48 protein-coding genes and 1 pseudogene (2 of these 49 only partly in view) are annotated in these 57671 nt (G+C 46.0%); 43 read left to right on the forward strand and 6 right to left on the reverse strand.

Going from position 1 to position 57671, the window contains the following annotated elements:
• The 7 genes from ACFORK_RS13110 to ACFORK_RS13140 form a co-directional block, all read left to right on the forward strand.
• Positions 1 to 3722: the 3' portion of an Ig-like domain-containing protein gene (locus ACFORK_RS13110; protein ID WP_379199499.1), read on the forward strand. The gene continues 2386 nt to the left of window position 1, outside the view; 3722 of the gene's 6108 nt are visible here — the last part of the coding sequence; its start codon lies beyond the left edge, outside the window; it ends in the stop codon at positions 3720 to 3722.
• A 454-nt stretch (positions 3723 to 4176) separates the two neighbouring features.
• Positions 4177 to 4980 carry an ABC-three component system protein gene (locus ACFORK_RS13115; RefSeq protein WP_379199501.1) on the forward strand — a complete coding sequence of 268 codons (804 nt, stop codon included), beginning with the start codon at positions 4177 to 4179 and terminating at the stop codon, positions 4978 to 4980.
• A complete protein-coding gene (locus ACFORK_RS13120; protein ID WP_379199503.1) occupies positions 4964 to 5194 on the forward strand; it encodes an ABC-three component system middle component 7 in 231 nt (76 codons plus the stop codon). Before ACFORK_RS13115 ends, ACFORK_RS13120 begins: the two co-directional genes overlap by 17 nt.
• The gene (locus ACFORK_RS13125; protein ID WP_379199505.1) at positions 5184 to 6797 is read left to right on the forward strand and encodes a DUF2326 domain-containing protein; all 1614 of its coding nucleotides are present in this window, start codon (positions 5184 to 5186) and stop codon (positions 6795 to 6797) included. The genes ACFORK_RS13120 and ACFORK_RS13125 overlap by 11 nt, the downstream gene beginning before the upstream one ends.
• A 575-nt stretch (positions 6798 to 7372) precedes the next feature.
• Positions 7373 to 10228, forward strand: a complete 2856-nt coding sequence (locus ACFORK_RS13130) for an HD domain-containing protein (RefSeq protein WP_379199507.1) — start codon at positions 7373 to 7375, stop codon at positions 10226 to 10228.
• Between the two features lie 444 nt (positions 10229 to 10672).
• Positions 10673 to 10984, forward strand: coding sequence for a PadR family transcriptional regulator (locus tag ACFORK_RS13135; protein WP_379199509.1), 312 nt, complete (start codon positions 10673 to 10675; stop codon positions 10982 to 10984).
• A gap of 14 nt (positions 10985 to 10998) precedes the next feature.
• Positions 10999 to 11613 (forward strand): DUF2812 domain-containing protein, encoded by a 615-nt coding sequence (locus ACFORK_RS13140; RefSeq protein ID WP_379199511.1) that lies wholly within the window; start codon positions 10999 to 11001, stop codon positions 11611 to 11613.
• Between the two features lie 79 nt (positions 11614 to 11692).
• Here the strand turns inward: ACFORK_RS13140 and ACFORK_RS13145 are convergent, their stop codons facing one another.
• Complete coding sequence (locus ACFORK_RS13145; protein ID WP_379199513.1) at positions 11693 to 12301, reverse strand: FMN-dependent NADH-azoreductase; 609 nt, start codon at positions 12299 to 12301, stop codon at positions 11693 to 11695.
• Between the two features lie 310 nt (positions 12302 to 12611).
• Here ACFORK_RS13145 and ACFORK_RS13150 point away from each other — a divergent pair, with 310 nt between their 5' ends.
• The 3 genes from ACFORK_RS13150 to ACFORK_RS13160 all read left to right on the forward strand — a co-directional run bounded on the left by ACFORK_RS13150 (position 12612) and on the right by ACFORK_RS13160 (position 14546).
• A complete protein-coding gene (locus ACFORK_RS13150; RefSeq protein ID WP_379199515.1) occupies positions 12612 to 13010 on the forward strand; it encodes a winged helix-turn-helix transcriptional regulator in 399 nt (132 codons plus the stop codon).
• A gap of 68 nt (positions 13011 to 13078) precedes the next feature.
• On the forward strand, positions 13079 to 13495 hold the full coding sequence (locus ACFORK_RS13155) for a nuclear transport factor 2 family protein (RefSeq protein ID WP_379199517.1): 417 nt from the start codon (positions 13079 to 13081) through the stop codon (positions 13493 to 13495).
• Positions 13496 to 13805: 310 nt separating this feature from the next.
• A complete protein-coding gene (locus tag ACFORK_RS13160; protein ID WP_379199519.1) occupies positions 13806 to 14546 on the forward strand; it encodes a class I SAM-dependent methyltransferase in 741 nt (246 codons plus the stop codon).
• Positions 14547 to 15128: 582 nt separating this feature from the next.
• On the opposite strand, the pseudogene ACFORK_RS13165 reads toward ACFORK_RS13160, so the two are convergent.
• Positions 15129 to 15554: pseudogene (locus tag ACFORK_RS13165) on the reverse strand (response regulator transcription factor); the annotation flags it as partial.
• 150 nt (positions 15555 to 15704) lie between these two features.
• Between ACFORK_RS13165 and ACFORK_RS13170 the strand changes: the two are divergent.
• The 5 genes from ACFORK_RS13170 to ACFORK_RS13190 all read left to right on the forward strand — a co-directional run bounded on the left by ACFORK_RS13170 (position 15705) and on the right by ACFORK_RS13190 (position 20932).
• Positions 15705 to 16307 carry a TetR/AcrR family transcriptional regulator gene (locus tag ACFORK_RS13170; RefSeq protein ID WP_379199521.1) on the forward strand — a complete coding sequence of 201 codons (603 nt, stop codon included), beginning with the start codon at positions 15705 to 15707 and terminating at the stop codon, positions 16305 to 16307.
• A 247-nt stretch (positions 16308 to 16554) separates the two neighbouring features.
• Positions 16555 to 17574 (forward strand): aliphatic sulfonate ABC transporter substrate-binding protein, encoded by a 1020-nt coding sequence (locus ACFORK_RS13175; protein ID WP_379199523.1) that lies wholly within the window; start codon positions 16555 to 16557, stop codon positions 17572 to 17574.
• Positions 17575 to 17870: 296 nt separating this feature from the next.
• Entirely contained in the window at positions 17871 to 18719 is an 849-nt protein-coding gene (locus tag ACFORK_RS13180; protein WP_379199983.1) for an ABC transporter permease, read from the forward strand.
• Positions 18716 to 19534 (forward strand): ABC transporter permease, encoded by an 819-nt coding sequence (locus ACFORK_RS13185; protein ID WP_379199525.1) that lies wholly within the window; start codon positions 18716 to 18718, stop codon positions 19532 to 19534. Before ACFORK_RS13180 ends, ACFORK_RS13185 begins: the two co-directional genes overlap by 4 nt.
• 27 nt (positions 19535 to 19561) lie before the next feature.
• The gene (locus ACFORK_RS13190; protein ID WP_379199527.1) at positions 19562 to 20932 is read left to right on the forward strand and encodes an LLM class flavin-dependent oxidoreductase; all 1371 of its coding nucleotides are present in this window, start codon (positions 19562 to 19564) and stop codon (positions 20930 to 20932) included.
• 187 nt (positions 20933 to 21119) lie between these two features.
• On the opposite strand, the gene ACFORK_RS13195 is transcribed toward ACFORK_RS13190, so the two are convergent.
• Complete coding sequence (locus ACFORK_RS13195; protein ID WP_379199529.1) at positions 21120 to 21923, reverse strand: AraC family transcriptional regulator; 804 nt, start codon at positions 21921 to 21923, stop codon at positions 21120 to 21122.
• Positions 21924 to 22057: 134 nt separating this feature from the next.
• Here ACFORK_RS13195 and ACFORK_RS13200 point away from each other — a divergent pair, with 134 nt between their 5' ends.
• The 12 genes from ACFORK_RS13200 to ACFORK_RS13255 all read left to right on the forward strand — a co-directional run bounded on the left by ACFORK_RS13200 (position 22058) and on the right by ACFORK_RS13255 (position 35845).
• Positions 22058 to 23497 (forward strand): MFS transporter, encoded by a 1440-nt coding sequence (locus ACFORK_RS13200; RefSeq protein WP_379199531.1) that lies wholly within the window; start codon positions 22058 to 22060, stop codon positions 23495 to 23497.
• 134 nt (positions 23498 to 23631) lie between these two features.
• Positions 23632 to 23832: a transposase gene (locus ACFORK_RS13205; RefSeq protein WP_379199533.1), complete on the forward strand. Its 201-nt coding sequence runs from the start codon at positions 23632 to 23634 to the stop codon at positions 23830 to 23832.
• Positions 23735 to 23983, forward strand: coding sequence for a hypothetical protein (locus ACFORK_RS13210; protein WP_379200010.1), 249 nt, complete (start codon positions 23735 to 23737; stop codon positions 23981 to 23983). The genes ACFORK_RS13205 and ACFORK_RS13210 overlap by 98 nt, the downstream gene beginning before the upstream one ends.
• Before the next feature lie 15 nt (positions 23984 to 23998).
• Positions 23999 to 24151, forward strand: coding sequence for a transposase (locus ACFORK_RS13215; protein ID WP_379199985.1), 153 nt, complete (start codon positions 23999 to 24001; stop codon positions 24149 to 24151).
• A gap of 75 nt (positions 24152 to 24226) precedes the next feature.
• Positions 24227 to 25456 (forward strand): sensor histidine kinase, encoded by a 1230-nt coding sequence (locus ACFORK_RS13220; protein WP_379199535.1) that lies wholly within the window; start codon positions 24227 to 24229, stop codon positions 25454 to 25456.
• Positions 25449 to 26138 carry a response regulator gene (locus tag ACFORK_RS13225; protein ID WP_379199537.1) on the forward strand — a complete coding sequence of 230 codons (690 nt, stop codon included), beginning with the start codon at positions 25449 to 25451 and terminating at the stop codon, positions 26136 to 26138. Before ACFORK_RS13220 ends, ACFORK_RS13225 begins: the two co-directional genes overlap by 8 nt.
• A gap of 207 nt (positions 26139 to 26345) precedes the next feature.
• Complete coding sequence (locus ACFORK_RS13230; RefSeq protein ID WP_379199539.1) at positions 26346 to 26867, forward strand: CcdC protein domain-containing protein; 522 nt, start codon at positions 26346 to 26348, stop codon at positions 26865 to 26867.
• Between the two features lie 340 nt (positions 26868 to 27207).
• Positions 27208 to 28263 carry an LLM class flavin-dependent oxidoreductase gene (locus ACFORK_RS13235; RefSeq protein ID WP_379199541.1) on the forward strand — a complete coding sequence of 352 codons (1056 nt, stop codon included), beginning with the start codon at positions 27208 to 27210 and terminating at the stop codon, positions 28261 to 28263.
• A gap of 228 nt (positions 28264 to 28491) precedes the next feature.
• A complete protein-coding gene (locus ACFORK_RS13240; protein ID WP_379199543.1) occupies positions 28492 to 29115 on the forward strand; it encodes a hypothetical protein in 624 nt (207 codons plus the stop codon).
• A 231-nt stretch (positions 29116 to 29346) separates the two neighbouring features.
• The gene (locus ACFORK_RS13245) at positions 29347 to 34071 is read left to right on the forward strand and encodes a cadherin-like beta sandwich domain-containing protein (protein WP_379199545.1); all 4725 of its coding nucleotides are present in this window, start codon (positions 29347 to 29349) and stop codon (positions 34069 to 34071) included.
• A gap of 161 nt (positions 34072 to 34232) precedes the next feature.
• Positions 34233 to 34607 (forward strand): VOC family protein, encoded by a 375-nt coding sequence (locus ACFORK_RS13250; RefSeq protein ID WP_379199548.1) that lies wholly within the window; start codon positions 34233 to 34235, stop codon positions 34605 to 34607.
• A gap of 35 nt (positions 34608 to 34642) precedes the next feature.
• A complete protein-coding gene (locus tag ACFORK_RS13255) occupies positions 34643 to 35845 on the forward strand; it encodes a hypothetical protein (protein WP_379199550.1) in 1203 nt (400 codons plus the stop codon).
• Positions 35846 to 36086: 241 nt separating this feature from the next.
• Here the strand turns inward: ACFORK_RS13255 and ACFORK_RS13260 are convergent, their stop codons facing one another.
• A complete protein-coding gene (locus tag ACFORK_RS13260; protein ID WP_379199552.1) occupies positions 36087 to 36974 on the reverse strand; it encodes a fructose bisphosphate aldolase in 888 nt (295 codons plus the stop codon).
• 138 nt (positions 36975 to 37112) lie between these two features.
• On the opposite strand from ACFORK_RS13260, the gene ACFORK_RS13265 reads away from it, so the two are divergent.
• The 12 genes from ACFORK_RS13265 to ACFORK_RS13320 all read left to right on the forward strand — a co-directional run bounded on the left by ACFORK_RS13265 (position 37113) and on the right by ACFORK_RS13320 (position 52925).
• On the forward strand, positions 37113 to 37766 hold the full coding sequence (locus ACFORK_RS13265) for a M48 family metallopeptidase (protein ID WP_379199554.1): 654 nt from the start codon (positions 37113 to 37115) through the stop codon (positions 37764 to 37766).
• 103 nt (positions 37767 to 37869) lie between these two features.
• The gene (locus tag ACFORK_RS13270) at positions 37870 to 39285 is read left to right on the forward strand and encodes a DEAD/DEAH box helicase (RefSeq protein ID WP_379199556.1); all 1416 of its coding nucleotides are present in this window, start codon (positions 37870 to 37872) and stop codon (positions 39283 to 39285) included.
• 274 nt (positions 39286 to 39559) lie between these two features.
• Positions 39560 to 40327: a DUF4253 domain-containing protein gene (locus ACFORK_RS13275; RefSeq protein ID WP_379199558.1), complete on the forward strand. Its 768-nt coding sequence runs from the start codon at positions 39560 to 39562 to the stop codon at positions 40325 to 40327.
• Positions 40328 to 40481: 154 nt separating this feature from the next.
• Positions 40482 to 41225, forward strand: a complete 744-nt coding sequence (locus tag ACFORK_RS13280; RefSeq protein ID WP_379199560.1) for an FCD domain-containing protein — start codon at positions 40482 to 40484, stop codon at positions 41223 to 41225.
• A 368-nt stretch (positions 41226 to 41593) separates the two neighbouring features.
• Positions 41594 to 43636 (forward strand): hydantoinase/oxoprolinase family protein, encoded by a 2043-nt coding sequence (locus tag ACFORK_RS13285; protein ID WP_379199562.1) that lies wholly within the window; start codon positions 41594 to 41596, stop codon positions 43634 to 43636.
• A 2-nt stretch (positions 43637 to 43638) separates the two neighbouring features.
• Entirely contained in the window at positions 43639 to 45609 is a 1971-nt protein-coding gene (locus ACFORK_RS13290) for a hydantoinase B/oxoprolinase family protein (protein ID WP_379199564.1), read from the forward strand.
• Between the two features lie 813 nt (positions 45610 to 46422).
• Positions 46423 to 47592, forward strand: coding sequence for an ABC transporter substrate-binding protein (locus ACFORK_RS13295; RefSeq protein ID WP_379199566.1), 1170 nt, complete (start codon positions 46423 to 46425; stop codon positions 47590 to 47592).
• 38 nt (positions 47593 to 47630) lie between these two features.
• Entirely contained in the window at positions 47631 to 48731 is a 1101-nt protein-coding gene (locus ACFORK_RS13300; protein WP_379199568.1) for an ABC transporter ATP-binding protein, read from the forward strand.
• A 2-nt stretch (positions 48732 to 48733) separates the two neighbouring features.
• On the forward strand, positions 48734 to 49642 hold the full coding sequence (locus ACFORK_RS13305) for an ABC transporter permease (protein ID WP_379199571.1): 909 nt from the start codon (positions 48734 to 48736) through the stop codon (positions 49640 to 49642).
• Position 49643: 1 nt separating this feature from the next.
• Complete coding sequence (locus ACFORK_RS13310; RefSeq protein ID WP_379199573.1) at positions 49644 to 50462, forward strand: ABC transporter permease; 819 nt, start codon at positions 49644 to 49646, stop codon at positions 50460 to 50462.
• 12 nt (positions 50463 to 50474) lie between these two features.
• On the forward strand, positions 50475 to 51674 hold the full coding sequence (locus ACFORK_RS13315) for a M24 family metallopeptidase (RefSeq protein WP_379199575.1): 1200 nt from the start codon (positions 50475 to 50477) through the stop codon (positions 51672 to 51674).
• Between the two features lie 42 nt (positions 51675 to 51716).
• Positions 51717 to 52925 carry an MFS transporter gene (locus ACFORK_RS13320; protein WP_379199577.1) on the forward strand — a complete coding sequence of 403 codons (1209 nt, stop codon included), beginning with the start codon at positions 51717 to 51719 and terminating at the stop codon, positions 52923 to 52925.
• Positions 52926 to 52940: 15 nt separating this feature from the next.
• Here the strand turns inward: ACFORK_RS13320 and ACFORK_RS13325 are convergent, their stop codons facing one another.
• Positions 52941 to 53177, reverse strand: coding sequence for a hypothetical protein (locus ACFORK_RS13325; RefSeq protein WP_379199579.1), 237 nt, complete (start codon positions 53175 to 53177; stop codon positions 52941 to 52943).
• A gap of 310 nt (positions 53178 to 53487) precedes the next feature.
• On the opposite strand from ACFORK_RS13325, the gene tyrS reads away from it, so the two are divergent.
• From tyrS to ACFORK_RS13345, 4 genes are all read left to right on the forward strand, one after another.
• A complete protein-coding gene (tyrS, locus tag ACFORK_RS13330) occupies positions 53488 to 54750 on the forward strand; it encodes a tyrosine--tRNA ligase (protein WP_379199987.1) in 1263 nt (420 codons plus the stop codon).
• A 73-nt stretch (positions 54751 to 54823) separates the two neighbouring features.
• Positions 54824 to 55432, forward strand: coding sequence for a dienelactone hydrolase family protein (locus ACFORK_RS13335; protein WP_379199581.1), 609 nt, complete (start codon positions 54824 to 54826; stop codon positions 55430 to 55432).
• Between the two features lie 234 nt (positions 55433 to 55666).
• A complete protein-coding gene (locus ACFORK_RS13340; protein WP_379199583.1) occupies positions 55667 to 56554 on the forward strand; it encodes a DUF1963 domain-containing protein in 888 nt (295 codons plus the stop codon).
• Positions 56555 to 56575: 21 nt separating this feature from the next.
• Entirely contained in the window at positions 56576 to 57484 is a 909-nt protein-coding gene (locus ACFORK_RS13345) for a DUF4261 domain-containing protein (protein WP_379199585.1), read from the forward strand.
• A 72-nt stretch (positions 57485 to 57556) separates the two neighbouring features.
• On the opposite strand, the gene ACFORK_RS13350 is transcribed toward ACFORK_RS13345, so the two are convergent.
• On the reverse strand, positions 57557 to 57671 hold the end of the coding sequence (locus ACFORK_RS13350) for a WecB/TagA/CpsF family glycosyltransferase (protein ID WP_379199587.1). 650 nt of this gene lie beyond the right edge of the window; the window shows 115 of its 765 coding nt (coding positions 651–765); its start codon lies beyond the right edge, outside the window; it ends in the stop codon at positions 57557 to 57559.

A 57671-nucleotide genomic window follows, 5' to 3' on the forward strand; every position in this document is an offset into this window, starting at 1 on the left:
GAGCAGCGACCACGGTTACGTGGAGTAGCAGTGACACCAGCAACAAGGTAGCGGTGGATAACACAGGTAAAGTAACCGTAGCGGCGAATGCGGCAGCGGGTACTTATACGATTACAGCAACATCGACAGCAGATGCAACGAAGAAGGCTACCGCGACGATCATGGTGACGGTGGCGCCAGCCGTCAATAGCGTGAGTGTCACTCCGAATGGCGCAAGCATCGCGCCAGGCGCTAGCAAGCAACTCACAGCCACAGTTGATGTGGTTGGTGGAGCAGTAACCACGGTTACGTGGAGTAGCAGTGACACAAGCAACAAAGTAGCGGTGGACAATACAGGTAAAGTAACCGTAGCCTCGAATGCGGCAGTGGGTACTTATACGATTACAGCAACATCGACAGCAGATGCAACGAAGAAGGCTACCGCGACGATCACGGTGACGGTGGCGCCAGCCGTCAATAGCGTGAGTGTCACTCCGAATAGCGCAAGCATCGCGCCAGGCGGTAGCAAGCAACTCACAGCCACAGTTGATGTGGTTGGTGGAGCAGCAACCACGGTTACGTGGAGTAGCAGTGACACAAGCAACAAAGTAGCGGTGGATAATACAGGTAAAGTAACCGTAGCCTCGAATGCGGCAGTGGGTACTTATACGATCACAGCCACGTCGACGGCAGACGTAACGAAGAAAGCCACAGCGACGATCACGGTGACGGTGGCGCCAGCCGTCAATAGCGTGAGTGTCACTCCGAATAGCGCAAGCATCGCGCCAGGCGGCAGCAAACAACTCACAGCCACAGTTGATGTAGTTGGCGAAGCAGCGACCACGGTTACGTGGAGTAGCAGTGATTCCAGCAACAAAGTAGCGATGGACAACACAGGAAAAGTAACCGTAGCCTCGAATGCGGCAGTGGGTACTTATACGATCACAGCCACGTCGACGGCAGACGTAACAAAGAAAGCTACCGCGACAATCACGGTGACGGTGGCACCAGCCGTCAATAGCGTGATCGTCACTCCGGATAGTGCAAGTGTGGTACAAGGAGGAAGCAAGCAACTCACAGCCACAGTTGATGTGGTTGGTGGAGCAGCAACCACGGTTACGTGGAGTAGCAGTGACACTAGCAACAAGGTAGCGGTAGACAACACAGGAAAAGTAACTGTAGCCTCGAATGCGGCAGCGGGTACTTATACGATCACGGCAACATCGACAGCAGACGCAACGAAGAAGGCTACCGCGACAATCACGGTGACGGTGGCACAAGCCGTCAACAGTGTGAGTATCACTCCGAATAGTGCAAGTGTGGTGCAAGGAGGAAGCAAGCAACTCACAGCCACAGTTGATGCAGTTGGTGGAGCAGCAACCACGGTTACGTGGAGTAGTAGTGATTCCAGCAACAAAGTAGCGGTGGACAACACAGGAAAAGTAACCGTAGCGGCGAATGCGGTAGCGGGTAGCTATACAATCACAGCAACATCGACAGCAGATGCAACGAAGAAGGCCACCGCGACGATCACGGTGACAGCGGCACTTTCCTATTCGATTGATGCAATTACGGATCAATCGTTAGCGGCTCTTACTCAGGGATACCATTCAGGTACCCAAGAAACTAGACCAATCACCATCACGAATACAGGTACAGGAGATCTAGTAAACTTGTCGGTAACGCTTAGCGGCAAGAACGCCAATGATTTTGTAACGACACATCCATCAACAAACTTAACTAGCGGCACATCAACAAGCTTTGACATCCATGCCAAGGACAATCTGCCTTCGGGCACCTATACGGCAACGGTTACGATAGCTGCGGATCATATGACGCCTGTGACATTTACCGTCACGCAATCAGTAAACTTGCCGAGTGTTCCTGCTAATCCGCAAAGCCTGGTTGCTGTTGACGGCGATCATCAGGTCACTCTAAATTGGAATACAGTAACTGGAGCTACGTATTACAACATTTATATGGCGACGACTTCAGGCCAATTTACTGATGCTGAATACACAACGGCTACTTCTTCTACCCATATCGTCAAGAACCTGACAAACGGTACGACCTATTACTTTGTGGTGAAGGCCGGGAATGAGGGCGGTTTGAGCGCAGCATCGAATGAAGTAAGCGTGACTCCGTCCACGATCCCGGGAGAGCCTACAAATGTGAGGGTGACCGCCGGGGATGGATTAGCTACCGTTACGTTTACGGCTCCGACTGATAACGGAGGCATTCCGATTACGGGATATGAAGTGATTGTTTCACCAGGCAATGTGGTCGTTACCGGAACGACAAGTCCGATTACGATAACAGGGTTGACCAATGGAACGAGTTATAGCTTTACGGTAGTAGCGATTAATGCTGCGAGGAAAAGAAGCACATCTTCCGCAGAATCAAACACAATCATACCGAGAGCAGAATCCAGCAATAATGGCAATTCGGACTCATCTCAGCCTTCCTCACCGACCGTACCTGTCAATACGAATACAAGTGTTGACATCCTTGTTAACGGGAAAGTAGAAAATGCGGGAACGGCCACAACAAGCAAGCGAAATGACCAGAACGTTACAACGGTTATCGTCGACCAGAAGAAACTGGAGGATAAACTGGAGACTGAAGGTCAAGGAGCTATTGTTACGATTCCGGTCGGGTCTAATTCGGATGTCGTAATTGGTGAGCTTAACGGTCAGATGATAAAAAGTATGGAAAGCAAGCAAGCTCTTGTAGCGATCAAGACGGATCAAGCGACATATACGATCCCGGCACAACAAATTCAAATCGATGCTATATCGGAACAATTGGGCAAGTCGATTGTTCTGCAAGACATTAAGATACAAATCGAAATTGCCACGCCAACAGCGGGTGCGGTGAAGGTTGTAGAGGACGCGGCAGTAAAAGGCACATTCACGCTTGTGGTTCCGCCGCTGGATTTTACGATCAAAGCTATTTACGGAAATACAAGTGTTGAAGTATCGAAGTTCAAAGCTTATGTGGAAAGAACGATCGCCATTCCGGCCGGAGTGGACCCGAACAAAATAACGACAGGCGTCGTTGTGGGTCCGGATGGAAGTGTCCGCCACGTACCAACTAAGATCGTTAATATCGATGGCAAGTATTATGCTCAGATCAACAGCTTAACCAATAGTACGTACTCTGTTGTCTGGCATCCGGTCGAATTCCTTGATGTCGTGAACCATTGGGCGAAAGATGCGATTAACGATATGGGATCACGAATGATCATTGATGGTACGGGCAACGGTCTGTTTAGTCCAGATCGCGATATCACCCGAGCCGAGTTTGCAGCTATTCTCGTGCGCGGACTGGGACTGAAACTGGAAAATAACTCAACGGTGTTCTCTGATGTGAAGACGTCAGATTGGTCCAGCAGCGCGATCAACACGGCATACGCGTATCAGTTGATTAGCGGGTTTGAGGACAGTACGTTCCGGCCAAACGACAAAATTACCCGAGAACAGGCCATGACGATTCTCTCCAGAGCGATGGCGATTACTGGACTCAAGGAAACGCTGTCCGCCCGATCAGAGGATATAACACTTCATTCGTTTGAGGATGCGTCAAATGTATCTGGATGGGCGCAAAGCAGCGTTGCAGACAGCGTACAGGCCGGCCTCATATCTGGACGAAGCGCTAGTGAGCTTGCACCGAAGTCATTCATCAGCAGGGCTGAGGTTGCAACCATTATTCAAAGACTTTTGCAAAAATCAGGTCTGATCTAAGTAGAGATATCTCGTAGGTTTAATTTAACCTCCCTTCCCGGCAAGAGTTTCAATGTTGGGAGGGGAGGTTTTTTTTGAATTTGGTAAACAACCCGAACAGGCATAGGAATATATCTACAGCAAACAATGACAACGATTGCAGTCCACTGATCTAGTATTTTCCGATTTATTTTCTCTTTAATGAGTCCGGTCATTTAGAACGGATTTTTTTCTATGTTATAGGGCTTAAGGGGGCAAAATAGAACATTAGTTTGGAAGGATGTGGATATAAAAACTCGAAATATGTATATTAGTGTAATTTAAGAATTGTAGAAAGGAGAAATGATTCGATACATAATATTTCCGAATCAATAAAATATCTTTTACCTAAGATATATAGATAAAAGAATACAGAACTCTGTTACTCAAGTGAAGGGTAATGAAGTCATGTCAAAAGTTGATGGAGTGATACAATATGGAAATGTCTGAAGAATTAAATGACCCTTATCTGATAAGTAGAATATCCATTACTGAGAATGTCGATAATGCGCATTTATTAGAAGTGGAAGGAAGTTGCCCTTTATGTACAAGCTACTTGCTTATTGCCAAGGGTAAGCGCATGAATAAGAAGTATCAAATAGCACATATTTACCCGAACAGTCCAACGGCAGCTGAGGTAAAAGAACTCCAGGGACTTGAAAGACTCGGCAATAATTGTGAGGATTTCGAAAACAAAATTGCCTTATGTAAGGACTGTCATGGATACTATGACGATCACAAAACAAAGGAAGAATATTTGAATCTGATTAACATTAAGAAGAAATTGTTAAAGGCTGCAAAAGTAAAGATTTCAACTTCACATCAAGACTTAGAGGAAGAAATCGTTTTAGTAATAAATTCATTATCAGATATTGATTCTTCAACACTACAGAAAATGAAATTAGAGTACCAAGCTTTAAGAATATCTAGCAAAATTGAGGATACATATTTGATGCTTAAAATGAAGATAGAAACAAATGTTTGCATGTATTATAATTTCATAAAGGAAACATTCCAAAATTTGGACCAGTCAAAACAAATTAACTTTGAGCTAGTGGCCTCTGAAATTAGAACGAGCTTTTTGAAATGTGAAGAGGAAATGGAGAATAAAAGTGAGATTTTTGATGCTCTTGTAAAATGGATGAAGTCGAAATCAGTTGATTCCACAAATGAAGCGTGCGAAGCAGTAATATCGTATTTTGTTCAAAGTTGCGAGGTGTTCCATGAAATTGCCCAATAAGTTGTATAGTTATAAAGAGAGCACGATAAGTAAATTCCCTGTGATTTTAGATGCTATTGATAAAGGTAAGCCGTCGTCCATTTCTGAGTTATACATAGAGGTAATTGATAAAATGGAGGATTTAACTGAATTTTTAGAGGCTCTAGAATGTTTGTATGCGTTAGGGAAAATTGAGTACAGTCTTGTATCGAGGAGAGTTAATTATGTTATATGAAATTATATGTGAGGAGTTTAAGCAGCAGAGAGTTGAGTTCTTTCCTAACTTAAATACGGTTCTAGGGGATGACGTTGGGACTAACTCTATTGGTAAATCAACTTTCCTAATGATTATTGATTTTGCTTTTGGTGGTAAGGATTACGTTATGAAATCTTCAGAAATTCAAAGACATCTAGGAAATCATACCATTAAGTTTTGCTTTATATTTAATCAAGAAAAGTACTTTTTCTTAAGAGATACTGATGATTTGGAAACTGTGGTTGAATGTGACAATGAATATAATTTTGTCTCCAATTTAACGCTTACTCAATACTGCGAATTTTTAAAAGAGCAGTACAAAATTAATTTACCTGATATAAGATTTCGTGATACTGTTGGTAGATTTGCGCGAATTTATGGGAAAGAGAACTTGAACGAAAAGCGTCCCTTAGATATTGTTCATAGTGAACGCGCCGGGGCTCCGATTAATGCATTATTGAAATTATTTGGACTATATGATGTTATCGCAGAATTAGAGGCTGCTCTTAAGCAAAGAGAAGCAGAATTAAGTGCATTTAAGAGTGCACAAAAATTCAACCTTGTAGCATCTATTGGAAAACGAAAGTACAGTGCGAATATTAAAGAACTATCTGAGCTTGATACAGAAAAAGAGGGTATTTCTAAAGATTTGGATAATCAATTACTAGATTTAAACTCTGTAAAAGCTGAAGAATTAATAAAATTGAAACAGCGACTATCTGTTGCAAAAAGGCAAAAAAGTAGATACTATTCTCAATTCATACTTTTAGATGAGAATATAAAAGGGAATTCACCTTTAAGTTCTGAACGATTTGATGATTTATTGAGGTTCTTTCCTGATACTAATTTGCGGAGTATTGAAGAAGTTGAGAGATTCCATCACGAAATACGAAGTGTCTTAAGGGCAGAGTTGAAAGAAAAGAAAGAAGAGTTAAACCGACTACTTTCCATTTCGCAAAATGAAATTGATAATATTGAGTTTAATATCAAACAAATGATACAAACTCCAAATTTATCAAAGGTGATTTTAAAAAAATACTCAGAGCTACAAAAAAAGAGCGAAGTATTGGAAAGTGAAAATGCTGCATATTTAAAGCTAGATAGCCTTAAGACTTCAAGAGATGATACCAAAGTTAGAAGAGATCAAATGAGAAAAGAACAACTGTTACATTTACAAATGATTATTAATACTAAGATGCAGGAAATAAACGATTATATATACTCTGGAAAGAAAAAGCCCCCAATACTATCATTTGATAAAAACCAATACAACTTTGAAACGATTGATGATACGGGTACTGGCACTTCTTATAAAAACTTGATAGTGTATGACTTAAGTATTTTGGAGTTAACATCATTACCAGTTTTAATTCATGATTCTGTGGTCTTAAAGCAAATTGCGGATGAAGCTGTAGAAAAAATATTCAAAAAGTATAGAACTATTGATAAACAAATATTTATTTCATTTGATAAGAAAGCAGCATATACAAAAGAAAGCCAAAAGATTTTAAATGAAACAAAGATTTTGGAGCTTTCTCCAAATGGGAATGAGTTATTTGGTAAATCATGGAGTGACAAGTGAGTTACTTAAAAAGTAAAGACAGAAATAATTAGCAACAGTCATTTTTGTAAAAGGCTTAATTATGCAAAGATGCTGACATTAATTTGATCCTCTTATCGCATGTGGAGTGATGCACACTGTTGATGCGAAAGGTCTGATAAATCGGAGATATCTTGGTGGAAATAGTAAAAGGAAGTGAATAATCCCTTTTTTCATACCTTCTTGATTCAATACAGAAACATGCAGCTTCAAGCCTTTTCTTCTTTATGAGTGTCCGATATATAATTTAGGTAACGCGAATTTCCTGAAATCAAAGCTATGTCCAGAAGTATAGTAGGTACGTTGAAGTGGTATTGAACGATGAATGTTCATATACGTTGATAAATAATCTGGATGGATAATTTGATGATTGTTACGTACTCAGCAAATAACCCCTTACTGCTTGATTGAAGCAGTAAGGGGCTATTTGTACATGGTTCATTCGTTAAGTCAATGCATTAGTTGCTGTTTGAAAAAACAAGATCTGGACGCAGTGACTTGGGTTTTAAAAAATATGTATGTTACATATCTTTACTGTGGGGAGGAGGAATCTATATATGATTATTCCAAAAGGGTTCATGGATGTTCTTGATAAAGATATGTATCTTTCTGGGATCGTAAGGTCAACAGTCTCTCGTTTTGATGTAATCATACAAGAAAGTAAATTTGAGTTTTTCCCGGAGTACACGAAGCATGATACTTCACATGTAGAAGCCGTTCTAGAAAACGCCAAGAATCTAATCGGTGAAAGCCTTTGTCTTCTAAATGTTAAAGATATTACAGTTTTAATACTGTCCATTTTGGTACATGATCTTGGTATGCATCTTACCTTTGAAGGATTCAATAGATTTCTCGAAAAAGGCAAAGAAGATGTAATCAAGGGAATTGACAATCTAACGTGGGAGGAGGAATGGAGTAAGTATCTTCGGGAATCCAAGAAATGGAGTGGGAAAAAGCGACAAGAGATTTTCGGCAAAAAAACGCTACTGCTAAAAGAACCTTCTAAAGATAAAAATGAACATTCTAAAACCGATAAAATATTTATTGGAGAGTTCATTCGCCGCCATCATCCGAGAATGGCTCATGAGATTGTATTATCAGGCTTCCCATTGGTGAATGAGAATAATTCACCTTTTGCAGTTGACTTGGAGTTTGAAATAAAGGATATTATAGGACTAATTAGTCGAAGTCATGGGATGGACTTACGTTCTACATTCTCCTATTTGTTAGAAAAGCATCACGATTGTCGTACGCCCTATAATATCAAAGTAATTTATCTTATGGTCGTTTTAAGGATCTCCGACTACCTTCATATCACCCCCGATCGCGCTCCAGCTATAAGCTTACAGATCTCATCGTTTTCCAGCCCCGCATCTATATTAGAATGGGACATTCATCAGACGATTAAAGATATGAACCAGAATCATGAAGATCCTGAGACTCTTTTTGTAAACGCCAGACCCAATAACAGTAGTGAGTTTCTTAAAATAAAATCTTTACTAAAAGATATCCAAAATGAATTGGATTTAAGTTGGGCTATTATTGGGGAGGTTTATGGAAGGTATAAAGAATTAAACAAATTGACAATTTCTATACGAAGAATACGGTCAAATCTTGAAAACAAAAAGTACACAAATTCTCTGCCATATCTTCCTGATAAGGTAATGTTTGGTAGTGAGCCAGAGGCTATTAAGCTATTGGTATCGCCCTTGTATGGTGGGAAATTGAGTTACGGAGTGAGAGAACTTATCCAAAATGCAGTTGATGCATGTAGGGAGCTTGAATATCTCTGCAAAGCAAAGTCAGAGAAAAGCGAATACAAATCCAAAATTAAAGTAAGTATCTACCAAATGGATTCGGACTATTTTTTCCAAATCGAAGATAATGGCATCGGTATGTCAGCGGAAGTTATAATTCATTATTTTTTGAAAGCTGGAGCATCTTATAGAAACAATAATGATTGGAAAACGAATTTTACATTGGATGGAAATACTCAAATTGCCCGAAGTGGTCGATTTGGGGTAGGGGCATTGGCGGCTTTCTTATTAGGTGATCAAATTGAGGTCACTACGAAAAGTATTGACTCGGAATTAGGATACTCTTTTACGGCAAGTTTGGACGATGTGCAGATTGAAGTGAGTAATACTATTGATTGTTCAGTGGGGACTAAGATAAGGATCAAGCTTAATGAACAGTCATTATTAGAATTAAAGGAACAGATTGAAAGCGATTATCGATCGCATAGTAGTGAACCAGCATGGTTTGCATGGTATTTGTTAAATAAACCTGATATTCAATATGAATTCCCTGATGACTGGGGACGAGATGGTTTCAATAAGTATCACACAGTCGTTAGCATAGATAATTGGAAACAAATTAAAATTCCAGAGTTCGGTGTAGTCTTATGGACGTTCGGAGGGGTTACATCAGAGCAGTTCTTTCAATCACCTTTACTTTGTAATGGAATCATCATTCCTTATGGGTATACTAGCCGATATCCCTTTTATAACTCTTACCCTTCGATGAATAATAAGCCCTCAATTATGGTACTTGATTATGAGGGATCTATGCCGCTCACATTAACGAGGGATAAGTTGGGAGGAGATGGTGAACTACCATTTGAAAAAGAACTATCTCAAAGCTTGATTTTAGATATGCTGGCAAAGCTTTTGAAATTAAAGATGGATACTATTAAGTTAGGCAGGGATATAACATGTTTCAGTCACCCTATTCTAAGATCTGAGAAAATGGTGGATGTTAGAGAGGAGAGCTTGATAGGAGAAGGATCACTCGTGTTGTCAAAAACAGGGTATTGTCTTCCTTATATCCGTAATATTAGAAAGCTGAAAACAAATAAAATTGTTCAAATATGGCCTAAATCTTCACAAGAATTATCCTTTAATATTTGGTCTTATCTAGAACATGTGATGATCTCGAGTTATTCGCTATCGCATTCGAACGAATTGTTAAAAAATGAACTTTATCAAGTAAGCTTTATACACGATTTCAGAATATCTTCCAAAAGAATCTATCTTCCAAAGCAACTTGGGGTAGCTTTAATTGATGGAGAAATTAAAATGAGAAAGGACATTTGGGGTAAGTTGGAAATTGAAAAAGAGCTTGAGAGCATGGTCTGTATTGCTATGAATAATCCACCCCCGGCAACAATTGATGATTCTTTTTTTGAAAGCGAAGATGGGGTGAAAGTAGATACCCTTATTGAGATATTTATAACACCAAAAAAATTTAGAAAATACAATAAACGTGATAAGGAGAAGATTGCAGCATTAAATAAATATGTTGAAGAAGCTTTAGATAGTTGCTTTGCAGATGGAGTTTTTATTCCATACGAATTAAAGGAGAGAAGGGGGAAATTCCCACAAGCTTTTGAATATTTATCGGAGTATATCTAGATTTATTTATAAAAGCTATATTCGTGCGGATACGTCCCGCATATAAAGACTAAGAATTCTGCTTTCAATGTGTTGACCCTGCTTACTCCACACATGTCCAGTGTCTAATATTGATGGTTCTGAAACAATAATTGAGATGTGACAGTATCGCGCAGATACATTATTATAGTGATTTTGTACACGTAGGCTCATTACTCTCCTGGTGTTGGATTAGCTGCGTCCTCGGTTACAGACGATATCGTTGATCCGTAGCTTGAATCCTAATATGGATAATTATATCGCATGTAGTCGTTAATAAAGAAATTTTTTGGAGCCGTGTAGCTGAGAAAATTGCTAAACGGCTTTTTATCATTGCTATATACAGCACGACTGTATATACTACAACTATACAGCATGACTATATACAGTTTAACGATATATTTTCTGTGAATAAGGAGGGGAAACATGGGGAGAGATAAACATTTACCGCTTACGGAAACGGTGTATTATATTTTGTTAGCCTTGATAGAACCGGCGCACGGTTATTTGATCATGCAAAAGGTGGAGGAGCTAAGCGGAGGACAAGTAAGAATGGCGGCTGGGACGCTTTATGGAGCGATTGAGAATATGTTGAAGCAGAAATTTATAGAGCCTGTCCGAAGTGAAGACAGTCGCCGAAAGGTTTATGCCATTACAGAAAAAGGAATGGAAATTTTGCGCCTCGATTTTGAACGAATGGATCATATGATTAAGGTCACGAAGGATACGTTGAGATAAGGACGGGGATCGAAATGAGAAAATTCAAGTTCTTTACTAGTTTTGACAAAGAAGAAAAATGGTTAGGTGAAATGGCCAAACAAGGTTATAAATTCACGAAAAAATCATTCTGGTATGAATTTGAACCCGCCACAACTACAGATACTACTATAAAAATGGATTACCGGACATTTAAAAAGCAGGAGGATTTTGAAGATTATTGTGCCCTTTTTGAAGACAGCGGATGGGAACATATCACAGGAACAAAACGTTCGGGATATCAATATTTTAAGAAGACAATCGAAAAGGGAAATGAAGATATTTTTTCAGATACTGTTTCCAAAGCTGGTCGATATAAACGGTTATCTGATATGTGGATGTCGTTGGTATCTTTACTCACCCCAATTTTTATAGTACTCGTCTTTACTAACTCTATTGATGGAGAAGCTCTTCTCAATCCCAAACTATTGTATTATACACCGGGACTATGGGAAAAAACCGGAGCAGAATTTTGGAAGGCATTTCTCTTTGAAACGCCATTTGCATTTTTTAGAGGGTTTTCCTGGGTGCTCATTCTGATGATGATTTTTTTATATCTTATCTTTTCAATCAAAGCGAATGTGCAATACCAGAAAACGCAAAGAGATTAACCTAGCTTGAAGCGCTCGAAAGACGGGAATGGAAAATCCGACGTGTTCCGAGCGCTTTCAGCTCATCTATTCAATGTTGTTACAGCTCAAGCTTCGCAATAGATTGTACAGCATTCGGTATGGCGCTCTTTGCGAGCTGTGGAATATTTGTGCCCTGAGCCCGTACCACTTGAACATTCTCAATGCCAATAAATGCTAAGACTTGACGTAAATAAGGTTCAACAAAATCCCATTCTTTCCATACCCCTTCAGTAAACACACCCCCTGAAGCCACGACTAAGACAGCTTTTTTATCTTTTGCCAGTCCTAGAACTCCTGTTTCTGTATAGGTGAAAGTCTTACCAGGACGAACTACAAGATCAAGCCAGGCTTTGAGCACAGACGGAATGCCGAAGTTCCACATCGGAGTCGCAATGACTAAGAGATCTGATTCCAAAAGCTCCTCAGTCAATTGATCCGATAGGCGGGCAGATTCTTTATTGGCCTCTATCTCCTCTGGAATTTTTGAAGCAATAACTTTTAAGGTTTTGTCATCTAAGTGAGGGAGAGGGTCTTTTGCAAGGTCACGGTATACAAACTTAGCTTCTGGAAATTCCTCTTTAAGCCGTGTAGATAGCTTGTCCGTTACCGTGCGACTGGCGGATACAGCCTCTCTTGGGCTCACTTCAATGATGAGAATCTGTTTCATAGGATTACTTCCTTTCATTGTTTATGCTTTTCCTTGTTTAGTACGAATTAGAATATATATTGAATGTTTATATACAACAAGAAGGCACTTTAACCTTCGTAACTAACATGGGGGTTAGCTATGAAGAATACTAATGAAATGTATGATCCATTTTTAAAATTACATAATTAGGGAATAAATAACTTGACAATATGTAGTCATATTAACTTTAATACAATTCTTTATAGTATCTAATCCTATTAGATCGTCCGAGTACGTGTATAAAAACGAGAAGACACTGTAGCATTTGTAACTAACACGGGGGTTTGCTATGGAAAATAATAATGAGAACAATGATATTGATCTGGTATTCGTCTGCGGGTATAAGGACCCTGCGGCTGTTCGAGAGCTTCTGACAAAAATCGGTGATAGATGGAGTATCCTTCTGATTCTGTCCCTTTCCAAATTACACGGAAATCGTGCCCGGTTTTCGACTTTGGAAAAATCCATTCCTGGAATTTCTCAAAGAATGCTTACGCTGACTTTACGGAATTTGGAGCGCGATGGGCTGATTGTAAGAGAGGTTTTTCCTGAAGTTCCACCCCGTGTGGAATATGAACTCACTAGTCTTGGGGTGAGCTTGATTCGCCCATTAGAAGGTCTAATTGAGTGGGTAACGACTAATTGGGAAGAAGTTATACAAGCGCAATCTCGTTTCGATTCAAGATAATACGGTGATTGCGATTTAGTTAACAATGATATGTTAGTGAAAAATACTTGTGATTGAGGAGAATAAACATGGAAAAACAACCTGTTGGATTTGAAAATGCCGCACCATTTTTTAATATTGTTATGGATGGACTTGCGGGTGTAGTTGATGGGGAACACTTTTGGGATGCTGTTGCAGAGGATGCAGTATTCGATTTCTTATACAACTTTCCTGGGTTTCCAAACAGAATGGAAGGGCGCTCGACATATATGAATTGGTTCAGTAATTATGGTATGAAGTTGAAAAGTGCCGATAATCTTAGGGTCTACAAGGTTCAGGGGGAAAATATGATTGTGATGGAATATGAGGTTCATGGAATTGAACCATACTCAGGTAAAGCTTACGATAATAGATTCTGCTCTATAGTTACGATTAAAGATCGCAAAATTGTTTATTGGCGGGACTATATGGATTCACTTGCCGTTGCGCAGTTGAGCAGCAATTAATGGGGAGATAATTGGCAGCCACGTACGTAATTCCTTAATAGAGACACAGTTACCTGCCAATTTAAGTCCGAATGTTTTCAGCATTCGGACTTTGTAATGTAAGAAAAAATACACAACATTATCAAATTCCCCATTGAAAAAATTGGAAACTAAACCTATACTCAAAATATCTTACACAAGGGAGAGATGCAGTATGAAAAGTCTATTTGTCTATCTTCAAGAGGGAAATAAACAAATCTAAACTACGGAAGTTACATTTATACGATAATAATGTGCTTCCGTGGTTCACATAACATGGAGGTATAACAAGTTGAGTACAAATAATTGGGAATCTTTTTTTGACGATCATGCCCCTCATTACATGAATAATAGTTTTGCCAAGAATACGATTTCGGAAGTTGATTTTGTGATTGAAGAATTGAAACTTTCGGAAGGAAGTAGCATCCTTGATGTAGGGTGTGGCACAGGAAGACATTCTATCGAACTTGCAAAACGTGGATACGAGGTCACAGGAGTCGATATATCATCAGGCATGCTTTTGGAAGCCAAAAAAATGGCTACAGAAGTCAGTGTGAGTGTTGAATGGATTCATTGTGATGCGGCGAGATATACCCCAACAAAGACATTCGATGCGGTTATTTGTCTTTGCGAGGGGGCATTTGGTTTAGTTGGCAAGGATGATGAGCCTATCGAACATGATTTGGCGATTCTTAAAAATATCTCTGACGCATTGAAGCCAAAGGGACGATTTATTCTTTCAACCTTGAATGCCTACGCAAAAATTCGCAACCTTACTCAAGAGGACGTTGATGCCGGAAGGTTTAACCCTGTGACAATGGTAGAACATTATATGGATGAATGGAATTTACCAGAAGGAAAGAAACAGGTTGAGGTTAAGGAACGAAGATACCTCCCATTTGAATTGAGACAGATGTGTAATCAAGTGGGCCTGAGGGTTGAGAACATTTGGGGCGGCACAGCAGGTGCTTGGAAGCGTCAAAGTATTAGCTTGGATGAGATGGAAGTCATGGTCATAGCTTCGAAAGAATAAGATTACAGGGATTGCTCTTATAGGGCAATCCCTTATTATCGTTTCAAAGATAGTGCAGAAACCAATCCTACGGAAACATGTATTTTTAAGGACAAATTGGCGACAAAAACCGTCACCCAACATATGATAGAACCGAACAGATCATCCTACAATGTGGAGGGGCCTACATTTAAAAGCTTCTTCTTATACTCCCGCCCTAAGTCCACAAACACAAGAAGAGGCTTAACATTTTCCCCATAAAATTTTCATTTTCCAACGTGAATACTACCAGCCCCCCACGCCTGCTATTCCGTAACAAAATACGCGGGGTAGTCTTCAGAATCACTCTGGATGCAATCCAGCAGCCGAGGCCTGCGACGGATATACTAAGCGAAGCGAGTAGAGAGATTCCAGTCCAGTTCATAAGGAGCGGCAGCTTGACAATACCGTATGAAGACAGCAGTCCGCGCAAGAGATGAGGCAGGAGATAATTACCACATAAAATCCCCAATCCAGCACCTATGACAGATAGGCCCACAATCCCCCAGGTTACAGCTCCGCGTATTGTATTTGAAGTCAGGCCAATGGATTAGACCTGATCCATTGGCCTTTGGAGAATACTTGATTTTTATGCATGGCCAGAAAATATAGCAGTTCGAATTCTTTGGCCGACAAAGAGATTTCCTCACCACCCAGAGTAGCTTTATATGCCTTTTTGTCCATGGTAAGCGAAGCAAGAGTAAGCACCTCATTCTGCCGGGTCTGGGTCTCCATGCCATCAATTCTGCGCAGATGGGCCTGAATTCTTGCTACTAACTCGTTCAACGAAAAAGGTTTGGTCATATAATCATCTGCGCCGAATCCAAGTCCCAGCACTTTGTCTGTATCACTGCCTCGGGCGCTCAAGATGAGAATTGGACTGCGAGTGATGTCCCGGATCTGCTGACACAGCTCGATTCCGTTAACATCGGGCAGCATAATATCCAGGATGATGAAATCAGGGTTTAACGATTCAACGAGCTGCAAACCCGTCGGTAGAAGAAGGGATTTTGAATATTTAACTATAAAGAGATAGAATATGCAGATGGGACAGCATGGTTCGAGGGAGCTACGGTGCACCATCGCTATCTTGTTACCTTGTCCGCGTCATTTACTTCGTATACTTTTAGGAGGTTTCCAGTGTCACCGAGAAATGTAGAGAAAGATCAACAGTTAAGAGAATTGAGACGGGAGCATATTCTGGATTGCTCTCTTCAGGTGATTGCCAGACGGGGAATTGATTCCGCCAGTGTGAAAGATATCGCCATAGAAGCCGGACTCAGCGTCGGCAACGTGTACAATTATTTTAAATCGAAGGAAGATATATTCAGTGCGGTGCTGCAGCGGGGGCAGATCGATTATGGCCGCCAAATATCCAATCAAGCTGCACTAGCTATGGATGCGCGGGAAAAGCTTCATCTCATTTGTGAGAGCTGGATCGCCACACCTGAGAACTGGGCGTTTACGATCATGCTGCAAAGCATTCGGACGAACGAAACGGTGAATCCGCAGCTACGGGAAGCGGCTACACGCAGATTTACTGCGAACTTGGAGCCGATGGCCGAGATTATGCGGCAGGGACAGCACGCCGGGGTCATTATCGAGGGTGATCCGAAGGAGCTTGCGTTCTATTTTGTCAGCTTGATTCAAGGCTTAACGTTGCAATTGGCGCCCGGCTATGAAATTCCGGTCAAGATTCAAGCTGCTAGGATCGTAACATTATTTAGCATGCCTAAGAAATGATTGGAAAAAATAGTTTGACAAGTGATTTAAGTCATTGCTATTATAACAGGTAACAAAACGAATACATATTCAGTTTGTGGATGGTAAATTGAATATTGTCCAATCGACCAGACAACCGGAGATTGACGGGACAATACTGCCTGCAGGAATGCAGCAGAATGTACCGTGGCATCTCTTTTTTTTATGCTTAATACCGAGTAATCAAGTGAGAAAAGTTTTATTAAATCAAATGATGGGGGAATGGGAGATGAAATTATTCAAAGTTTGGGCAGTTATTCTATTGATAGCGGTACTGACGGTGGGATGCGCCAACACAGAAAAAAGCGGAAGTGAAGCAGCCAAAGAAAACAAAGAAACTAAAGAAACCAATAAGTATGAGGGATTGACCGTGAAGCTCGGCGTTCAGGGCAGCGGAGGACTTTGGGGCAAAGCACGGGAGGAGAAATGGTTTGAAGATGAGTTTGGGAAGCTTGGTGTGAAGGTCGAATGGGCAGAGTTCCAAAGCGGACCTCCGATGACGGAAGCAATAGCTTCTAACCATCTTGATTTTGCCGGTCTTGGTAACATGCCGATCATTGCCGCCCAGGCAGCGGATATTCCATTCAAGGTTATTTCGCAATTGCTCGAAGGAAAGAACAACGTTGCGATCATCACTCCGACCAGCAGCGCGCTTAAAACGATTAATGATTTGAAAGGTAAAAAGATAGCGGTAGCCAAAGGGAGCAATGCTTATAACTTCCTCTACCGTGGTTTGGCCGAAGCCGGCATTAAAGACTCCGATGTCGAGATTATTCAGCTTCAGCCGGATGAAGCGCAGCCGGCATTCGAGTCGGGTGGCGTAGACGCATGGGCGACCTGGGACCCTTATATTACGCTTAATACGTTGACGGGCAAAGCCAAAGTGCTGACGGACGGCGAGCAGTTGGGAGTATTGTCCCCGTCTTTCCAGATTGTACGTAAAGAGTTTGCTGAGAAATATCCGGAGCTCGTCACCCTTTACCTGAAAGTATTCGAGAAAACCCGGCTATGGGAAGAGCAGAACCTGGACGAAGCGTTGAACCGTTATGCAACAGAACGGAAGGTACCGGTTGAGGTGATCAAAGGAACACAGGTACGTTCCAAAATAATCAATATACCTGTAAGTGACGAGATCATAGCCGAGCAGCAGAAAACGGCTGACTTCCAGTACGAGATTGGAAATATTCGCAAGAAGATTAACGTATCCGAGGTATTCGACAATCAATACTTGAAAGAAGCGTTGAAATAAAGGGTGTTTAAATGATTTAAAAAGCGGATAACAACTAGAAAAGTTATATAAGACAAACAAAAGAAAATAACAAAAAGCGAGAAGGAACGAAGGAGGAAGTTTGGAACTGTAGGAGCGAAGCGATCGCCTTTGTCTCCGGATTTCAACCGCAAACAGCGGTACAATTGAAAGAAATCTGGAGACAACAGCGGCCGGAAGTCCAAACATTCCACCGTAGTGACGATCGAGTCTTACGTTAGGATCTTAAGTTCGTCTTATATAGATAAGCGGAGCAAAAATGGAACGAGGTGATGGTTATGGAGAATGCGGCTGCAACGACGCTTGTAAAGGAGAAGACGAAGGCACCTGGGAGATTGAAGCGGCGGCGATCCGTGCAGATTACCAATATAGCGTTGGGGGTTATGCTGCCGATTGCAACGGTTGTGATCTGGGAGATTGCTGCTGCTATGGGAAAATTGAATCCGATTCTATTGCCTGCTCCTAGTAAAATCGTGGAGGAATTCGTCAGTCTGACGTCTTCCGGCGAGTTGTTACATCATCTTGGTATCTCAGCATGGCGAGCACTGCTTGGCTTCTTGCTGGGCGGAGGATTGGGTCTTACGGCCGGCATTTGGGTAGGCTTTTCCTACAAAACAGAACGGCTGCTCGATCCACTGCTACAAATGCTGCGTACGCTGCCTCATCTCGCGATTGCGCCGTTGTTCATTTTATGGTTCGGCTTTGGTGAAGCGTCGAAAGTGCTGCTGATCGCCAAAGGGACGTTTTTTCCGCTCTACGTCAATACGTTTCTTGGCATTCGTTCGGTGGATAGCAAGCTGTTCGAAGTCGGCCGGGTCCTTCAATTCAGCAAATGGAACATGATCACGAAGCTGGTCGTGCCCGCTGCCATGCCGAACATTTTGCTTGGAGTAAGGTTGTCGGTTGGGGTTGCCTGGCTGGTGCTGGTGGTTGCAGAAATGATGGGCTCTAGCTCTGGTATTGGTTTCTTGATCAATGATGCCAGATCATTCTCACTGACTTCTGTCGTATTCGTCGGAATTATAGTATTTGCCATTGTCGGCAAGCTAACGGATTCATTGGTGAAGCTGCTAGAACGCCGGTTGCTGCGCTGGCAGGACAGCTATAAAGGAGACGGGAAGCTATGAGTGGGCAAGTATTAGATGAGAAAGGATCGCGCTCACCGGAGGAAGGCTGGCTCCGGGTGATTCCGAGGTCGCTCCATGGCTGGCTTGTGCCGGTTGCCATCGCAATCGTCTGGGAAGCAGTCGGCCGGCTTGGTCTTGTACCTGCATCTATGCTACCCACACCGAGTGCCATTGTGAAACAGTTTGTGGAGCTTATCGCCAGCGGCGAACTCTATAAGCATATGAGCATCAGCTTTTATCGGGCACTAGTCGGCTTTTTTCTGGGCGCTGGGACGGGATTACTGCTTGGCTTGTTGACTGGTTTGAATAAAATCGCCGAAAAAACGCTCGATCCGTCGCTACAGATGATGTGGACGATCCCGCTGCTGTCGCTGATTCCGCTGTTTATATTGTGGTTTGGGATTGGTGAGTTTTCCAAAATATTAATTATCTCGCTGGGGGCCTTTTTTCCTGTCTATGTCAATACGTTTCTTGGCATCCGCAGTGTGGATTTGAAGCTGTTTGAAGTCGCACGTACCCTTCAGTATTCGCGGTTGCAGTTGATTACGAAGCTGATCATCCCGTCTGCGCTGCCGAATATCTTACTCGGTATCAGGCTGTCGCTTGGTATTGCCTGGCTGGTTCTTGTCGTGGCGGAGATGATGGGTACGAGCGCCGGCATCGGTTATATGATTCAGGACGCAAGAGCGTATATGAGAACGGATGTTGTATTTGTGGGCATCATCATTTTCGCTATCATTGGTAAAATATCTGATTCAGGTGTGCGGCTGCTGGAGAAGCGCTGGCTGCGCTGGCGTGACACGTTCAAAGGGTGACGAACACCAAGGCGGGAGGGACTTACGATGGGCAAAAGAGAGGGGCAGCTTCATTTAGGCGCCTTCATCTATTATAGCGGACATCATCATTATGGCTGGCGGCATCCGGAATCCGGGGCAGAAGGGCTATTTGACTTTAAGTTTTATAAAAAGTTGGCGCAAACCGCCGAACGTGGCAAGTTCGATATGATGTTTCTAGCTGATCTACTCTATGTCCGCGGCGTCGAAGATTCGGCTTCCGGCATGCTGGAGCCGGTTCAACTGCTTGCAGCATTGTCGACGGTGACGGAGAAGCTTGGATTGACGGCGACCGTATCGACAACATATAACGAGCCGTACAACGTTGCAAGGAAGTTTGCGTCGCTCGATCATCTCAGCGAAGGGCGTGCGGGTTGGAATATCGTAACGTCGCAGCTGGATGTTGAAGCTTACAACTATGGCAAGGATAAACACCCGGAGCATGGTCTCCGCTATGAGATGGCACGAGAATTCGTCGAGGTCGTCACTAGGCTCTGGGATACCTGGGAGGATCAAGCGCTTGTCATCGACCGCAAGGCAGGGATTTTCGCTGACGGATCGAAGATCAAAGAAGTGGAATACAAGGGGCAATGGTATTCGACGAATGGGGCGCTTAACGTCCCCCGTCCACCACAAGGTTATCCTGTGCTAATCCAGGCGGGTTCCTCCGCTCCGGGGCAGGATTTCGCCGCTGCTTTCGGAGAAGTCATCTTTACCGCGCAGCAATCGCTGGGAGCGGCTCAGGCATTCTATGCTAGTGTTAAAGGCAAGCTTGTGGCGAATGGCAGGCAGCAGGATAGTATGAAAATCATGCCTGGCCTCTCACCGATCATTGGGGCGACGGAGGCGGAAGCAGAGCGGAAATACAAGGAGCTTCAGGATCTGATTCCGCCCAGCATAATTGTCGGTGCGCTGTCTTCCGTACTCAATTTTGACCTCTCTGGTTATCCGATTGAAGGGGAGCTGCCGGACATTCCCGACCCTGTTGAAGCAACTAACGGTATGAAAAGCCGCGTGCAGCTCATTATGGACATGGCACGCAAAGAGCGCCTTTCGATTCAGGAGCTGGGAGGACGTCTGCTTGGCGCCCGGGGACATATGCAGTTTGTGGGGACCTATGAGCAATTGGCTGATTTTATGCAGCATTGGTTCGAGGAGTATGGCTGCGATGGCTTTAACATTATGCCGCCGGTGTTGCCAGGCAATCTGGATGAATTCGTCGACCATGTTGTGCCCATTCTTCAGGAGCGGGGGTTGTTCCGGAGCGAATATACCGGGAGCACACTGCGCGAGCATCTTGGGCTGGAGCGGCCAGGTCTTCGCCATTTTCAAGCTAGCCATGAACGGGGAACAGAATCCGCTATAACAGCTGCGACTTGAGAAAACGACCGGCTTTAAGGTGGTTGCAGCTACTCGGATCTCGACGCTCGCTGCGACGTCTAATAACTCATTTTGGTCCTGTAGGTTCTCTCTTTCTAGAGAGGGCCTATTTTTGGTTTAGGCTTATCCAGTGGCCTGCATACCGTGAATTCTGTGCGTGGATATTCGGTGTTTATCCATTAGCTGATTATTTATCCTGTCGTGTAGCTAGGTAATGAGCGGGCGAATCTCCGAATGCGCGTCGGAACATAGCGATAAAATTACTAGGAGAAGCATATCCCAACGCATCGGCGATCATTCCGATTGAATCCCCACGTGCTAGCATTTCCAATGCATGTGTCAAACGGGCCTGTTGACGCCACTGAGCGAATGTTAAGCCTGTATCCGCCAAGATCAATCGCCGCAATGTGCGCGGTGAAAGCGAGGCCCAGGTCGCCCACTCATCAAGCGTTCGAGTATCCTCAGGAGTTTTTAATATCTCATTAGTGATCTTCAGAAGACGTGAATCGGTGGGCAGGGGTAAGTGCAAGGGCTCTAATGGTGCTCGAACGATTTCGTCCAGCAGCACGGCGACGATCCGTTCCTGTTGCGGTTCCAAGAAGTCCTGATCATACCAGGACACAGCCCGACGTACTAAAGCGTACATAAGCTCCGAAGTAGCGATTACACAAGGCTTCAACGGCAACTCGTGACTGATACTGGGGAGGACAAGCACGCTCCATCCGCTCATCGCACCACTGATACTGACTTTATGCCGCACACCCGGTGGTATCCAGCCTGCGCGATGCGGAGGGAGCAGCCAAGACCCTTGCGCGGTGCGAACATGAATAAGGCCGCTTTCTACACAAAAGAGTTGTCCTCGCTTATGGCTATGCCAGGCATATTCTCGTGTGCCTAGCCGGAAATCATGGCCTGGGTCTTCATTGCCCCAAAAAGCGATCAAAGACGGACCCTCCAATAGATCAGTATAATCAATAGTCTTATTTCCCATGTTAGTTATTCCTTTCGTGGCCATTTCTCATTATATTTTGTCCGAATAACGTTATCATGCCTCTTCATTCCCATTGTAAGATAATAAATGAAAAAGGTCTATTAAGGCTTACGACATTATGAGAGGTGAATCTGATGAACTCCGTATCTTCTACAAGCACACCCGTCAGCACAACAGGACTGCTGCGGCCCGGCGTTCCCGCCTGGATCGCCTCCGCAGTTGCTTGCGTTTGCGCATTTATGGTTGTGATGGACAGCTCTATCGTAAATGTCGCTTTATCAGCGATGAGTAATGATCTTGGTCTCTCGGCGACGGATCAACAATGGGTTGTGGACATTTATTTGCTGGTGCTAGGTGGCTTTATGCTGCTTGCCTCCCGAGCTAGCGACATTTATGGAAGAAAAGTCATTCTGCAAACCGCTCTGGTGCTGTTCACTGGCGCAAGCTTGGTCGGCGGTTATGCTACAAATGGCGCTATGCTATTGGCTGCTCGAGCCGTTCAAGGCTTTGGAGGCGCGGCGCTGGCGACGTCCACGCTTGCTGTCATCGTTGCCTCCTATCCAAAAGGGGCCAAACAGAAACGAGCCATCTCCATGTGGGCTGCTTCTTCGTCACTTGCTTCTGCTTTTGGTGTCATTATCGGCGGTATATTAACCAGCTTCGCCAGTTGGCGCTGGGTCATGTTCGTCAATGTACCGATCGGCGTTGCACTTAGTTTTATCGTTGCGTTCAGTCTCAGACCCAAGCTGAAAGATACGAGACGTGAGAAGTTAGATGTTCCTGGCGCGGTCGCAATCACACTGGCCATCGCCGCCTTCATTTACGGAATTACGCAGAGCGTCGATCAAGGCTGGGGTTCGCCGGTAGTACTTTGGACACTTGGAGCATCGCTGTTCTTGCTTGCAATATTCATTTGGCTAGAGCAACGTTCCAAGCAGCCTCTGATTCCGCTCCAGATCTTCCGCCATCGAAATGTGCCGATCGGTATAATCATGGTACTCGGACTAGGAGCAACCTTAACAGCAAATATGTACTTTCTCTCCCTTACGTTGCAAAATATTGAAGGAAATAGCCCGTTTGCTACTGGGCTTGCCTTGTTGCCGATGGCGATTACGCTTGCGATTGCCGCTATCGTTTCTCGTCGCCTGGAGGCTGCGGGGATCCGTAAGCTGCCATTTATCGGTGGCCTACTGGCTACAGCTGGATTTGTATGGTTGCATGGGTTGCCGATTCATCCCAATTACGTTACCCAGTTGCTATTCCCAAGTCTACTCATTGGTGCCGGTCTGGGGCTGATGCTGATGACGGCTACTCATGCCGTACTAGCAGGCATTCCATCCCAAGATTCCGGCGTCGCTGCAGGGCTGCAAAATACAGCCCGTCAACTCGGCGGCGCGATCGGAATTGCAGTTCTCGTAACTATTGCGAACACAGCGGCAGGGGGACCAGCAACTACCGATGGCATAACCGCTGCATCTCAGTTAACTGGATATCACGCGGCTTTCCTGGCGAGTGGAGGAATCAGCGCTCTTTCGGCGTTTGCTTCATTATTTTTGCTGCGCCATACCGACTAGAACAGCATTTTCGTATGGGAAATATGTAATCTACTCCTGTTGATTGAATTTATAAGCGCCTGTTCTCTCATTAACTATGAGGGACAGGCGTTTTCTCTGATATTTCAAGAACGTTCTGCCCTAAACGGATAGAATTGCTATTACCGCCCGAAAATACAGGGGAAGGCAGACCCTCGAAATCGAATCGAGTCATGCTCAATGGAATGCTGTGGAAAGTAAAAACAGGCGCTCCTTGGCGTGATTTACCTGATCGATTTGGTCCTTGGAAAACCTTGTACTCTCGATTCCGTTTGTGGAGCAATGCAGACCTTTTTGAAAAGATATTTGAGTTCTAGCGATGCGGACTTGCAGGATGTCTCTCTAGACAGCACTTCCTGTAAAGCGCATCAGCACGCAGCAGGGGCTAAAAAGGGACTGGAAACGTCGAAACAAACCAAGAAATCGGGCTTTCCCGTGGTGGACGAAATACCAAAATCCACGCCGTAGTGGACGCGCTGGATCATCCGGTTCGCCTACTTACTTTTTACGGCTGGCAATATAAATGACTGTACGGTAGTTATTGAAGTCTTGTCAGGCGTAACGTTGTCCGAAAGTGCTGTTTTAGCCGATAAAGCCTATGGAACTCTGGACGTTCGAGATAGAATCTCTGCATAACAATTTGCCTGCTGTGATAGAATTGAGAGAAATTGCTTTTAGTCTATACTGGAAGGGAAATTGCTGATGAAATCTTTGTCCTATAACAGGGGTTATATGGCCGTGAGTGTTGCTCTGATCTATGTCTGCATTCAAATGCTTCCCGATGCGCCTGCAGCCCGGTGGGCGGCGATCGGAATATGTCTCTTGTATGTCGCAGGGCTAGGCGCCGTTTTTAAGCTCTCTTCGCTACGCGCCCTGTCTCTGGTGTTTGCCTTGCTATATGGTTCGGCGCTCGCTTACGGTTTTTTCTTCAAGGATCAGTTTTCCCTACTCTTAATCCTACAGGGGTTTCTTACCAGCTTTATTGCCCTTAAGCTGCCGGACTTGCTTTCTGCACTAGAAGCAGGGACTTTCCTGATGATTACCTTTGTCCTGCTCGTTTATGTTCAAGACTATACATGGGTGTCGCTACTTCGGCAGGAACTGTTTATTCATATCGGTTTGTACGCTTTGATGCGCACGGTTCGGATCAACCGGGGTCGGGATATTGAAAGGATGGAGCATGCAGAAGAACAGCGTCGTAATGCGGAGGAGCTAACTGTTGTCCACGCCGAACTTGCGCAGACGCATGACCAGCTTCGGCGGGCGCACGAGGAACTTGAGCGGGCGACGCTGCAGTCGCTGCGTTATGCGGTGCTCGAAGAACGGAGCCGGATCGCCCGGGATATTCACGACAGTATCGGGCATCGGCTGACGTCTGTCATTGTGCAGCTCCAGGCCTTGCCTTACGTGCTGAGAAACGATGAAGCTAAGTCGGCGGAAATCGTGAAAAATGTGCTAGGGGTCGCACGCAGCTGTCTGCAGGAGGTACGCACGGTCGTGCACAATATGAGCGTGGATGAGACCGGGGCAGGAGCCGTTTCGCTACGCAGTCTAGTGCAGCAGACCACATCATCATTTGATCTGGACATTACTTTGGACCTGGACGAAAGCGAAGATCAGGATGCCTGGCCACTCGATACTGCAGTCGTGCTGTACCGCTGTCTTCAGGAGGCGCTGACAAACACCATCCGCCATGCGCAAGCGAAACGGGTTGAAATTTCTATAATGCGGAGCGGAGAAGAAATAATGCTTCATTACCGCGATGACGGAGAGCTTGTATCTGGCAGTGATTTGCATGAAGGCTTCGGGCTGAACGGCATTCGCAAGCGCTGTGCGGAGGCGGGAGGACGTTGTGAGATCGGAGCGCAGGAACCACACGGTTTCGGCATGAATATTTGGCTGCCTCTGGCAGCACTGAAGGAGAAAGAAACGTATGGATAAAGCGCGTATTTTGCTGGTGGACGATCAACCGCTCGTCAGGCAGGGCTTAAAATATATTATTGAGGCACAGTCCGACATGGAGGTGGCCGGCGAAGCCGGCAACGGTCTCGATGCTGTGAAACTGGCGCAGGAGACAATGCCGCATCTCATTCTTATGGATGTGCAGATGCCAGAGTTAGACGGGATTGAAGCAACCCGGCGTATTCTGGCGCAGCAGCCGGACTGCCGGATCGTCATTCTGACAACGTTCGATACAGAAGAGTATGTTTATGAAGGGATTCGTGCGGGAGGAATCGGCTACCTTCTCAAGGACACGGAACCCGAAGAGCTGCTGATGGCCATCCGCGCCACGCTGCGAGGCGAGGTCATTTTCCGGACCGCACTTGCTGCAAAGCTGATCGGGCAGGTATTTCAGAAGCTGCAGGCAGATGCCGCTGCGAAAGTCGGCGTTGAAACATCGGAACACGGAGGAGACTTGTCTTTGATCCAGACTTTTACCAACCGTGAACTCGAGGTGCTCCAGCAAATGGCCTACGGCCTGCGAAACGAAGAAATTGCCGCAAAGCTGTTTGTCAGTGAAAGCACAGTCAAAACGCATGTCCACCGTATTCTGCAGAAATTTGACGTCCAGGATCGTACGCAGGCGGTCGTCTACGCTATCCGCAATGGAATCGTTCAGTAGGTATTTGTCATGAGCAAGGGCCGGTAAATGCCGGTTTTTTTTTTATGGATACAGGTCTAGTTAAAACAATCATTCACTCGTCTATACACCTGCAGATTGATTCTGCTCGGACAGCAGAATACACCCGCCGATGGACGCGGTGCCTCCTTAGGTCCGGTAAGATGAAGACATCCCAAATGAAACAACAACCAAGGAGGAACTCAATCAATGACAACTAGTACCTGGATTTCCATCATCGCCACTTTTGCAGTAATCGTACTCAGCACTTTCGGACGTAAATCCTTTAACGGCATTCGTCTTCTAATTCCTGTCGGCATCCTCGGATACTTCGGCGCCACGTACCTGAAGGATGTGCCGACTGGCGGCAATAACAGCTGGCTTCTTGCAGCATCTATCCTGTTCGGCGCTCTGATCGGCGCCGTGCTGATTCCCCTTGCCAGTGTCGAACGTGATAACAAAGGTAAAACGTATGTAACAACCGGTATTGCTAGCGTTGCCGTAATGGCAATTGCTTTCATTCTGCGTATTTTACTGGTCGAATGGGTAACACATCATATGGAAAAGGCTTATCTCTATTCGGTCCAGCATCATTTTGACCTAAATTTAATTGCACCGGCATTCGTCCTGATGGCTATAGCCATGGTAGTGGTTCGAATCGGCGGTGTAGTTGTTAAAGTAAAGCGAGTAAAAACCGGAGCGAAGCTCCAGGATCAGCGCGTGTTAAGCTGAGGAATGAAATCCGTTAGTATATCAGTTAGTTCCGGCACCATGTATGTATCTGTGTACTTTATATCACCGTCACTACAGTGGCAAAGCAAAAGCCCGTGCTTAACGCGGGCTTTCTTCACATCTACCCATTCTGCGCTATATTTTTGTTGAAGTAGCACTATTGAAATTAGTTTTCAGACACGCCCTAGGTTGGATGTGTTCGATTATATACAAAATGTTCATATTTAATATTTTGAATATTTAACTATAAAGAGATAGAATAGAATGATCAACTTGATTTGTTGTCGTTTATGATAGTTAGAAAAGTAGACAGCAAATACGTACTAGGAGGAAACAGGTAGTGGAAATTGGTATAAGCACCTTTGTTGAGACAACGCCTGATGTACATACCGGTAAGACAATGAGTCATGCTGAACGCATACGTGAAGTGGTGGAGGAAATCGTGCTGGCAGATCAAGTGGGACTGGATGTGTATGGTGTTGGCGAACATCATCGTCCTGATTTTGCCGCTTCAGCACCCGCAGTGATCATGGCCGCGGCTGCAGCTCTGACTTCAAAAATTCGGCTTACGAGTGCGGTAATGATTCTTTCGTCTTCTGATCCGGTGCGCGTATTTCAGGATTTTGCCACACTTGATGCAGTATCAAACGGCCGTGCAGAGATTATGGTGGGACGTGGATCGTTTATGGAATCATTCCCGCTCTTCGGATACGATGTGAAGGATTATGACGAACTCTTTGATGAGAAGCTGGATCTGTTGCTGCAAATTCAGCAATCCGAGAAAGTCACTTGGAGCGGTAAACATAGATCGGCAATAGATAATCTGGGTATCTATCCCCGTCCGGTGCAAGATCGCTTGCCGGTATGGATTGGCAGTGCGGGTAGTCCAGAGTCTGCCATTCGCGCCGGAGCCATGGGATTACCTTTTGCACTCGCTATTATTGGGAATGTTAGTCCCTCGCAATATGCGGAGCATGTTAAGCTTTATAAAGAAGCGGCTGCCAAGGCAGGCCATGACGTCTCGAATTTGCCGATTGCCACGCACTCCCATGGGTTTATTGCAGAGAGTAATGAGAAGGCGCTTGAGCAGTTTTTCCCTTCGACACATGCCCGGACGAATTTTAGAGCAGTGGAAAAAGGGCTGCCGCCATATCATCGTGCAGATTATGATGCAGCGTGTAAGTTTGACGGGGCCTTATATGTAGGCGATCCGGAGACCGTTGCGAACAAAATCATTTATCTGCGCAAGGAAGTGGGCATTACGAGATTCCTGCTACATGTCCCACATGGTACAATGCCGCATGCAGAGGTGATGGAGGCGATCAGACTGCTCGGAACCGAAGTAGCGCCTCGTGTGCGGGATGAGATCTCGCGCTGGGAACAAGAGAATCGTTAATTTACTTTTATAGGAAAAACGGCAGAGATGCCGTTTTTTTTAATTGATCGCTGAGAGAGCACACAATCGACCAGTATAACGAGAGCAGGACACGGAGAAAGTTTGATGATCGTAGATTTAAGTGAGGGATACCTACAGGGTGTCATAACCCCTGGCAAAAGTACCATCAGGATGTCACTATTGCCCTATGGATTTTGATGGTATGATAGATAACGAGGTGAATTTATAATGACTAATGAGACACCAATCGAGGAAGAGAACAACAAACAACCGGAAATGTCCGAAGAGGATTGGACTGAGCTTTTAAAGGCGGTTCATCATAACAGCCTCGTAGCATTGCGAATGAAATTCCAGGATGTTGAAGGACAAGTATTGAACATGGAAGCTTACGGTCCAGTTTTTGTGTACAATGTGAAGGATGAGTCTGGTAATGGATATTCATGCGGTTTTTTCCTGCGGGAATTGGTTGCGAGATTCCAGTCCGGTAATAAACCGGAAGTGTGGCTGGCTTCATTCTTCTATGAAATGATGAAGACTCCCGGGGGCAAGGCGCTTCCTAAACCGCCTGAGAGCGAAGATGAAGCTAAAGCAGTCATCGATAATGTGCTCGTACCGCATTGTATAGCGGCAGTCCAGGAGGAATTCGCACCCCAGCAGGTTCATGCAGGGTTGGCCTGGAGTCAGGAGCACGGACCGATGTTTGAAACCGGATTTCCGGAAATTACGGAAGGCAGCAACGTGTGTGCCATTCCACTCCATGTATTGCTAACCCATTTGCAACTGAACCGCGACCCTGCGGAACTCCTTGTTCAAGGCTTGTATCACATCCGTAAAGAACATGGCCTGGACTAAATTGAATAACCAAGGAAAGATTTCGAGAAAAACGGCAGAGATGCCGTTTTTTTGTGTTCTTGAATCACAATGAAGACTTTACCTTCTGTGAAAAATCTTTATTTAATCTTTTTATAGTGAAAATGTTTAAATATTTATTAATTTATTTTTATACTGATTTTCTTTTAACTTTCCTATTACATTCAGTTGATATAATTACGTGAATTTTTAAATGGGAGAGGGGAAAATAACTTGAAGATAAGGAATCAGCGCTGGATGGCGATCGTCCTTATGACAGCGATGGTAGTTCAATCCTTATGGTCTTTCGCAGGGACAGGCCATGCAGCAACAGGCCCGATAAATACCAATAATCTGGCGAAGAATGTGGTCATCAGCCAGTTTTATGGGGGCAAAAAAGATGATGTCCTCGATCTGTATACTAACGACTTTGTAGAATTATTTAACCCTACAGCGGAGCCGATTTCCCTTAACGGCTGGTCGATCCAATACGCTGATGATAAGAAAAATAGCTGGAAGGCAGCAATTCTAGGTACCCCAACAGCTCAAATTCCCGCGTACGGTTATTATCTTGTCGCGCTCGGTAGCAATGGGAATGTTGGAAGCCGACTACCTCAGCCCGATGCTACGGAGAGTTCTTTTAAAATAGGAAATAATAGCGGTAAGCTGGCACTCTTGAATACTACCCAAATCTTGACTTCCAATGACCCGATGAAGGACACGTTAAAAGACAAGGTCATTGATTTTGTTGGATACGATCCTGTTGTGGATGCCTCCTTGGGCAGTCCCGCGGTGCAAACTGGCAAGCAGTCCACGATACAACGACTAGTATTCGATCCGCTTGATCCGGAGAAGAGCACGACTTCAGTCGCAACTCCGAATCGGGGAAACAACTGGGATACACGTAATAATAGCAAGGACTTTGAAAAAACAAAAGATAGCAAGCCACGCAACTCGAGTAGTACAGCCGCTTATGCGATTCTGGAGAATGATCAGAATGTACAGATGAAATCAGGATCAACCGTTGATCCGGCTCATAACAAAATCACCCTCACCGCTTTTAATGGAATTGTGAAGCAGGGGCCCTGGACTTCTGAAGACTTCACCGTTACCGGACTTCCAGCGGGATTGTCTGCGACGGCTAGTGCCAGTGGTGAGCAGATCGAGATTACGATAACTGGTGATGGAACTGCACACATTGTCGCTGATTCCAATCTTGCCTTTGAAATTAACCCTGGTGCTTGGAATCAATCCAACAAACCAACTAACCCAGTGAGCGTGTACCAAAAGAACAACACCGCGACATTGGTTAAATTCACACCATCCAACAAAATTGCAGCGGTTCCAGCGTCATCTTCGATCAAAATGAGCGGTGCGAAGGATCTGAATGCACGTCTGCAGTTGAATCTTACGACAGGGGTTCCGGCCAACGGGACGCTGAACTCCAATGCTTACAGTCTGTCAGGACTTCCTTCTGGCGAATGGAAGATCGTGGTGGAGGGGCAGAGCAGTGACAACACAATTACCTTCTCCATTTCGGGGACAGCTACCACTCCTGTGATGGATACGCAACAAATCAAGGTGATTTTGAAGCCAGAGGCTATGCAAGATAGTGACTGGTTGGCTTCTGATCCGATAGTCATTTCTTTGCTTCGTTACAGCCAGCCGGTTCGTTCCGATGAGGCGCGCAAGCAGGAAGTAGAACAAAGTATTGTCGAGGATAATACCAGTTTCAATGATGCAGTGACCAAAGAATATAAATATAGCAGCAACGCGATGGGAGCTAATGAGTACACGTTCTTGCGCGGTACACATTCGCTGTTCAAAGCCGATCTTGCGTCGGGGCTGATCCCATCTCCTGCTTCGATCATTGCCGGGTGGAAAGACAAGGATATTCTAACTTACACACAAGGCGATGCGCATATTCAGAATGTGGGTACTTTTAATGACAGCACCGGTCTGATGGTGTTTAGTCTGAACGACGTGGACTCTGCCGGAATCGGAAGCTTCTATGATGACTTAATCCGTTTTGTCACGAGTACTTATGTAGTGAAATACGATAAAGACAGCTCGGGGCCCGTAAATATGCAGGATGCTGATTTCCGCGATGTCTCCAAAACCTTCCTGGATACTTATAAGGATACACTGATTGAGATTAATAACGACAACAGCAAGAAAGCAACCAAGCTGACGAGAAGCAATGTTACTGCATATACCCAAAGTGTCATGGACAAAGTCTCTAAAGTGTCTTATGCTGAGGCACTGCAAAAATTGCTGGGTAAGCGGGCGCTAAATGGAAAATTAAATGTCGATGGCAATCCAGATAAGTTTGAATTGGCCACGGCTGCTGAAGTAGCAGCAATAAAAGCGGACTGGGAAAATTATAAAGTCCAGGTCAGAGGGAACTTCCCGAAACTTAGCGATGATCAGTTTAATGCCTATTTTACAATTAAGGATATTGTACGTCGTATTCATCAAGGCATTGGCAGCATAGGGGTAGAACGTTACAATGTGCTGATCGAAGGTCCGAGTGATATCAATACGGACGATATCTTGCTTGATGTAAAAGAGCAAATGCAGGATGCTAATATCTCTAAAGATGCATATCTCAAAATTTCAGTAGATACCGATGCTTATCTGGGTGTGCTTGAAGCTACGAAGCGCTCGTTCCTGATCCGGGAAGTCTCGCCATTTAAGGGCGATTACACCGATAAGACATTCAAAAATAAAGATGAACTGGAACAATATTTAATTGATGCAGCAAAGGCTTACGCTTATGCGGATTCTCGTCTGGATAAGGTGTCCGATGAACTGAATTACAAGTTTGAAGAGCGTTTTGTAACGAATATACTGCCGGTGTGGAACGACCTGGAGAACTTTATTGTTAATGCGGCTGAGGATTATTCGCATCAAGTGGTAGCGGACTTTGCACTTGTTCAAGGCGACATGTTGGCCGGAAAATTAATTGATGTTTCCACGCTGGACAAATTGACTGTAGATACAGGCACGTTGTCTCCATCGTTCGATGCTGGAATCACCGATTACAGCTTGACTGTCGATCATTCGGTAGAATCGTTGAATATTACGGCAAAGGCTAGCGATGCAAAGGCGAGTGTGACAGCTCAAGGCGAACCATATACTAATGGAGCAGGTCACACATTGAAGTTGTCTGTTGGGAGGAATGACATTCCCTTCACTGTGACAGCACGTAATGGCTCTACCAAGACATATACTGTGACCGTGATTCGGGAAGCGGCAGAAGAAGCAAGCAGCAGTGCTGATTTGAGCGACTTGAGGTTGTCCAGTGGTACCCTGAATCCTGTGTTCGACGGTGCTTCGACTCACTATTCATCACAGGTGGACAATAAGGTATCGAGTATTACCGTAACCGCAAGCGTCTATGATAGTGCTGCTACATTCACTGTGAACGGTACTATAGGAATAAGCGGTCAAGCCAGTGGGCCTTTCAACCTGAAGGTGGGTAGAAATGAGATCACCATTGTAGTGACAGCTAAGGATGGCTCCAGCAAGACCTATATCGTGACTGTGATCAGAAAAGCTGCGGAGGAAGCAAGCAGCAACGCGGATTTGAGCAGTCTGACCTTGTCGAGCGGTACATTGAATCCAGTCTTTGCATCTGACGTAACCAGTTACGCAACTCAAGTTGATTACAACGTATCCGGCATTACGGTAACTGCGAATGTCTATGATAATGCGGCTTTGCTCACTGTGAACGGTACTCCGGTAGTCAGCGGGCATGCGAGCGGGACTATTGATCTAAAAGTTGGAAGTAACATTATTCCGATCAAAGTGACGGCACAGGATGGCACCCTTAAGACCTATACTGTGACTGTGACCCGGACTGCAGAGAACACACCGGATCCAGGAACACCGGACCCAGGAACACCAGGTCCAGGAACACCAAACCCAGGGACACCGGATCCAACAACACCAAGTCCGTCAACACCTTCGACTCCGTCAAGAGGAACAAATAACGGAAACACTCCAGTAAATTCCGGCAGCTTTGCCGTGGACGGTGGCGTACTGACCTTGAATGGAGCAACGATCAGTGTGCCGGCCGGGTCGATCGAGAGCGGAATTGAGATTACTGTATCTAAAGTAAGTCAATCCTCGAACCTATCCACCGATGACACATTGAAGCTATTGGGCGATGTATATGAGATTACGAAGAATAAAGCTGGTGATTTTGCCCAACCGATTACGATTACATTGACTTTCGACCCGTCGAAGGTGAACTTCAATAAATCAGTTGTCGGTTTGTATTGGCTGAATGAGCAGAGTAAGAAATGGGTTCAACTGGACAATCTGAAAGTGGATCAAGCTAACGGAACGGTGTCCGGAACGGTTACTCATTTTACGAAATTTGCTGTTCTGGTATCCGACAAAGCAGAACCTTCGATTCCGAAGGTGGCAAAGGATTTTGCCGATATCTACGGACATTGGGCAGAGATCAGCATTAAGGAATTGGTGTCCCTCGGTGGCCTTACCGGTTACCCTGATGATACCTTTAGACCTGACAACAAAATTACAAGAGCTGAATTCGTGACGATGATCGTTAAGACTTTTAATCTTCAGTCTGCAAATGGGCAAGAGTTTGCTGACACTAAGACACATTGGGCTCACGATGCTATTGCAACAGCGGCAGCACTAGGCATTGTTAACGGTTATAACGGAGACGTCTTCGCTCCGAATGAGTGGGTGACTCGTGAGCAGGTTGCAGCAATTGTTGTTCGAGCCGCTCAACTGGTTTCAACCGACAAGGACATCAACTTCTCTGATAGCTCCAAGATTTCCGCTTGGGCTCGTCCTGCGCTTGCAACAGCGATTGATCAAGGGCTTGTCAACGGGTATACCGACGGTACAGTGAAACCGACAGGGAACACTACCCGTGCAGAGGCAGCCACAATACTTCTGAGAGCACTTCAGTTAAAGAAATAAAGTATAGCTACAGAAGGCTGTTTTCCGGCAGGTAATACCTGTCTGGGGAACAGCCTTTTGCTTTAAATAAATGAAGTATTATACTCACGTTGAATTTTCATGGTAATATATGGTCGTTAATCTGTTTTCGAACAAAAAATTGATCCGTAGGGAGAGGGCATATGTTAGTACCACAACTATATTTGAATGGTGCTTGTTCTGAAGCTATCGAACTATATAAAAAGGCGTTTAAGTCTGAGATAGACTCAATTATGTATGACTCTGAGAAAGAACCTGAAAAATTTGTGATTCATGCGGAAATGCACATTCTTGGAACTAGGGTAATGCTTAGTGATTTTGGTGGAACTAATGAGTCATCTGTTGATTCCACTATGGAAATTGTCGCCGTATTTGAAAATGAAGAGGTTTTAAGAGAGGCATACCAAGTAATGAATGATGGCAGCAAAACAATTACCCCAATAGGCCCAATATTCTTCAGTGATTGTTTAGTCTCATTTGTTGATAAGTTTGGCGTTCGATGGTGTTTTATGGTATAAGATGAGGACCGACGATATAGAAAAGGAGTGCGTTTGTGAAGCTCTATAAAAAAATTGATTATCGGTTGAGCAAAAAGGATACACCGTTGGTCGTGACCGAACGGATCGGACAAGCTTTCCATGATGCTGCATTTGATCCCCAGGACATCAAATTTTTCGTTGACGGCTTTACGCATGGTGTGTCCGGAATCGACAGGCTGCTAAAACATAATCCAACGCTCGTTCCTTTTTGCCATACGGCTGAGACATCGCTGGGCCATGAGAAGAGACTGACCAACCTCCCCGCACGTTGGGACGGGGCCAATCCGGACGGTTGCAACGTTTCGCTTCAGATGCAAGATGTTATCGAAATTGTAAGTGGAATTCCGCGCCGCTACCGATTGAATCACGCGACTTTCGTGTTCGATCGTCTTTCGATGCTCAGTCGAAGCCCTGATTCAGCCAAAGTGGCACCGATTCCATTCGTCGCTAAGGGAGATGTTGGTTATACCAGGTTGTTTGCGCCGAGGATAACGGGATGGAGTGACTACCCGTCGCCATGCATTCGGCTTCAGAGCGATTGGAGGATTTCAGGAAGAATAAATTTTTTGGATGCGATTGTGGAGCTTGGTGATATCACGGATAGTGCTCCACAGCTGGAGCTGAATGAAAGCGAACGTCGCTTTTTGGAGACTATCGGAGAGATTTACCATGAGCGAGTATTTTGCGCTCCCTCTACTGAGGAGGAGGCTGCAGCCGTTTTTGAGAACATGATTGCAGGCGAACGGATCGTGCAATCATGCTACGAAGAGGGGAATTTGGTTGGAGTCCAATTTCCATATCAACTGAAGCCACTTAGGATTGAAGATGTCCCCTCCGAACCGTTATCGGTCAAAAAAGCGATCAACCACTTTTTTAAACAACGCGGCTTCATTTACAATACCAAATACAGCGGCAGTGGCATCTTTACAACTACAAAAGTAACCAAGCATAACCATCTCGTGAAACTCACCTTCAGCCGGGGCAAATTCGATGCCAACGTCTCGTGCGTAGGCAGCATAGAAGGTCCTCTATGGAGACATGAATTTAAACTTCCTAGCTCTGCCGATTACATGAGGCCACACGGAGTTACCCGACAAATTGACGTGGATCATCAGATCGGCAATATCGCTGCGGCTTATGATGCCGCCAAGAAGCGGATCGTCGAGGCGATCGACGACCTGTACGGTGCAGAGCCAACATGGCTAACTTATTTATAAGTCTAAAAATCCTAAATACTGATCGTTTTTTCGATATTCAAACTATAGGCTGACTATAGTTCCCTGTTAACTCCTGATTCTTCATATATATCCGTATTAACATTCAAATCAATATTTCTATATTTACCTATATCCGACTAACAGAAAACTATAAATCAACAAAACAGCGGCAGATCAGGACTTCTTATCGTCCAAGGCTGCCGCTGTTTTATTTAGCTCAGTGTAATTTTTATATTTTGCCTTACTTAATGGAAGCCTCATAAATAGCATGAATGGACTTGGACAGCAGGGCGTTGAATTCCTCGTCTGTCTGCCCGGCACCTAATCCTTCGGATAAGCCGCGAGAGAAGCTGGCGATCAATCCGTGATGACGGGCCAGTTTTTCGTTGGCTTCCGATTGGCTATAGCCGCCTGATAGAGCCACTACCCGCAGCACGTGTGGATGATCTATAAGATCCCGGTAGAAATTATCTTCTGTCGGAATGGAAAGCTTAAGCATAACCTTAACGTCTGGGTCCAGGGTAGATAAGTGTGAAGTAAGCTCTTCTTTTAACAGTTTCTCTGAAGCTTCTTTATCTGCACTGTAGATATCCACTTCGGGTTCGATAATCGGAATCAGCCCACTATCAAGGATTTGATTGGCGATAGCAAACTGCTGTTCAACTACTTGTTTGATTCCCGCGAGATTAGCTTCCTTAATCACAGAGCGCATTTTTGTTCCGAAAATATTTCGTTCGACTGCCCGCTTCAGAAGCTCGTCCAAGCCGGCAATAGGCTTCATAAGCTGAACTCCGTTTTTCGGCTCGGCAAGTCCTTTATCGATTTTTAAAAAGGGTACGATGCCTTTCTGTTCCCACAGATAATCGGCAGTATATTGTCCGTCAATGAAACGGTCCATCGTGTTCTCGAATAAGATCGCGCCCAGAATATACTGTGCATCAAAAGCCGGGCTCTTGATAATGCGCGTTCGCATCTCGTGGACTAATTCATACATTTGTTCTTCATTCGAATAGCGGTCTTCTTTAACACCATATTGCAGCAGCGCTTTCGGCGTACTTCCTCCGCTTTGGTCCAAAGCCGCGATAAATCCCTGTCCGGAGTGAATTCGATCCAGTTGCTTCGTATTCATGAATGTTCCCCTTCCCTTTCGTGGATTGTGGCAATCATGTATGCTTTTATTATAGCACTTATAATAGAAGGTATACATTTTTAGAGATACCTGGGCAGCTTGCGCGAACATTCTACTCATAAAGGAAAGATGGATCATATGAAAGTTGATTTAGGACAAGATAGCATAGAGGTTCATGTGCAGTATGGGAAAAGAAAGAAGCTTAAGATACAGATCGATTCGATTGGTCTCGTTACTGTTAAAGCGCCCAGAGCAGCAAGCGAAGAAATGATTAGCAGCGCTGTGGCACAACACGGGGCATGGATATTGGAGAAGAAACAGAACATTGCCAAAGCTATGGCAGCCCCTAAACAAAGAGAGTATAAAGAACAAGGCAAGTTTCTACATCTTGGAAAAGAGTATGACCTTCATGAACTTATAGATACAAGTGAGGGGAGTGAAGAGGAGCTTAAAACGAATCTCAAGAAGTTTTATTTTTCAAGCTGCAAGAAGATCGTTGGGGAACGAATCCAAATTTATCAGAGCCAGTTAAGAGTAAAGCCGAAGACGATTGACATCGTAGAGTCCAAAACCAAGTGGGGTAGCTGCAGCTTTGATAAAAAACTCACTTTCAATTACCGTTTGGCCATGGCCCCCCTTGAAGTAATAGATTATGTGGTCATCCATGAGCTTTGCCATCTGCTGCATATGAATCATGACCGATCTTTTTGGAGACGGGTCGGAAGTATCATGCCGGATTATAAAGAAAAGGAAGAGTACTTGGCAAGATATGGACATGCAATGACACTTTGAAAAAATCATATACAGACGATTGTTATTATGTTATCCTTATGTGTTACGTGTGAAAAAGAAAATTACGTTTGATTTATATATGTACGTAAATTAAGGAGACAAAATGACATTTCAAGATTTGAATATTATCCCTCCGATCTTAGAGGGTTTGAGCAGAGCGAACTACACTTCCCCGACACCTATACAAGAACAGGCAATTCCAGCCGTGTTGGCTGGTAGAGACCTGCTTGGTTGCGCGCAAACAGGAACAGGGAAAACGGCAGCATTTTCTGTGCCGATCATTCAATTATTATGCGAAAAGCCGAATGCACCCAAACAGGTTCGTCGTATTCGCTCTTTGATTTTAACGCCGACAAGAGAACTGGCTATTCAGATTTCGGACAACATCAAGGCGTATAGCCGGTATACCGACATTCGTTGTGCGGCGATCGTGGGTGGTGTCTCACAGAAAGTGCAGGAGCGGGCGCTGAGTCAAGGTGCAGATATTATTATCGCGACCCCAGGTAGACTTATAGATTTAATTAATCAAAAGCGGATTGACTTGCAATATGTGCAAATATTGGTGCTGGATGAGGCCGACCGCATGCTGGATATGGGCTTTATCCATGATGTGAAGCGAATTATCTCCAAAATGCCGAGCAAGAAACAGACCCTTTTCTTCTCTGCGACGATGCCTCCGGAAATCACTAAAATGGTGAAATCGATTCTGGTCGATCCTGTTAAAGTAGAAATTACTCCGGTATCCTCTACTGCAGAGCGCATTGAGCAATCGGTGTATTTATTGGAAAATGGTAAGAAACAGAATCTGTTGAACCATATTTTACAGGATAAATCGATTGTTTCAGCATTGGTGTTCACCCGTACCAAACGTGGAGCGGACCGTGTGACACGTGATTTGTCCAAAGTGAATATTACTGCACAGGCTATCCATGGCAACAAGTCACAGACTGATCGGCAAAAGGCATTGAATAATTTCAAGAGTGGAGCTACACGCGTGCTGGTGGCAACGGATATCGCAGCAAGAGGTATAGACGTTGAGGAGCTCTCGCATGTAATCAACTTCAATCTTCCTAATATTCCAGAAACGTATGTTCACCGCATCGGCCGTACGGGTAGAGCTGGGAATAGCGGAAAGGCTATTTCTTTCTGTGAGATGGAGGAAGTTCCGTTCCTTAGAGATATTGAGAAGTTGATCAAGAAGAGCATTCCTGAAGTGAAGGATCACCCTTATCCGATGACAAGTGTGCCACCGCAGTCTTTTAAAACTAGCAAAGCCTCAGCACCAGCCAACAAACCGGCCAAGTCCAAGGCGAACCCGGCGCGCAAGCCTAAATCCGAGTGGTTTAAAAAGAGTGGCACTGCCAGCCACGATAAAACGGGTGGCGGTAAACCAAATAGCGGTAAGGCTAGTAGCGGTAGAGCAAACTACAGTAAACCAAACGGCAGTACAGCAAACGGCAATAGAACGAACAACAACAAAACAAACAGTAATACAACAAGAGTAAGCAAAGTTCAATAAGGTGAACTCTTTACGAATAAACATAGCTCAATAAAACAGTGGTAGTTCAGGACTTATTTTCTCGTCCGGGGCTGCCGCTGTTTTTTTATTAGGTACGATAATATTGTTTGCCAATTGTAATAAGTAGTATAATTACCAATGATGCACTGTTTCATTTTTGTTTCAATTTTCATGAAAGGGAAATTTATGCTTGCTGCCGATTCTGAAAATTAAAGAGTGAAGCATTCATTTTCATTGCCGATATAACTCTTGTAAGGATAGAAGGAGGATGAATATGATTGAAGAACTGGTAGAATCCTTTGGGAGCTGTGACATTGAGATTATAGCGGTGGAGCAATTATCGCTGCCTCTGACACAGGATGGGAAACACCGAATCCTGGTTGTGCCCAGCTATAACATAGCAGAGATGCTAGAAGAGACTTTGGAAGATGAGAAGTCTCTGTCAGAAGTTGTGGATAGAGGACTGGAAGAAGTACATAGTCTATCTATCATGGATGCATTTCGGCGCATTGCCGGGTCTTTTCTCATAGATGTAGATCTTCCGCTTGAGCGGAAAAATGTTGAGGGGAAGAGTTTTGAAGATATTTATGCTGCCTATGCTTTAGTATGGGAAGGCGATGAAATGCTGAACGAGAAGAGGGCTGAGATAGAGGAAGCGGACGCTTCTATACTGACAACACAGTGGGTAAAAGAGAATATCGAAGATGGAGATAACGTTATTATTTTGACATTGTCTGCTGGTTCAGGGTATGAAGCGCCCCTCTGGGTTCCGATGGGTGGGTATAATGAATGTCCTCTGCCTGTGTACCAGTCGGTTGTGTTTAAGCATTGGCAGGAGCAATACCATGTGACCCCTTTGGCCGTTACACAGGATTTGTGGGTTCTACAAGCCGGCACACGGCCCCAGACATATGAAGCAGCGCTGAGACTGGCCAAGGAGCATTTTATATTTTGCCATTACGTGCTGGACCAAGGCTATACTTTAGGGAATTATGCGGATTATTTAATGAAAAATGATGAGTGGGCTTTCTGGTGGGATTAAAGATGTCTATTAGAGTTTGAAGTCATTTAAATTAAATCCATACTAAATTACTGCGAATAGTTGAAATATAAATAAAATAGATTTATAATCAGTTAATCATCAGTGAGTAACGACATGAGAGATTAACTGTTTATAAAGTGAGAGGATGTTATGAATGTCATCATTAGAATGGACATCTTTACAACTCGAGCATGAACTGCTCTCTACAATTTCATTGGTGGGGGAGCCTGTGGGCGCAAGCACACTGGTTCACACAGTAGGCAAGAAATATGATCTCAGTCAGGCAACAATTGGCCGCAAGCTAATGGAGTTAGATATGAAAGGTTATGTTCAGCTGGAGGGAAGAAAAGGTCGTATTCTCACAGAGAAGGGCGTAAACCGACTTTCTCAACTGGAGAAGAGGATTCATCAGGAGACCCTTAATTCCCGACTGCTGGAAGTGCTCAATGTATCCGGGCAAAAGGCCATGATTAATGTGCTGGTCGCCAGAAGGGCGCTTGAGCGCGAAATTGCAAGTCTCGCTGCGCAGCGGGCCACACCCGATCATATTGAGCTTCTGCGAAATTCCATAGCCGAGCAGCTTGAAGTGTTAGCCGAGAACCAAATTCCTTATGAAGGAGATCGAGAGTTCCACCATTTGCTCGCGCTAATCGCCCGCAATGACATCTTGATGCATGCGGTTCAGCTGGTATGGGACCGGAGCCGCGAGCTGCCTGCGACAGCGTTCATCCGTAATTCTGTCGGCAGCAAGCTGGTTGTAGACCATCAAAGGATCGTCGACGCGATTGCGGAAGGCTCCTCCGAGAAGGCGGAGCAAGCGATGGTGGATCATATCAATCAAATGATTGAGGACGTCAAACGCTATTACCAAATAAAGCAGGATTCACAGTCGCTATAGTGGTTTTGCGTAGCAAACCCTAAGCGAATGCTTACGAAGTGGTTTTGCTTCGCAAAACTTAGGTATATAAGACGAACAAAAGAAAGTAACAAAAGGCGAGGAGGAACGAAGGGGGAAGTTTGGAACTGTAGGAGCGACAGCGTTCGCCTTTGTTCCCAGATTTCAACCGCTAAAAGCGGTTATAAAGAAGAAATCTGGGAACAACAGCGACCGGAAGTCCAAACATTCCACCGTAGTGACGACCGAGCTTTACGTTCGAATATTAAGTTCGTCTTATATAGATGCTTACGAAGTAGTTTTGCTTCGCAAAACTTAAGCGGATGCTTACGATGTGGTTTTGCTACGCAAAACCTGGAGGAGGAAAGAAAGTGGAACAAGGCTACCGGCTGGGCATAGATATCGGAGGCACGTTTACGGACGCGATGGTCGCGGATGCAGACGGTCGCGTGGTTGCCTCGCTAAAGACGCCTTCGATACCGGATGCCCCGGAACAAGCTATTTTTAATGCGTTGGAGCAATTGCAGAAGGCTTCAATAAATATTGCAGATATTGGCCTGTTCGTGCATGGAACGACGCTTGGTGTCAACACGCTAATCGAACGGAATGGAGCGGTAACCGGACTCCTTGTAACAGAGGGGTTCCGGGATGTGCTTGAGATTCGCCGGTTGCGATTAGAAAATACCACGAATCTATACGGCGACAAGGTACTTCCACTGGTACCTCGCCGTTTGGTCAAAGAGATCGATGAACGCTGCCTGGCCAGCGGCGAAGTCTTTCGTAGCCTGAATGAGGGGCAGCTTCTTCAAGCCGTTGAAGAACTGGTACAAGGGGGCGTAACTGCCATTGCCATCAGCTTCCTGCATTCTTATAAAAATGCTCAGCATGAGCAGCTTGCCGAGAAGCTCATCAAGCAGCACTATCCAGAGTTGTTTGTCTGCACAAGTAGCGGCGTATGGCCGCAGCAGCGTGAATACGAAAGAACGTTGGCTACGGTCATGAATGCCTATGTCGGGTCGCAAATGGGAGGGTACTTCCAGCGGCTGGAGCAGGGCGTGCAGCAGTATGGTTTGACAGCGAAGGTACTGTCCACGATGTCCAATGGCGGAATCATGTCTTCGACCAGAGCGTCAAGTGAGCCGGTGAAGACATTATTGTCCGGTCCGGCTTCCGGGGTCATCGGTGCTACGCATGTAGCACGTATGGCGGGACTGAACCAGGTGGTTACGTTCGACATGGGCGGAACCAGTGTGGATGTTGCGTTGATTGACGGACAGCCGGCTTATTCCGTCGATAATCAGGTCGGTGATTTTCCGGTGATTATCCCAGCCATCGATGTGACCGCCATTGGAGCAGGAGGCGGCTCTATCGCTTGGGTGGATTCAGCGGGCGTATTGAAAGTTGGTCCCCGCAGCGTCGGCGCCCGTCCGGGCCCAGCCTGTTACAATCGCGGGGGAACGCTGCCGACGACAACCGACGCTTATCTGCATCTGGGCATTTTACAGGCAGATCGCTTCCTGGGCGGCCAGATGGAATTAAAGCCGGATCTGGCACAGGCCGTGCTGGAGCGTCTGGGCGAGCAGCTTGGGATGAGTTCCTATGAAGCGGCACAGGCCATACTGGATGTGGCAACAGCCAACATGTATGCCCAATTCACACCGCTCATGGCCCGCAAAGGCGTCGACCCGCGTGATTTCACACTACTGGCTTACGGCGGCGCCGGTCCTATGCATGCATTTCTAATGGCTCGCGAGGTGGGGATTCGCAAGGTGCTAATTCCGCCTTCACCCGGAACATTATGTGCGATGGGTTGTGTAGTGGCCGATCTGCGGAACGACTTCGTCCATTCCCTGAACAAGGTAAGCGATGAGCTACAGCCAGGTGAGCTGGCGCAATGGTTCGAGAATCTTGGGGAGCAGGGAAGACGCTGGATCGCCGAGGAGACAGAGCAGGGTATTGAACTGGACCATACGTATCTGATGTACAGCGCCGACATGCGCTATGAAGGACAGTCCTTTGATCTCAGTGTGACGCTTTCCAGCGTGGCATACGGAGATATTGCCGATGCTGAGGCAAGATTTCACCAGCAGTATGAAGCTGTATTTGGAACTAGTCAACCTGAATCTCCAGTAGCCTTCGTGAACCTGCGAGCGACAATTATTGGCGTCACGCGCAAATCAGAGACCGTTGTTGTTCCTGCACCAGTAAAAACAAATTATGAAGCTGAGCGGAGAACGATTATTTTTGACGGCCAGGAGCATTCGGCTTTCATCACCGACCGGGAGCAGCTGAATGTGGGTGAGTTGTTGTCAGGACCGATCGTAATCAATGAGTATGATACCACCGTATTCGTTCCACCAGGATACAGCCTCACTAAGGATCGGTTTGGAAATATCATCGGGGAGGCCGAATAGTAATGACTGACAAGGTCTTTCTTGAGATTTTTAAAAATCGGGTGCAAGCCATTGTAGAGGAAATGGCCAATGTCGTTCTTCGGACAGGCTTTACGGCATTCGTCAAGGAAACCGGAGACTTCGGAACCTATCTGCTGACACCAGCGGGCGAAACCTTTGGTTCGCCACTGGATACAGGATACAATCTCTCCCTTGGCATTCCGGCGGGCGAAACCATTGAAGCCATCCGGGAATGGAGAGAAGGGGATATCGTCATTACGAATGATCCCTACGCGACAGGCGGAATGGCTACACATCTGCCGGATGTGCATTTGATCAAACCCTTTTTTCACCACGGAAAGTTAGTCGCGTTCGGGATGTGCTTTGTGCATTCCTCGGATGTTGGCGGCAAAGTGCCGGGCAGCGTCTCGCCGACGTCTTATGATATTCATATGGAGGGCATCCGGATTGCACCGGTGAAGCTGTATGATCAAGGCGTCCTCAATGAGCAGGTGCTTCGGTTATTCCTGGACAACAGTCGTATTCCCGATCAGAACTGGGGCGATCTGAAGGCGCTGATGTCAGCATTGCATCGGGGCGAGCAAAGGCTTCAAGAGCTGATTACCCGTTATGGTCTGGAAAAGGTCGAGCAAGGGATTGTTGATTTACTGCAGTATTCGGAGCTTAAAGTAAGAGCAATTATCCGCGATATTCCGAATGGCTCCTATGATTTCTGGGATTATCTTGAGGATGGCCCTGGCGGCTATCCGATTCGTCTGCGCTGCCGTATGGATATCGCCGGTGAAGAAATCTTCCTTGATTTTGATGGAACAGATCCGCAGGTTCGTGCTTCTTTTAATATCGTCACTGCGAATAAACAAGGTCACTATATGCTTGTGCCGGCACTGATTCGTTATTTCAGAACCGTTGACCCCACAATTCCGTGGAACTCCGGGATGATACGTATGGTTCGTAATGATGCACCGCCAGCGACGATTCTCAATCCTGAACCGATGGCGGCGGTTGGAGCCAGAGCGGCGACCTTTATCCGAGTCATGGATGTGCTGACAGGTGCCATGAGCAAGGCACAGGGCGATAAGCTTCCGGCTGCGGGAGCAGGACAAGCCTGTATCGTCATGCTAGCAATTACGGACCCTGTCACAGGCCGGAAAAAGGTTGGCGTCATTCAGCCGATTTGTGGCGGATCGGGTGCGCGACCGATGAAGGACGGCATAGACGGCATGGATTTCGCTGTCGGCCATTTGCGGAACATTCCTGCGGAAGCGGTGGAGGCTGAAATGCCGATTTTGATTGAAAAATACGGCTTGCGCCAGGATTCAGCAGGAGCGGGCAAGTATCGCGGCGGTAGCGGCATTGATCTGAAAGTGAAAATCCTTAGCCCGGATACAATCATGACAGCGCGCAATATGGAGCGAATGCAGTTCCAGCCTTGGGGCCGGCTAGGTGGCGGTGTAGGACAGGTTGGTGCAGCGATTCAAAATGCGGGGATGACAGATGAGCGTTCCTTGGGAAGAATTGATGAGCTGCTGCTTCATCCCGGTGACACGGTAACGTTCCTGTCGCAGGGTGGCGGCGGCTATGGTGATCCTTTCCTGCGTGATCCGCAGGAGGTGCTGGGCGATGTGCGCAGCGGGCTACTGACGGAGGAAGCAGCTGAGATGCTGTATGGAGTTGCACTCGTTGGGCAGAAGATCGATGAGGCAGCAACTGCCATTCTTCGCAAGGATCATCAGGAGAACGTGGAGGACTTCAGCTTTGGCAGCAAGCGAGAGCAGTTCGAGCAGCTATGGAGCGATGAAATGCAGCGGGCTGTCGGCCAGGCACTGCGACAATACCCGCTTGCACTTCGCGATTATCTGAAACGAAGAACGATGAACCAAGCCGAAGCACTGGCACAGCAAGGCAAGCAAATTGCCCCGGATGATATTGAGAAACTTATGCACGAAGTTAAAAGTCAAACGGGAATGCATTAGCTTATAAGAGTTGGGTGCAAGCGGACGGAAATGGTCGGATTAACAGGAATTTTTCCTGTTATTGTACTGCATTTCTGCAGAATGAGCGAAATAACAGGAGAAATTCAGACTGCCCAGAAACACCATGCTCTACGATTGTTGATGCGGAATAGCCTTATAAATCAGGCTCAGCTTCATCATCAATCCTTGTCAAAACCACTGCTTCAGAAGGTTGGAGACTTATGCATGGGGGCTAACGGACCCCAGCGCCGTTATTTACACATCAAGCAGCTTCTGGAACATGTAACGGACTCAGGTGCCGCTATTTCCTCCCAAACCGTGGATTTTACACCCGATTTCTGCTCATAGCGTCTCTGGAGTCCGTTATTTTCTGGAACGGTCAGGTGTTAGGAAATAACGTATCTGAGGTCCGTTACCAGAGGGAACAAGAAGCAGGTCCGGATTTCGAGATCGGTTCATTCATCAAGGGTTTATTATGGATTTTCTCAAAACAACCACTTCCTCAACAGTCTGAGTTTTTCCAGTTAATGCGCCGAATTTCTGAGGAATGAGCGAAATAACAGGAGAAATTCCTGTTAGTCAGCTTGTTTGGGCGGTATTAGATCCCATTAGAGTTCTAGTCCAAACATCACCATAATGACGGCTGAGCTTTACGTTCGGCACTTAGGCTCAGCTCTTACGTTCGGCACTTAGGTTCGGCTCTTTCATTCAGATCTTAAATCAGATCTTAAATCAGATCTTACATTCAGCTCCTAGGATCATTTAGTACAGATTCATCTTATAGAGATTCATTAGATAAAAGGAGAGATTACCATGAAATTGAAGAAACGTTCTCTGGCTCTGTCTGTACTTACTTTGGCGACGGCAGTGGCTGTAACGGCTTGCGGCGGCAACAATACAGCTTCTAACAATGGCTCTAACACAAGTTCTAACAAAGGTTCCAACACAGGTGCAGAACAAAGCACCAATACAAGTACAAGCACAGGGGAAAAGGTTAAACTGACGATGTTCATCTGGGCAGGCTCGAATCAGGATGTGGTGCCTAAAGAGGTTGTAGCCCAATATGTGGCGGCTCATCCTAATGTCGAAGTAACCTTCGAGGAATCGTCCAACTCTGTAATGTATCCGAAAATGGTTGCTGGCAAGCAAGCTGATCCGAACAACCCGATCGTCAACTTCGGATATTTCAATGCTGATGCTTCAGCCAAAGGCTTGAAGGACGACATGTGGGAATCGCTGGACCCTTCTATTGTGACGAATCTGGCTGACATTCCAGAGCAATATCATCAAGCTGATAACAAAGGGATTGTATGGGGCATCTCCAGCTTCTCCCTGGTATACAACAAGGATCTTGTGAAGACCCCGCCAACAAGCTGGGATGATCTTTGGGACAATCAGGAGTTCAAGGGCAAGGTCGCACTTTGGGATTACATGTTCTATCCGGTGATTTCGCCGCTGATTGCCGTTAAAGGCAGCGAACTAGGCGCGACGTACGACAATCCGGAACCAGCCTTTAAGTTCTGGGGTGAGCATAGCAGCCAAATTCAGACTCTGGTGACCTCGAATGACCAGCTTAAGAGCCTGCTTGATTCAGGCGATGCTCTGATCGCACCGTTCAGCGCCCAAGTCGCACAGACCTGGATTGACGGCGGTTCGCCGCTTGCAGTCGCCTATCCGAAGGAAGGCGCAATATCGTTCCCTTACTCTCTGCAAATTGTAAAAGGCTCTACACCGGAACAAACTCGTGTAGCTAACGAAATCATCAATGAGCTGATCTCTGCGGATGCATTGACCCGTTATGCTGAAGAGACAGGCACACCATTCACTAGTACAAAGGCGATCGTGCCGGATAAGTACAAGGATGATCCATCCTTCTCCGCAGAGGTGCAAAGCAAAGGCATCAACCCGGATTGGAGTAAAATGGCCGAGGACAGCTCCAAATGGAAAGAACTTTGGGATCGTCTCGTAAAAACGAATCTGTAAAAGCTGTAAAGTAAGTGGAGGAAGGTGGGATTGGCATCATGGGCGAGCATGCTGAGGCAATAGCCATTGAGGCCCGCAATATTGTAAAAAAGTTCGCTGGGTCTACAGCCTTAAACCAGGTCTCACTGGAGGTAAAGCGGGGAGAATTCATCTCCCTGCTTGGCCCCAGCGGCTGCGGCAAAACTACGCTGCTGCGAATCCTTGGTGGATTGGAACAACCCGATGCGGGAGTCGTTCTGCTCTCCGGCAAGGATGTTTCCGGAGTGCCGGCTTATGGACGCAATACGAATATGATTTTCCAGCAGCTGGCGCTGTTTCCTCATATGGATGTGTACAACAACATTGCGTACGGACTTAAGGTGAAAAAACTGGGCAAGGCGGAAATCAAGAAGCGCGTTGCGGAAGCACTGGAGCTGGTACAACTGTCGGATTACAGTAATCGCAGTATTTCTCAGCTATCTGGTGGTCAGGCACAACGTATTGCCATTGCGCGTGCTTTGGTCAATAAGCCGGAGGTGTTGCTGCTGGACGAGCCGCTGTCTGCGCTAGATATGCAGCTACGTCTGGATATGCAGCATGAGCTCAAGCGTATTCAGCGCGAATTCGGCGGGACGTTTATCTTCGTTACACATGACCAGAATGAAGCGATGAATCTGTCTGACCGCATTGCTGTTATGCGCTCTGGCGTCATTTTGCAGTATGGTACGCCTAGTGAAATCTATGAGCGGCCAGTGGATAGCTTTGTAGCCAAGTTCATAGGTGATACGAATTTGCTGGAAGCTAAGGTGATTAACAGTAGTGGCTCCATATTGATTGTGGAGTGCTGCGGTAGAACGTTTGAGGCATGGAACCCGGGAACAGCTGGCGTGGGCTCGACAGGTCATCTTTCGCTGCGCTATGAGTATGTTCAGCTAGGCGAAAGTGCGGGGCGTTGTGATAATCAGTTGACTGGAAAGATTCTGGAGAGCGTATATGGTGGTGCGAGCATCCGTTACAAGATTGCTATTGGCGGTGGCTATGAATTGACTGCTAATGTGCAGTACCAGCCCGGAAATCCTCTTTATGGCGTGGGGCAAGAGATCGCCCTTGGTTTTCAGGGAGAGCATGGTCTGTTCCTTGATGATTCGAGGGAGGCGTAAATATGACCAAAGCGTCCAGCAGGTCCGTTAAAAGCGTATCGCAGGGCCAGTCCTCCTGGCTCATGCGCTTACTGCTATTGCTGCCTGCGTTGCTGCTGATGGCGATTATCTACTTGGCCGGTATGCTGATTTTTAGCCGATTCAGCTTCGATGCTTTTGAGCAGGGGACCATTGTATCGGCCTGGCAACTGGATACGTACAAGACTTTTTTAAGTGATCCGTATTATTGGAAATTGATAGGCTCTACCTTCCGGCTTGCGTTAAAGGTGACTTTCTGGAGCTTACTGCTGGCTTATCCGCTCGCCTATGTCATTGCAGGGGTTCGGAGCCCGGGCTGGAGACAAGCCATGCTGCTTGTTACCTTCATGCCGTTATTGATTAGTGCTGTGGTCCGTTCTTATGGATGGATGATCATCCTTTCCCGTCAAGGCTTCCTGAACTGGATCTTTGTGAAGCTGGGTCTTACGGAGACGGGCTTTAATCTGATGCATAATGAGACGGGTGTCGTTATTGCGCTTGTTCATATTTTTCTGCCGTTCATGGTCTTTCCGATATTAAGTGTACTGCTTCAGAATGACGGAGTGCTCAAACATGCCGCACATGATTTGGGCGCAGGGAAATGGCGGACCTTCTTCACGATCACCTTTCCGTTATCGGCAAGAGGAATTGCTAGCGGTGTACAGATCGTGTTTACGCTGTGTCTCACGGCTTTTACAACCCCGCAATTAATCGGAGGCGGACGTGTGATGACCCTGCCCGTGTTTATTTATCAGCGGACGCTTGACACGAACTGGCCGATGGCTGCAGTGGCGAGCCTGTTTCTGTTCGCAGCTTCGATTCTGGTCTCCCTATTGGTGAATCGATCTGCTGAATGGTTAATGTATAGACGCAGTTCTGTAGGAGGTCGATAAGATGCGTACAAAGAATGTGAACTTCAAATGGGTATTGTACGTTGCAGCAATATTGATCTGTCTGTTTCTGACGCTGCCACTGCTGATCATTATCCTGACCTCCTTTGGTGCAGGCACGTCCAATGTATTCCCGCCCAAAGGCTTCTCTACAGAATGGTACAGTCATTTGGCGTCACAGAAGCAGTTTGGGCAGGCTTTTGTGAACAGTCTGATTGCTTCGACAGGCGCAACTCTGCTTGCTCTGGTTGGGGGGACTTTGGCGGCCATGGCGATCCTATATTATCCCTTCCCGGGTAGTGGCGTCCTGAAGGCCTTCTTCATGTCGCCGATGGTGGTTCCGAAGATTACGCTGGGCGTGGCTTATTTGATTCTGTTCTCCAAAATGCATATTGCAGGCGGCTTGTTCGCGCTGATCCTGGGCGAAGCGGTCACGGTATTTCCGTTTGTGATCTCTATTGTCGGAAGTGCGCTGGCGAACCTGAAGCCCGCGGATCGTGAGGCAGCTGCTGATCTTGGCGCCAAGCCGCTGCGAGTCTTCTTCACTGTTACCTTGCCACAGCTGAAGGTTAGTCTGTTAATGGCGGGCGCGATTTCGTTCGTCTTTACTTTTGATCAGGTGGAGACAGCTTTGCTCATTTTGCGTCAGGGCAGCTATACTTTGCCGATTCAGCTGTTTATTTATATGGAAAAATGGCAGGACCCTACCATCGCCGTTGTATCTGTCATGATGATTGTGTTTGCCCTTCTGCTCTTCTTTGGCATCAAAGTTGCGCTGAAATCAGCGCCGGCCATGGAGAAAATGCTAGGCAATAAAAAATAGGAGGTTGTTCCCATGAGTGATATCGTCATTGCCAACCGCAGTCGGGCAGCGGCCTATATGGAGCGTCACGGCTTGGCTGCTCTCATTGCAACCACACCGGAGAATGTAGCTTATACCATTGGTTCACAGCTTCGCGCGACCAATTGGACGATGCAGATTTATGCGGTGATGCCGAAGAATCCAGCGCAGCGTCCATGTATAATTATCCCGACGAACCGGCTGGGCGTGATTGCCCAGATGGGTATTTCAGGTGCCGATCTCTATGTCTACAGCGATTTCTTTGTGGAGGGGTCTATTGCAGGCAAGCCTTCCACACCGGATATTGATCTTTTCTATGACCTGCTACAGACTACTCCATCCTATGCCACGCCTTTCGCCGCGTTAGAAGCAGCTCTAAGTCAGCTGGGCATCAAAGGGCAACCTATCGGTGTTGATGAGATGCGTATGGCTCCGGATATTTATAGCAAGCTGACTGAACTGTTGCCAAGTGGTGAAGCGGTTCCGTCGTATGGACTGTTCCGGCAAATTCGCGGGGTTAAGACAGAGGCTGAGATTGCTCTTTTGAAAAAAGCTGCGGCGCTGAACGAGCAAGCGGAAAGCGAACTGATCGCTATGATCGCAGCAGGCGTTCACGAAGCGGAAATTGCGCAGCATTATCGTCTGGCCGCTGTGAAGGGTGGAGCGGTTCCAGCGATGACCGCCGTGGGTGCCGGTCCACGCAGCGCCTTGCCGCTGATCGAAAACTATTTTCACACCATTGCACCGGGAGATCTGGTTCGCTTCGACCTGTGTCTGCAGCTAGGCGGGTATTGGGCTGATACCGGACGGACGGTCGTATTGGGCGAGCCGACCGAATGGCAGCGGAATCACTTTCAATATGTCAAGAGCGGCTGGGAACGGGCACTCGACATGATCAGACCCGGGGTCAAGGCTTCCGAAGTGTTCGAGGCTGCGCTGACAACGGTGCAAAAGGAAGGAATTCCGCATTACCGCCGCCAGCATGTGGGCCATGCGATTGGTCTGGAGCTCTACGATGGCATAACATTATCGCCAGGCGATCATAGTGTGCTCGAGAAGGGGATGGTATTTTGCGTAGAGGTTCCTTATTATGAGCTTGGTGCGGGTGGCTTCCAGATTGAGGATACGGTTGTTGTGACAGAGGATGGCTTCGAATTTATTACTCACATGGAGCGTAAACTGTATCAACAATAGTAAAGTCACAATCTATGAATTAACCAACGAAGGATAGATGTAATGGGAATCCAGCAAGGAACAAAAGAATTTAAACACAGCAGTCTAGCGTTATTCGCTGGCGGTTTCAGTACATTCGCACTTCTTTATTGTCTCCAGCCTTTAATCCCTGAATTAACCCTGGATTTCAAAATTACGCCTACCCAGGCGAGCCTGGCGATGTCGGTCACGACGATTGCTATGGCCCTTACAATGCTGTTCGTCGGCGCACTGTCGGATGCGTGGGGAAGAAAAACGATCATGACCGCGTCGCTGGCGTCAGCTTCATTAATTACGGTGGCCTTCTCTTTCAGTACCAGCTTCAACATGCTGTTACTGTTGCGTATTGTGCAGGGCATTGTGCTTGCAGGCTTGCCTGCCATTGCGATGACCTATCTATCAGAGGAAATGGATAAGAAAAGTCTGGGCTATGCCATGGGCTTATACATAAGCGGAAATGCGATTGGTGGCATGGCCGGGCGGATCATCAGCGGACTGTTAACCGACTGGTTCAGTTGGCGTGTGGCGACAACGGTGCTCGGAAGTCTCAGTATCCTGGCTTCAATCGTGTTCTGGCTGGTCATTCCAGCCTCCCGGAACTTTGTGAAGCGTAAGCTGGAGCTAAACAAACTGGTGCCGCTGCTCTGGACGCAGCTTGTAAACGTGAGATTGTTGTGTCTGTACGGTTTGGGCTTTCTGTTCATGGGCGGATTTGTCACATTGTTCAACTATATCGGGTTTGAATTACTCGGGGCGCCTTATAATCTTAGTCAGTCTTTGGTGGGCAGTATTTTTGTTGTCTATATCATGGGTTCGATCAGCTCGACCTGGATGGGCAAATTGGCCGACCGTTATGGACGAATTCCGATCATGCTGGCAGCCTTGGGTATCTTTTTGAGTGGTGCATTACTTACCGGCTGTGGAAGCTTAGTATTTAAAATACTTGGAATCACGTTATTCGTATTCGGCTTCTTCGGGGGACATTCGATCGCCAGTAGCTGGGTCGGACTGGTATCCAAAGAGCATAAATCGCAAGCCAATTCGTTGTACCTGTTCTTCTACTATGTAGGTTCCAGCCTGAGTGGTACAGGCGGCGGCTTACTGTATAATGAATTTGGCTGGTCTGGTATTGTGGGCTTGATCGCAGTGTATGTCGTGATCGGGGTTCTGTTATGCGCCCTTCTTAAACGGTTGGGAGCTGCAGAGGGCAGCAATTCTCCGCTAAGTGGTTGACATCGATGTCAGAATTCACATATACTGTCTGTATTCTAATATACGATATACGTTGAAAGAGCCCAGTAGCAGCTTAGTCCCTGTCACAGAAAGCCGGGGGTGATGGAACCCGGTACACACTAAGCCTGTCGAATTACACTCTGGAGTATCTCGGGTAATGCCGAGCGGAATGGCGATCGATACTTCGCTAAGAGTGGCAGCATTGGTGTGCAGTAGCACAGTCATCCATTGCTGCAAGCTGGGTGGTAACACGGTTATTGAATCGTCCCTATGTCTACAATAGACAAGGGGCGATTTTTTTATGGATTGAGCCAAAGAAAAGATGGGGGAAAGGAATGGAGGAAAAGTTTGGAGCTGTAGGAGCGGTAGCGACCGCCTTTGTGTCCGGATTTCAACCGCGTATAGCGGAATAAATTGAAAGAAATCTGGAGACAATAGCGGCCGGAAGTCCAAATTTTTTTCGTAATGACGACCTTACCCCATATAAAGATCTTAGGTTCAATCTATAAAAAATGGAATCATGTTTGGATACTAGATAACTATGACTGAGGAGTGGAATGATTTGAATATTATTGACGAATTGGAATGGCGCGACGCCATTAATCAGCAGACAGATGCCGAAGGACTTCGGGAGCTCACGAATCAAAAAGCGGTCTCGCTGTACTGTGGGGTAGACCCAACAGGTGACAGCATGCATATTGGTCACTTGATTCCGTTCATGGTGCTCAAACGTTTTCAGTTGGCTGGACACCGTCCGGTGATTCTGATTGGTGGAGCAACGGGAACAATTGGTGATCCAAGCGGTCGGCAAAGCGAGCGTTCCCTGCAGACGCTGGAGCAAATTCAGGACAACGTGAATGCACTCTCGGCTCAATTGAAGAAGCTGTTCCTCACTGAGGGTGACAATCAGATGCGTATGGTGAACAACTACGATTGGACACATAAAATCAATGTTATTGAATTCCTGCGTGATTACGGTAAAAACTTCAGCATCAACTCGATGCTGGCGAAGGATGTAGTTGCTAGCCGACTGGAGAGCGGGATCTCTTTTACAGAGTTCTCTTACCAGATTCTACAGTCACTGGACTACTTGCACCTGTTCCAGAATGAGGATGTACAGCTGCAAATCGGCGGCTCCGACCAATGGGGGAACATTACCAGCGGTCTGGATCTGATCCGTAGAAAAGAAGGCTCTGAATCTAAAGCGTTTGGACTTACGATTCCGCTGATGCTGAAATCGGATGGCACCAAGTTTGGTAAATCCGCCGGTGGCGCGATCTGGCTTGATCCGAATAAAACAACGCCGTTCGAATTCTACCAATTCTGGGCTAACACTGACGACCGCGATGTTGTGAAATACCTGAAATACTTCACCTTCTTGTCGAAAGAGCAAATTGACGAATTGGCTGAAAAGGTACAGACCGAGCCGCATAAACGTGAAGCGCAAAAAGCGTTGGCTGAGGAAATGACGAGATTCGTTCATAGCGAAGAATTGCTGGAGCAAGCTAAGCGCATTACAGCAGCGCTGTTCAGCGGCGACATTAAATCTCTGACAGCTGATGAGATCGAGCAGGGCTTCAAGGAAATGCCGACATTTGAAGCTTCCCAAGAGTCGAAGAATATCGTTGATTGGCTCGTCGATCTGGGTATTGAACCGTCCAAGCGTCAAGCACGCGAAGACATTACGAAGGGTGCGATCTCGCTGAATGGCGAGCGTGTAACCGATGTGGCATTTGAAGTAACAGCGGATCAGGCGATCGGTGGCCGATTTATTATCATCCGTAAGGGTAAGAAGAACTACAGCTTGGTGAAATTGTCTAAGTAGCTTGTATCCCGATTGCTGGTATGTCAAGATTTTCGAATCCTGATGTGCCAGCAATTGTTATAAGGAGCGTGTAATGCTAACCGATCTGAATAATTCTGACACAGCCATCGTTGTTATTCATGAGATTTATGGGATCAATGGTCATATGATAAACACCTGCCAAGCGCTGTCTGAACGGTTGAAGGTTGATGTGTATTGCCCGGATTTGCTGGATAGAGAATCGTCTTTTCATTATGATGAAGAGAAATTGGCTTATGAGAATTTTGTTCATAACGTAGGTTTTGAGAAAGCCTTCTTGCGCATTAAAAGTCTACTTGGACAAATCAGAGGACAATATCATAGAGTGTTAGTACTCGGCTTCAGCGTGGGCGCAACAACCGCGTGGTTGTGTACGGAAGAAGATGGCTTATGTGATGGAGTCATAGGTTATTACGGTTCACGGATTAGAGATTACACGGATATTGCTCCGAAATGCCCGGTCTTGTTATTTTATCCTAAAGAGGAACAATCGTTTGATGTTGAAGAATTAAGCTCTACATTGCGAATGAAAAACAACGTTCGTGTTGAAGTTTTAGGCTCTAAACACGGGTTCAGCGACCCTGGGTCGAGCCATTATTGCCAGGAGTCAGCGCTCAAAGCTAATCATGAAATGATAGAATTTATAAAAACACTTCAGAGATAAGACCCTGAGGTGTTTTTTTTCTGAGTACAATCAAGCCGAATACGCTTCAGATAAAGATGCTGGCAGGACCTGCTATAGAGTAGGCTTACTAATGGGAGGCATCGAATTGTAATTTTGTGAAAATAGTAGTGCTTCCCCTCTATAGCTCTTAGGTACCTGGGCACATAGCATTATAGAAGGCACTATCAGGATCAGATAGAATTGATTTATGTCTATGACAGGAGGAAGATTACTGTGAACCTGAATGAAGCTAACACTAAACGGCTTGAAAGCTTAATGCTGGAACATCATTTGACGCATGCGGCGTCCTATTTGCTGCAAAATACAAGACAAACCATTAGCTGCACTAAAGGTGTGGTAGAAGACTATAACACACCATGTGTATCCAGAATTGGGGGAGACCCGGATCTTCCACATCAGATAGAGTGGCCTTTGACGGCAGATGGAGTACCGATGACCTTTGTAACACAGCTGAACCTCAAGGAATGTTCCCGGCATGAAGAGTCGGCGTTGCTTCCGGCTGAGGGGATGCTTTATTTCTTTGTGGGCTTGGATGAGCCAGCGTACAATATTGAACATCGCGTGCTTTTTGTACGGGAAGATCAGCTTGCTGGTGTAGAGCGGCGTGTATCTCCCGAAACGACAGTGCTGGAAGAGGAATTCAAAGGTTATCAGCTTGAAATTAAAGCCTCACTTGAAGCGCCGAATTATGCTTATGTCGATAGCGACAAGATCGAGAACGAAGCTGTGGGCTATGAGGAATATGAAGAATTTAGTTATGAGCTGAGTGACCGCCAGAGTAGCGAGGTAGCGCGGATGTTCGGTTATCCGATCGGCCAGCATGATGATGCGGAATATGAAGCGGCGTTGATGCTGCTGACTAATAAGAACTACAACTATAGCAAAGAAAAGGCGTTGGCGCAGATCACTAAGCATCTTGGCGGAGATGAGGTAGCAGCCATTCAAGAGATTGAGGATACGCTGATGCTTCTTGAGATAGAATCGGATAACGATGTGGGCTTCTGCTGGTGGGACGCTGGGTTACTGCACTTTTTTATCCGCAAGGAGGATTTATTAGCAGGGAATTTTAATCGTACGTATTGTTCGCTTTACTCTAGTTAACGGCAGGAGGACAAATGGATTATGACTGATGTTATAGATGAGCAAAAGGACTTCGGCTTCGCGAGAGTTTACGGCATTGAATTGAAATACAACAAGAAGCCCGAACTGGATAGGGACTTGCTGTTTGCGAAAATACAGGCCTATACGGGCCAAGTTGAAGAACCGGCAACTGGAGAGAAGGAAGATTCCAAGCTCGCCGTATGGGAGGCGAATGAAGCGGAACAGCAGGAAATGCTACACTTTTTCCACTTGAATTATCAGGTGCAGTACTCGGATGGGGAGGTCCCCGCTCAGACTTGTCTGATCGAATTGGAAAATCGTTCGGCTGATGATTACGTGACCGCTATTCAGCAGGCTTGGCATTGGCCGGAGGCAGGGCAGGTACTGGAGGGTTGTGACTACTCGCTGCTGCTGACAGACTTGATGAGCTCCGGATTGGAACCGAAAGCTAGATTGCAGCTATTAACAGGGACGCTCAGAGCCATCCTGGAAACGGCGCCTTGCGAAGCCATCTATTTTCGGGAGAGTGATAAACTGGTGGAACCCGGGGCCTACTTAGCTGCGGTGGAACAGGGTGCGATTTTGTATGGTGCGATGAATATACGTTTCTACAATGTGGAGGGCACCGGAAGCGGACGGCGGGAAGGTCTGATGGATTCATTGGGGCTTGCTGCGTTGGGGATACCGGATGTGCAATGTCACTTCTATGATCTGGAGCCGGGTGAAGTTGCTGGACAATTGACGGATATTGCTTATTATCTGTACGATCAGGGAGACATTGTTGGCGATGGCGAGACGATTGGTTTCACCGCAGAGATGCGCTGGCGCTGTGAGCACCAGTACGCACTGGCAGCACCGCATCGGGTCGTACTCGATATTGATCCGGGCGAGCCTTATTATGCTGGAAGGCAGGGGCATGCGGAGCGGTAACAAGGAGATAAAGGCAGGGTATATGAAAAAGAGGGGAAAACCCCTCTTTTTGTGCTGCTGGGGTATGGGTATTTAGCCTTTAATGATGGCCCGATACACAAATTTCGGTAAGGCGGATTGTCTTCGCCAGCGCGATTTTTGACCTTTTGCAACAGGTACAGTAAGTAATCTATGTAGCCACTCCAGA

This window comes from Paenibacillus sp. GCM10012306 (assembly GCF_042649265.1).
Taxonomy (GTDB): Bacteria; Bacillota; Bacilli; order Paenibacillales; family Paenibacillaceae; genus Paenibacillus_AQ.

Excerpts from the sequence above, each read along its gene's own strand:
- ACFORK_RS13115 (WP_379199501.1), top strand. The coding sequence starts at position 4,177 with ATGGAAATGTCTGAAGAATTAAATGACCCTTATCTGATAAGTAGAATA.
- ACFORK_RS13120 (WP_379199503.1), top strand. The coding sequence starts at position 4,964 with ATGAAATTGCCCAATAAGTTGTATAGTTATAAAGAGAGCACGATAAGT.
- ACFORK_RS13125 (WP_379199505.1), top strand. The coding sequence starts at position 5,184 with ATGTTATATGAAATTATATGTGAGGAGTTTAAGCAGCAGAGAGTTGAG.
- ACFORK_RS13130 (WP_379199507.1), top strand. The coding sequence starts at position 7,373 with ATGATTATTCCAAAAGGGTTCATGGATGTTCTTGATAAAGATATGTAT.
- ACFORK_RS13135 (WP_379199509.1), top strand. The coding sequence starts at position 10,673 with ATGGGGAGAGATAAACATTTACCGCTTACGGAAACGGTGTATTATATT.
- ACFORK_RS13140 (WP_379199511.1), top strand. The coding sequence starts at position 10,999 with ATGAGAAAATTCAAGTTCTTTACTAGTTTTGACAAAGAAGAAAAATGG.
- ACFORK_RS13145 (WP_379199513.1), bottom strand. The coding sequence starts at position 12,301 with ATGAAACAGATTCTCATCATTGAAGTGAGCCCAAGAGAGGCTGTATCC.
- ACFORK_RS13150 (WP_379199515.1), top strand. The coding sequence starts at position 12,612 with ATGGAAAATAATAATGAGAACAATGATATTGATCTGGTATTCGTCTGC.
- ACFORK_RS13155 (WP_379199517.1), top strand. The coding sequence starts at position 13,079 with ATGGAAAAACAACCTGTTGGATTTGAAAATGCCGCACCATTTTTTAAT.
- ACFORK_RS13175 (WP_379199523.1), top strand. The coding sequence starts at position 16,555 with ATGAAATTATTCAAAGTTTGGGCAGTTATTCTATTGATAGCGGTACTG.
- ACFORK_RS13180 (WP_379199983.1), top strand. The coding sequence starts at position 17,871 with ATGGAGAATGCGGCTGCAACGACGCTTGTAAAGGAGAAGACGAAGGCA.
- ACFORK_RS13185 (WP_379199525.1), top strand. The coding sequence starts at position 18,716 with ATGAGTGGGCAAGTATTAGATGAGAAAGGATCGCGCTCACCGGAGGAA.
- ACFORK_RS13190 (WP_379199527.1), top strand. The coding sequence starts at position 19,562 with ATGGGCAAAAGAGAGGGGCAGCTTCATTTAGGCGCCTTCATCTATTAT.
- ACFORK_RS13195 (WP_379199529.1), bottom strand. The coding sequence starts at position 21,923 with ATGGGAAATAAGACTATTGATTATACTGATCTATTGGAGGGTCCGTCT.
- ACFORK_RS13200 (WP_379199531.1), top strand. The coding sequence starts at position 22,058 with ATGAACTCCGTATCTTCTACAAGCACACCCGTCAGCACAACAGGACTG.
- ACFORK_RS13225 (WP_379199537.1), top strand. The coding sequence starts at position 25,449 with ATGGATAAAGCGCGTATTTTGCTGGTGGACGATCAACCGCTCGTCAGG.
- ACFORK_RS13230 (WP_379199539.1), top strand. The coding sequence starts at position 26,346 with ATGACAACTAGTACCTGGATTTCCATCATCGCCACTTTTGCAGTAATC.
- ACFORK_RS13240 (WP_379199543.1), top strand. The coding sequence starts at position 28,492 with ATGACTAATGAGACACCAATCGAGGAAGAGAACAACAAACAACCGGAA.
- ACFORK_RS13250 (WP_379199548.1), top strand. The coding sequence starts at position 34,233 with ATGTTAGTACCACAACTATATTTGAATGGTGCTTGTTCTGAAGCTATC.
- ACFORK_RS13260 (WP_379199552.1), bottom strand. The coding sequence starts at position 36,974 with ATGAATACGAAGCAACTGGATCGAATTCACTCCGGACAGGGATTTATC.
- ACFORK_RS13265 (WP_379199554.1), top strand. The coding sequence starts at position 37,113 with ATGAAAGTTGATTTAGGACAAGATAGCATAGAGGTTCATGTGCAGTAT.
- ACFORK_RS13270 (WP_379199556.1), top strand. The coding sequence starts at position 37,870 with ATGACATTTCAAGATTTGAATATTATCCCTCCGATCTTAGAGGGTTTG.
- ACFORK_RS13275 (WP_379199558.1), top strand. The coding sequence starts at position 39,560 with ATGATTGAAGAACTGGTAGAATCCTTTGGGAGCTGTGACATTGAGATT.
- ACFORK_RS13280 (WP_379199560.1), top strand. The coding sequence starts at position 40,482 with ATGTCATCATTAGAATGGACATCTTTACAACTCGAGCATGAACTGCTC.
- ACFORK_RS13290 (WP_379199564.1), top strand. The coding sequence starts at position 43,639 with ATGACTGACAAGGTCTTTCTTGAGATTTTTAAAAATCGGGTGCAAGCC.
- ACFORK_RS13295 (WP_379199566.1), top strand. The coding sequence starts at position 46,423 with ATGAAATTGAAGAAACGTTCTCTGGCTCTGTCTGTACTTACTTTGGCG.
- ACFORK_RS13300 (WP_379199568.1), top strand. The coding sequence starts at position 47,631 with ATGGGCGAGCATGCTGAGGCAATAGCCATTGAGGCCCGCAATATTGTA.
- ACFORK_RS13305 (WP_379199571.1), top strand. The coding sequence starts at position 48,734 with ATGACCAAAGCGTCCAGCAGGTCCGTTAAAAGCGTATCGCAGGGCCAG.
- ACFORK_RS13310 (WP_379199573.1), top strand. The coding sequence starts at position 49,644 with ATGCGTACAAAGAATGTGAACTTCAAATGGGTATTGTACGTTGCAGCA.
- ACFORK_RS13315 (WP_379199575.1), top strand. The coding sequence starts at position 50,475 with ATGAGTGATATCGTCATTGCCAACCGCAGTCGGGCAGCGGCCTATATG.
- ACFORK_RS13320 (WP_379199577.1), top strand. The coding sequence starts at position 51,717 with ATGGGAATCCAGCAAGGAACAAAAGAATTTAAACACAGCAGTCTAGCG.
- ACFORK_RS13335 (WP_379199581.1), top strand. The coding sequence starts at position 54,824 with ATGCTAACCGATCTGAATAATTCTGACACAGCCATCGTTGTTATTCAT.
- ACFORK_RS13345 (WP_379199585.1), top strand. The coding sequence starts at position 56,576 with ATGACTGATGTTATAGATGAGCAAAAGGACTTCGGCTTCGCGAGAGTT.